Raw genomic sequence first — 44,089 nt, 5'->3', positions numbered from 1 at the left:
TTGGCGGGGTTCGAAGGGCTGTGCGGAGTTCCAGGGCTTGTTGCCTGCACTTTGTACGAAATGTCGTACAAATGCATGTGGTTAAAGTGCGATTTCCGGAGATTTGTATGAAACGTCGTACAAATGCGGGGACTGAAGGGCGATTACCCAAGATTTGTATGACAAATCGTACAAATGCAGGGGATTGAAGGGCAATTACCCGAGATTTGTATGACAAATCGTACAAATGCCGGGGTTTAAGGAGATGCCATCAGTGTTTCAGACGAAATCTCGCAGCAAGTTATGTAATTGAGGCCGATTACCCGAGATTGCTCATCATGTGGGGCGTTTTATTTTCACAGAAACCCGCATACAATAGCCGCGGGCCCGAGGCGAAAAATTCGCCCGGATATACCCTTATAAGCAGCGGCTATTGACTAACTGAAACTATTTCAGTTATAGTAATAAGTGCTTAGTATTAAGGAAAGAATAGTGTTGACACAAGAGGAAAAGATAGCGTTGATATAAGGAAAAGGGCAGCATTGACACAAGGAAAGGGATAGCCTTGACATAAGGAAGGATAGTGTCAACATTAGGATCGAATAATCATCTATCAGGATAGAGGAGTTGGCTGGTAATGGCTTATGTGATTGCTCCTGATTTGGAGCTTGGACTGGTGTCCTTGAAGGTTTCGAATCTGGACCGTTCCTTGGATTATTATAGCAATGTCATTGGCTTAAAACTGCTGACTCGTGAAGGTACTCGTGCTGAATTGACGGTAGATGGGGATTCTGCACTTGTGGAATTGGTGGAGGTAGCCGATGCAGTGATCACTCCTCCGCGAACTAGGGCAGGCCTGTATCATTTTGCGATTCTAGTACCTGACCGCGTTTCCTTAGGCTTATGTCTTAACCATCTGGTGCAGCAAGGCGAGAGAATTGGCCAGGCTGATCATCTGGTCAGCGAAGCTCTATATCTGACGGATCCGGACGGTAACGGAATTGAAATTTACCGTGATCGTCCCCGGGAAACATGGCAAACGGACGCGGATGGTCAAGTGCGCATGACGACTGATCCCATTGATTGGGAGGGACTCCTTGCGGAGGCGGGGGCCAGTGCCCAGCAGTGGTCCGGCATGCCTGCCGGCACCAAAATCGGGCATGTCCATCTCCATGTAGGGGATCTGGAGCAGGCCAGACAATTTTATTGCGAGCTGCTCGGTTTTGAGATCATGGCCAATATGTCCAGCTGGGGTGTTCTTTTTGTAGCGGCGGGAGGATACCATCACCATCTGGGTTTGAATATATGGGCGGGACGGAATATCCCCGCGCCGCCAGCCAACGGGACGGGCCTTGGATTCTTTACTGTCTGCTTGCCCAACGCTCAAGCTCTGGATGAGATCGTTCAGCGTATTGAGGCGACCGGGATTGAGATATATCGGCGGGGGATAGCCTACGAGGTGAAAGACCCCTTCGGCACGTTCATACGGCTTCAGAGCCGTTAAGCTTTCGCTGTCTGGCCGCAATAAGTTAATCCCTCCGGTTTGACAGTACGTGATTCATAAGCTATATTGAAGCTAATATGGATCTAACATGAGGATGGGAAACGAGTAGTATTAGCGAGCTGTAGCCTTTTAGAGAGGCGGCGCTTGGTGCAAGCCGTCACACCGCCAATACGAAATACGCTCCCGGAATGCCTCGTCCGAAACCGTGGTTTAATTCAGCATCACGGAAGGTCAGGCCGGCTATCGTCCGTTATCCGATTCTTAAGTGGGAAGTGCTTAGCTTAAGCATTTTCAATTAGGGTGGTACCGCGATGACTCGTCCCTGTATTTACAGTGGCGGGTCTTTTTATGCTCGCTAATTTATGTAGGCAACGGCGCCCCCGGAAATGCTGTACAAGCCCGTTATCGCTTTGAATCGAGACGATTAACTCTTGCTGAGATATGGCTTCGCACGCCGACCCGGCAACCCGGTGCGGACGGAGTATAGCTGCAAGGCAGGGAGCAGTACAGTACTGATATGTTCTGGCTTAGCATTACGCTGGGACGTTCTAGCTTGGTTAGTGCTGAATCGCAGATGGCTGCAATCTAATAAACAAGGTCCAATGAAGAGGAAGGAGAGTCACACTAATGAGTACAGAACAAAATAAAGCAGGCGGATCGGTTATATCCCGGGGTGGTTTGCTGGAGGATTTGGAATACCGCGGATTAATTTATCAAATGACAGACAAGGAAGGGCTGCAAAAGAAAATGGAAGAGGAGAGCATTCTCCTTTATTGCGGTTTCGATCCTACGGCGGACAGCCTGCATATTGGCAGCTTATTGCCGATTTTGTGCCTGCGCAGGTTTCAATTGGCGGGCCACCGTCCAATTGCCCTGGTAGGTGGAGGAACAGGAATGATTGGTGACCCCAGCGGCCGTTCAACGGAACGCTCGCTCAACACCGGGGAGACAGTGGCCAGCTGGACGGAAAGCCTCAAGCGTCAGCTATCCGCTTTTCTGGAATTTGAAGGGGATCATGCGGCACAGATGGCCAGCAACTATGACTGGCTGGCGCCGTTAGATGTCATTACCTTTCTGCGTGAAGTCGGCAAAAATTTCACGGTGAATTATATGCTGGCCAAGGATTCGGTAAACTCGCGAATGGCTGACGGTATCTCTTTTACCGAGTTTAGCTACATGATCCTGCAAGCCTATGATTTTTATAAGCTGAACAAGGAGCAGCATTGTACGCTGCAGATTGGCGGCAGTGATCAATGGGGTAACATCACCGCAGGGCTGGAGCTCATTAACAAAATGGGCGGTGGGGAAGCCTATGGCATGACCATGCCGCTGGTTACCAAATCCGATGGCAAAAAATTCGGAAAATCCGAAAGCGGTGCAATCTGGTTAGACCGCAACAAAACGTCAGCCTATCAATTTTATCAATTTTGGATTAATACGGATGATCAGGATGTAGTTAAGTTTCTCAAATACTTTACTTTTCTTACGAAGGATGAGATCGAAGCCCTGGCGGTAGAAGTTCAGGAACGGCCGGAGCAGCGAGCGGCACAGCGGGCATTGGCAAGAGAGGTTACGGCAATCGTTCACGGCTGGGATGCGGTAGAAAGTGCAGAGAAAATTTCCAAGGCCTTGTTCTCTGGGGAGGTTAACGAGTTGAGTGAAGGCGAATTGGTTGAGGCGTTGGAGGATGTTCCTTCGACCACTTTGGAAGATCATGAAGAGATATCTCTGATGGATTTGGTCATGGCGGTCCAGGCGGCTCCGTCACGCCGGCAGGCTAGACAAGATATCGAGAGCGGAGCGGTATACGTGAATGGTGAGCGGATGTCCGGACAGGATGCGATGATTACTAGAGAGCATCGTTTGCACGGTAAATATATCGTTCTTCGCCGCGGTAAGAAAAAATACTTTTTGGCACGGTTTAGTTAAGTCGAGGTGGAAGCAAGAACGGAGAGGCACAAGGAAAAAGGAACAACTGTGAAAAAGAGGATTGCAAGTAGAGCAAAAGTAAAGAAGTAGAGCAATACGAGCACCAGTAGAGCAAATAGAGCAAATAGAGCAAAAGAAAGAGAGGGACGCACTATGATCAAAGCGATCGTGTTTGATTTTGATGGAACAATCGTGGATACAGAGACCGCTTGGTACTATGCTTTTCAACAAGCTTACGAAAGCTGTGGCGCCGAGCTGACATTAGAAACCTTCGCTCAATGTATCGGAACCAGTCATGACCATTTTAACCCCTACGAGTACATCAATACGCTGCTGGAGAAGCCTGTAGATGCAGACATTTTTAGAAAGCAAGTGCATGATCGGCATTCCGTGCTTATGGAGAACGAAGCACTGCGTCCCGGGATTATTGAGATTTTACAGGCTGCCCGGGCAGCCGGCTTGAAGATTGGCTTGGCAACAAGCTCGAAGCGGGAATGGATAGACAAGTATCTTGAGCTGCACAACTTGCAGGACTACTTTGAGTGTATACACACAATGGAAAATGTGAAGAAGGTGAAGCCTGATCCAGAGCTGTATAACCAAGTCCTGGATTGCCTCGGTGTAAGGGGGGATGAGGCCATTGCTTTGGAGGATTCTCCTAATGGTGCCAAAGCTGCGGTGCAAGCCGGCATGTACTGTGTGGTCATTCCGAATTCTATTACCAAGACTCTTCCATTTGGTGAGGTCCATTTGCGGGTGGATACGCTGGAAGGAATGGATTACGAATCTTTATTCACACAGACATTCAAAAAGTAGAGCAGAAAAAGCCAGAAAAAGGGGAGGAGAAGGGCGTGTGCGAGTGAGCGTGACCATGAACATGAGCATGAGCATGCTTTCTTCTCCTTCAACGTTCGATAGAAGGTAAGCGGGGGAAGTTCATAATTAAAGCAGGGCGTACGCCGTCACGGGCTAGGCTGACATTCGCATAGCTGCGAATGCTGCAGCTTGGACCAACAAAGAATGCGCGCGAAGCCTTGTTTCCTTGTGTTCGCAGCCACCACCAGGAACAGCCAAACTCTTCGCCGTTTTGGATGATATAGTTTTTTTTGTCTGTTTTATCATAGACGTATAAACTGCATCCATCGGATTTTTTCTGCTTCGCAAAGTCTGTTCCAATGGCGCGCAGCCAATCCTTGCCAAATAAAAGAGAGAAATCCTTTATTTCGGCAACGCTAGGCAAAAAAACCTTGTCCTGCGTATCCGGACTGCCCTCCCCGTTGTCTGCGCAATGAGTCGTTTTTATAAGCTCCTTTTCTGTGGCATTGAAGGCGGTGTTATAAAATTTACCGTTCAGCCACATGCGTAAATCACAGTCACGCCATGTAATATCTACAGCATCACGCCAGGCAATATCTTGGCTAGTGCCGTGGTACCGCTTGCAGTCTAAAATATACTCGCTCAAAATAAACAAACTACTCCCCGAGTTTTGGAGAACACGCCATGTTATCGGCAGTTCTACACCGTCCTCTGACTGCGGATACCTGCCAAAAGTAATGATTTCACCAGGCTTTATGCTCGGGTTCGGTGCGAAAGCGAAATTGCCTTTTTCCAAACGTTCTCCTCCTTTCCATCATTGATCTTACGATCATTTATGCTGCACGAATTTCCAATTATATGTCCAGAATCCTTATGTGGACTGCTAGTATATCACAAATTTTGTTGCTATAGTATGAGTTTCCGCATGGGAGCTCTGCGAGTTGCCGGGCGCGATGTTCGGCTGAGTGTCCAGCGGTAAGCAGTGCCATGGTACCGAGCGCGATGTTCGGCTGGGAGTCTAGCGGCAAGCTGTGCCATGGTACCGAGCAGGTTTCCAACGCTAACGCTCATCCTCGCTCTTATTTGTGACAAAAAGCCCAGAAAACGGCGATTTGAAACAAAGCAGGGACGATGGCAAGCGTTACAATTTTTCCACCCCTGATTTTGCTCAAATAAGGACAATGGCGAGCGCTACAAATTGAGGCAGTCTGCAAACGTCCGCGTTTGCCCGCAGCAAATGGATGTAAAACAGAAATAAGCGGGCTTCTTTATTCTTTATCTGCTGCGGTGAATCATGGCTTGACAGTATGAACGGACTAGGGAACAATAGCAGTGTTGGGGAACACAGACGGTTTCATTCATATCAGCTTCACTGCTAAGATGCAATAGGAGACTACGACAGTCGGAGGAGGAGCTTTAAATGGAAGTGATATCTGGAATTCATGCTGAATTAGGTGAAGGACCGGTTTGGGATGATAGACGGCAAGTGCTGTATATGGTAGATATTTCAGGAAAAATCATATATGAGTTCAATCCGCAAAACTCCAACGTGCAAGCGTATCCTACGGAACAGATGGTTGGCGCTCTCGTTCCTCGCGAACAGGGGGGCTTGCTGCTTGCCATGCAGCAAGGATTGTATACATACGATTTGGATATGAAGCAAACGGACTGGATTGGGGATCCTGAAGCGGGCCGAGAGGATAACCGCTTTAACGATGGCAAATGCGACCCGGCAGGAAGGTTCTGGGCGGGAACCCTATCTATGGTTGGCAAGAAGGAGCAAGCAGCGTTATATCGTTTGGACACTGATGGCACTATCACCAAGATGATCGATGCGGTGTCTTGTTCTAATGGTCTAGCCTGGAGTTCCGATCATCAAACGATGTATTATATTGATACTTTGTCGGAGCGGGTCATGGCCTATGATTTCAATAAAACAACAGGAGATATAAGCAATGGACGTACAGTGATTGACTTCACTGATCAGCCCGGGCTGCCGGATGGCATGACGATCGATGCTGAGGACTGTCTTTGGATAGCTCACTGGGGCGGCTGCCAAGTTTCCAGATGGAATCCTAAGACCGGAGATAAACTGGCCAGCATAGAGCTTCCCGCACTTAACGTCACCTCTTGTACTTTTGGCGGGAAGAATTTGGACGAGCTGTACATTACGACTGCCTATGAAGGAATGTCGGAGGAAGAGCGCCGTCAATATCCCAAGTCCGGCTGCCTGTTCAAGACCACACCTGGCGTTACAGGAACTCCAGCATCCTTTTACAAGGGATAGTTTAACGGGTAATAGCTGCGCCAGAAACTTTTTACAAAGGATTTGTATGCTAGTAGCTTCGGCCAGTTTATACGGGTAGCTAGAGGAAATGTGTTAAGCTGGAGGGGAAAGGGTCGACAGTGGGAAGTGTTAAAAATCCAGCATTCTCGATTAACCGCCCTGATTTACTGTCCTCATGCGAATAAAGTAGAGATGGAGCTTGGAAATGAAAAAACTCACTTTCTTTATATCGACAGGTGTCATGGCGCTATTGTCCTGCTATGCCCTGTTTTGGATGACGCGTGGGTATATTGCTGCTATAGAGGATCGTTTTGCCAATCCGGCTAGCTTCGAGGCTATGGGGATTGTCGCTTTTGGCGCTCCCTTCTTTCTGTTTTTTGCCCAGGCGCTGCTGCTTAGTCTGATTTATGGCATGTCTGTCCACGGGAAGAGGTCGGAGGCCATGGATTGGAAGTTTATTGCAGGAAATAAAGGGCCGCGCTTTTTGAATGGATTTAAGCTTGTTTTGGCTGCTTTCCTGCTCTTTGCCTGGTGGCTGTTATTCACCTACGACGTCATTCCTTTTTGGTGCGGTCTCGTCGTAGCGATTACACTGCTATGCTATTCAGTATGGATGCTTCAGCTTATCCGCGAAAGGCTGCCGGACAAGTGAACTATACGGATAGGATAGGGCTCATCCTAAACATTATTACCAGGCACTGAATTCGGATTGAAGCCGATAAAGGAACGCAGAATTCGCTGAAGGAAGTGGAGAGTTGATGATACGATTCGGTGTGATAGGAACGAATTGGATTACAGAGGCTTTTTTGCAGGCGGCCAGCGGGGTGGAGGGCTGTCAGCTCACAGCCGTCTATTCCCGTACGGAAGAACGGGCGCGGCAGTTTGCCGAGAAGCATGGTGCGCCTTATTGGTTCACTGATTTAAAAGCGATGGCTGCAAGTGACCAATTGGATGCGGTTTATATCGCCAGCCCTAACGCTTTCCATGCTGAACAGGCGATATTGTATATGGAGCATGGCAAGCATGTTTTGTGTGAAAAACCTATGGCGTCCAACGTACTCGAAGTGCAGCAGATGGTGGCGGCGGCAGGTAGAAATAAAGTGGTGCTGATGGAAGCTCTTAAATCAACGCTTACTCCCGGATTTGCCGCTATTCAAGAGCAGCTGCCCAAGCTGGGTACGATTCGCCGATATTTTGCCAGCTATGGCCAGTATTCTTCACGCTATGACGCATACAAGCAGGGCAATGTGCTGAATGCGTTCAAGCCGGAGCTGTCTAACGGTTCGTTAATGGATTTAGGGGTATATTGCGTCTACCCGCTTGCCGTTTTGTTTGGACGGCCGGAGAAGCTGCAGGCTAACGGGCTGAAGCTAACCTCTGGTGCAGACGGTCAAGGAAGCCTGCTGCTTCATTATCCCGATATGGAAGGCGTTATTCTTCACTCGAAGATTGCACATTCGTACCTGCCTTCAGAAATTCAAGGTGAGGATGCGGCTCTCGTCATTGACCGCATCAATGATCCGCAGCATATAACGCTTCATTACCGGGATGGTTCGAAGGAAACTGTGTTTACCCATGAGGAAAATACGGACCCAGCAGTAAGCAATACGATGGTGTATGAAGTTCAGGAGTTTGTTTCGCTTATTCGCAAGGGACAGTTGCAGTCTTCCGTTAACAGCCATCTCAGCTCCTTAATCGCAGCAGAAATGATGGAGGAAGCGCGGCGTCAGTTCGGCTTGCGTTATCCGGCCGACGAATAAGCGGATTAGATAACTTAACTGGGAATCGGCTATTCAGCTATAGTAAAAGCAAGCTCCAATGCGGTTGAGCGCATGGAAGCTTGCTTTTTATTGTGACAAAGCACATTGGCCGCTTGCATCACTCAGAGTGTGCCCAGGCATAAAAGTTGCCTTGGCAGCGCTCGAGGAGGCTTGCTTTAGCCAAGGCCGCTTGCTGCACTCCAGGGTGTATGCTAAGCGTTGTTTTAGCTAATTTACTGTGCCGATTCTTTCATTTCTTGCGACGTTTTAACTCTGGCATTTCCCATAAATAAGATGATTACTGCGGCGGCAGCGATCGGGACTAGAGAGAGGGTAAACATCAGGGTAATCGATTCCGACATCGCCTCGGTGATGATCCGCAAAATTTCTTCCGGAATCTCGGCTCTAGTTTCCGGCTGAAAAATTTGCTGCGGATCCTCAAGCCGTCCCGCGAAAGCCTCTCCCCCCGGAAATCCGGCAAACTCCTCTGCCAGCCGCTTGGTGAAGGCGTTCATCTGGATCGCACCGAAGATTGTCACGCCTACCGTCATTCCAAAAGAACGCAGGAAGGAATTGGTGGAATTCGCCGACCCCCGGTGCCTGGCGCCGAGATCATTAATGGACGCCGCCGGAAGCAGGGGGAAGGAGAAGCCAACGCCAAATCCCGCCAGGCTCATATAGAAGGTCAGGCTTGCTCTTGCAGTATCTGCTGTCATATTTCCGAGCATGAACATCCCGATAAAGAAACAGATAATAGAGACGATGAGCAGATTGCGGAAGCTAACCTTGGTCTGCAGCATTCCGCCAATCATGCTCCCGAGAACGGAGCCAAGCATCATCGGAGTCAGGATGAAGCCGGCGTTGGTCGCCGTACCGCCATATACCGCCTGCACAAAAATCGGGATAAAGATAGTGAGAATGATGAAAGTGGCGCCATACAGAAAAGCGAGCAGCTGCGCTGTGGCGAACAGACGATTTTTGAACATCCAAAACGAAATGATCGGTTCCTCGGCCCGCAATTCAGCTATTACAAACCCGACGAAGAAAAGACCAAACACAGCGAATAAAGTGAGAATCGGTGCGGAATTCCACGCATAGGGCTCGCCGCCCAGCTCCAGAGCGAACATCAGGCTGACCACCGCGATAACAAGGGTAAAAGCTCCCAGCCAGTCGATCTTCTGCTTCGCCGTTTCCAAGCTTTCCTGATAGTAACGGATAATCAAATACAAGGACACAATTCCAATCGGAACATTAATGTAGAACACCCAGTGCCAACTGATGGCATCTGTAATAACGGCCCCGAGTAATGGACCCATCACACTGGATAGGCCGAACACGGCTCCGAACAAGCCGGTCATTTTGCCTCTTTTTTCGGGGGGGAAGATGTCGAAGATGATGGTAAAGGCTATCGGCATTAACGCCCCTCCGCCAATCCCCTGGATCGCGCGATAGAGAATGAGCTGCTCCATCGTCTGGGCCACTCCGCATAAAATAGAGCCGAGCAGAAACACTATGAGGCCGAACAGAAAAAAACGTTTGCGTCCGTACATATCTGACAGCTTGCCATAAATCGGCATTCCGGCCATCACTGCGACCATGTAGGAGGCGGTTACCCATACAAATCTGTCGTAGCTCCCCAGGTCCGCTACTATGGTGCCCATTGCTGTCGCCACAATGGTGTTATCCATAGCAGACATCAGAATACCGAGAAGCAGTCCGGCAACTACATAGTTAGCCGATGATTTGGATACCCCCATGCGATTTCTCTCCTTAATTGTTATAAATTGAATAGTATCATCTTTACCCCATAGAAAGAGGGAGTATTCCCCTAAAATAGCATAAATTTGCTAGATCAATCAATTTTATATTTCGGAAAGAACAGTTATAATGATTTTGTCAATTTGCATGGCTGCTGCTGCGCGTGTTACAATGCAAATAACTTAAGGAACGGAGGGTTGTCTGAACAATGGGAATATGGCATATCAGATTTCGTCATACTGCTTTGTGCGCCTAATTGCATAATGCTCAGTAAGCTCTGCCTGCGTGGAGCGAAACGGGATCGGTCTGCCCATTGGTTAGGATAACCTAATTCCATGAAGGCAAGGCTAGGCTGTCATTTTCCGGCCTGCCTCTGTTGTTGTTTTATCTTGGCTCAGTTTGCTTATGGCTGTTGTAAGGCCGCTGAGCGAACAGCGAACTCGGACAGTGATCCGCTACTTGGATAAAGCAGCCATTCGGACAATCATGATAATCAGCCGCCAAGCGGAAGAGGGACGCTCTCGTGCTTCCTGTCTTTTGCAATTGCCGGATGATCAGTACCTTCCCGCCAACCGCTGCAGGCAGCCGCCTGCAGTTTTTTTGATTTAGACTCACTTGCAGCAAGCAATTTCTGAAGATATCGAGAGCTCCCTATTATTAATGAATACATCTAATGAGCAGTTTATTTTTAGCACTATATTTCAAGGAGGGAACACAATTAATGGAAGCTATGCGAAAAGCAATCTTGGTCGGTGTACGGATAGATGATGAGGTAGAGTCGTTTGAACACTCTATGGAGGAACTGGCTAATTTGGCAGCTGCCTGTGACATCAAAGGGGTGGGACAGGTCACGCAAACTCTGGAGCGCGTCAATCCTTCCCACTATATAGGAAAGGGTAAGGCGATGGAGGTGAAGGAGCTGGCCGCAGCGGAGGAAGCGGAGATCGTCTTGTTTAATGATGAGCTGTCTCCTTCACAAATTCGCAACCTCGAAGCGGACCTGGATTGTATGGTTATAGATCGGACGATGCTGATTCTGGATATTTTTGCAGAGAGAGCGAAAACAAGAGAGGCTCAGCTTCAGGTTGAAATTGCCGAGCTGCAGTATCAGCTTCCCCGTCTCGTCGGCTTGAGAGAATCGCTCGGCCGCCAGGGGGGAGGAGCAGGTCTGAAAAACCGCGGCGCCGGGGAAACGAAGCTGGAGCTGGACCGCCGCAGAATCGAAGAAAAAATTACAGTTTTATCAAAGCAGTTAGAGGAACTCGTGGCACAACGGCAGGTTCAGCGCAAGCAGCGCCATAAGCAGGCGCTTCCATCTGCAGCCTTGGTCGGGTATACAAATGCCGGTAAATCTACATTAATGAATGCCATGATGGAAGTGTTCGAACCAGCCAAGATCAAGCAGGTATTTGAAAAAGATATGCTGTTCGCCACCTTGGAAACCTCTGTGCGCAGTATTACGCTGCCCGATAATAAAAGCTTGCTGTTAACGGATACGGTCGGGTTTGTGAGCAAGCTCCCCCATCATCTGGTCAAGGCGTTCCGCTCCACGCTGGAGGAGGTTGCCGAAGCGGACCTGCTTATTCACGTGGTGGATTGCTCCAATCCCCACTATAAGGAAATGATGGAGATTACCGAGCGAACGCTTGCGGAGATTGGTGTGAAGGATATCCCTATTCTGTATGCCTACAACAAGGCCGACCGCCTGGAGATGAGCATCCCTAAAGTCGTGGAAGAGGGCGTCTATCTTTCCGCTAGACAGCGTATAGGGATAAAGGAGCTGACAGCATCTATCCGGGAGCGGCTGTACCGGGATTATGTCTCTTGCGAGCTGATAATTCCTTATCAACATGGGGAGATTGTCTCTTACTTTAATGAACGGGCCAATGTATTGGAGACCGTTTATGAAGAGGAAGGGACCCGGCTTGTTCTCGAATGCCGGGCCAGTGACCGGGACAAGTATAAGGAATACCTGGTGAATTAAGCACTAGCAATGGACATAATGCCAAAACTAAAAAAAGCCTCTCATCCTCAGTATCCTAAATACCGATGATGAGGGGCTTTGTCTTTACTCGATGACTTGCATCATGAGTGACGTGCGGTAATCTGTATAATGAGTATATTCGCCCTTCATCCAAAAGAGCATAGCAGGGCTTCCCTTTGGTCCCCGGCTGATAAAAGGGCGCACGTTCAACTCGCTTGAGGAAGAAGTAACAGCCTCCGAATGCCAGCTAATGCCGTTATCCTCAGTGGACCAGCGTTCAATTTCAAACGCTCCGTCCTGCAAACGCGACAGATAAACCATACCAGGATCACGCGGATCAAGGATGAGGCCGCCCGAATAATAGGGCTCCCGTTCAACGGCTCCGTCCGGAGTTTGCGGGAACCAGTGACCCGCCGCTGCAATCTCGTTCGTTATCCACTGCCCGTCATCCCAGCGGCTGTAGTAATAACGATGATCCGATTTGGAGGCGAAGACAGCATACACCAGGACGGGATTGCCCTCCTGATCGGCGGCGACATCCCAGATCCAGCAGTGCTTGCCGCTTTCGGGATCAACGACCGTATCCATCTCCGCAATAGCAAGGGGCAGCTCAGCGGCTGTTTTAATGATAGAGCCGTCCGCACGATAATAGGCGTTGTTGCGATAGCAGGCGTAGTGGATGCCATTGCTAGCTTCTTCGTTGGGATGACCGTCTGTACAAGCGAAATGAATGACGGATTCATTATCGGAAGCGAATTTAATATAAGGGCGATTTCCGCGATCCTCGATAAGGGGCCGCACCTCTGACCACTTCCCGGAGCCGCAATCATCGGTGATACTGAAAACCGGCTTGAAATTGCCGCCCCTCCAGAACAGGAACAGACGCTCCTCTGCCTGCAAATAAACCGGATTAGGGTAGGTATATCCTTTGTTCCCCTCGCTGTTGGCCGGCAGGCGCCGTTCCTCTCCGAATTCATCTATCGATTCGGGGGAGAGCGCGGTGCGATAATACATCGCTTTGCCGTTATGAGCTGAGTAGAAAACAGTTAGATATCCCTCGCTATCCATCCAGAGGGAGGGGCTAGCGTGGTCATCCTTTTGCAGGGCCGGCTTAAGCAGGGATGACTCACTTATCCATCCGCGGTCATGATCATAGCAGCCGACTCGGACATCGCCTTCCGAGGTCAGCCAGCCGACATAGGTTCGGCGGTGCTTTCCCGCAAAATAAACAGCCCGCGGATCGGCAAAGAAGCACCAGGCGCCGTCTTTAGTCATGGTCTTCGTTTCCACAGCAGAGTTAGGCCTCCTTGAAAGCTTGACTAATGTTTCGTCATTTTGGCATCAGCAGCGGGGCAAACACCGGGGCTGCCCATCATTATTGGACAGCCCTTGAAGGTGTGTTATTGCAATCTATTGTAGGCTTCCTTAACAAATTCCATCAGCTGATCCAGGCCCAGATTTTTTGCTTCAGCTACGTAGTCATCCCACTGATCCAGAGGGCGCTCTCCCAGAATAAAGCGGGTGATTTGCTCCTGCATATGCTTTTCAATATTCGATTGAAGCAGGGTCACTTCGTTTAATTCACTCTCGTTGAACTGAGGGTTAACAATATACTGGCTGTCATGCTGTCTTGCCAGATCGTAGGCAGCTCTTTGTTCCTCCGAAGCAGGCACAAGATGGGCGTCATAATCAAACCAGGTATAGGTACCGTTGGTAGCAAGCCCGGTTTTCTTACGAACATCGGTGACATCGGCGTATTCCGAACGCAGCTTGCGCTCCCCGTTCTCCGTCACGTATACGACATCGTCTTTGCCCCAGCTTAAAATCTCTTTTCCTTCTTCAGAGTAATACCAATCCAGTGCCCGGAAGGCTTCCTCGATTTTGTCGGATTTGGAGGAAACGGTGAAGCCTGCCTGCAGAATGTGAGTATGCGGATTTACAGCAAAGCCAGGCCGTCCTTCAGGCGGAGTCATGAACGCCAGATTAAAGTCGGGGTTCTGCTCCTTAAGCGGCAGATTGAACAGATCCAAGCGGCCAATATAATCGAGAAGGATAAAGGTCTTATCGTTGGACACCATATCCTGCCACTGCTGCACGTTAACTGTCAGCCAATCAGGAGGAATAAGGCCTTCCTCGTACAGGGTGTTAAAGGCGGCGACCAGTTCCTTAAACGCGTCCTCAGTCGGTCCGTAGCGGACTTCGCCTGTTTCTCCGTCGAGGAAGAAGTCGTTATGCGTTCCAAATTGCGGGGAAGTGAAGCGCAAAATTTCCAGCGCGTTTCCACTGCGGAAGGCAAATGGATAGCTGTCCGGATAAAGCTGCTTCAGCTCACGAGCCACCTCAATCAGATCATCGTATGTCTTAGGTGTTTCGATACCATGCTCTTCAAAAACATCCTCGCGATACATCCAAATAATGCGGTTCGTTTCTCCGAATCCTTCATTTGGCAGCATATACATTCCGCCATCAGCGGCCAAAGTCGCCATTGTAATTTCCGGGTATTGATCCATCCACGCTTTCAGGTTAGGCATGACATCAATATAGTCCAGTACGTTCGCCAGGACGCCCTGCTGGCCGAATTTGTTCGCTTCCTGCCGGTTGGAGAAGAAAGTGATGTCAGGCATGCTGCCGGAGGCGACGTTCAAGTTAATCGTATCCTGAAGCTCGCCTGATGGAAGCTGAACGTTAAAGGTAGCCCCGGTATGCTCCTCGATCCAGTCCCAAACGACCCAATCTTTGTTGTAGGGCCAGTTGGGATGATCGACCATCAGCATGGAAAAGTTGACTTTTTCGGCTGCTTCGCTGCCAGGGGATTCCCCGGGCGCTTGGCTGGCGCCAGGCGTGCTGGACGGAGTTCCCCCTGTACCTGAACCCGAGCCGCCGCTGCTGCAAGCAACAGCCAGCGAGCTCAGCACAATGACACTGGTTATTGAAGTAAGCTTCTTCTTCATGAATAACCTCTCCCTTTTTAAATGTTTTAGAGTTTATGAAAGAAACAATATTACCCCTTGACCGCTCCGATCATAACCCCTTTGACGAAGTACTTTTGCAGGAACGGATAGATCAAGAGAATGGGTACTGTGGAAACCATAATCGTTGCGAACTTCAGCGATTCCTCAACGATTACGCTGTCGGAGCCAACGGCGGCCGTATCAGCCTGGTTGGTCTGACCGGCTAAAACAATATTTCGCAGAATGACCTGCAGCGGGAACAAATCGGGATCACGCAAATATAAGAGAGGGAACATAAAGTTGTTCCATATGCCTACCGCGTAGAACAAGCCTATGGTGGCAAAGACTGCCTGGGACAGCGGCACGACAATGCGGAAGAAGATGCCGATGTCGGTAAGGCCATCCATCTTGCCTGATTCCTCCAGCTCCACAGGGAAATTGGAGAAGAAGGTTCTCATAATTAGCAGATTCCAAGTGCTGACGGCCCCGGGTAAAACCATGGCCCATATAGTATCCATAACTCCAAGCTCTTTAACAACGAGGAATGTAGGGATCATCCCGCCGGTAAAAAACATGGTGAAGATAATAATCAAGGTGAAGCCCCGGTTGAACAGCATCGCTTTTTTGGCCAAAGCATAAGCTCCAAGAGAAGTCACAACGAGAGAGATAGCGGTTCCCAGGGTGACGTAGATAAAGGTGTTCCAGTAGGCTTTGGCAATACGCGGATCACTGAGCACTACCTTATACATGTCCAGGTTGAAGCCTTTAGGAAACCAGGTGACCTCTCCTCTCAGCACATAAATATTACGGCTTAAGGAAACAGCGGCCATGTGCACAAAAGGATAGAGCGTAACCAGAACGACTCCAAGCAAAAGAATGACGTTTAATACTGTAAACCATGTAATTTTTCGCCGCATAAGTTAGCCCTCCTTTACCATAAGCTCGTTTCCGAAATTCGCCGGCTGATCGTATTGGCCGTATAAATAAAGATCAAGCAGATAACACCAGTAAACAAATCAATTGCTGCCGCATAGCTGAAGTTTCCATTGATCAATCCTGTTCGATACACATAGGTGCTTAATATGTCCGCAGTAGCGTAGGTGGCCGGCGTGTACAGCAGGAATACCTTCTCGAAGCCGATTTCCAGCACGCGGCCGATGTTCAGGATCAGCAGAATAACAATCGCAGGAGCTATGCCCGGCAGCGTTACGTTAACCAGCTTGTTCCAGCGGTTAGCCCCGTCAATTTCAGCAGCCTCATAAAGAGAAGGATCGATTGCGGTGAGAGCTGCCAAATAAATGATTGCCTCCCACCCGATGCTTTGCCAAATTTCCGATGCTACATAGATCGTACGGAACCACTCAGGACGAACCATAAAGTTAATGGCCTCAAAGCCCAAAGACTCAATCATTTTGTTAATAATTCCGCTTGATGGCGACAAGAACATTACAATCATACCAGCAACAACGACATTTGAAATGAAGTGGGGCAGATAACTGACGGTCTGCACAAAACGTTTGAACAGCACATTTTTCACTTCATTTAGTAATAAGGCCAACAAGATTGGCGCCGGAAATCCGAAGACCAGCTTATAAAAGCCCAGCAGAAAAGTATTGCGCAGCAGAATCCAGAAATCAGGGCTGTTAAAAAACATTTCATAATACTTAAAGCCCACCCAGGGACTATCCCAAATCCCCCGGTAAAGGTTGTAATCTTTAAAGGAGATTACGATGCCACCCATAGGCAAGTACTTAAAGATCAAGTAGTACAGAAAACAGGGAACGAACATTAGCAGCAAATATTTGCTGTCGTTCAGCTTCCGCAACCACCTGCTAGTTTTTCGGCTGCTATCCGGAATGAGCTCCGGGCCGGGGACATTCCGGCTTAATTGGTTGTCATGCATCCTGCACTCCCCTCCCAGTCATTTACTTCAGCATTTTGCACAAATTCTCATAAGAGCCTTTAGTCAGACAAAAAAGAGGTCAAAACTTTTTTGTTCCGTTCGTCTCCATCCTGCTGCTGCGGCTTGTGGTTTGCAGTGAGAGCGAATTATGCAAAATGCAATCGAATGTAAACGCTTACGATATGTTATGATGTTTATCGTACACGGATTTGCCTTTCTTGGGAATCGTCTGTATTGGCGCTTTTTAACGGTTTTGCGAAATCCATAAAAGTGACTAGTATTCGTAAATCTGTGAATAACCGGTAAACTAGCGGTTTTGCAGGTTTTGCAGATCTTTTCCTTGAAGTGTTTATTTTTGGCTTCTCGGATTCGGCTCTTTCATGTAATATAGAAGAAAAAGTTTGAAGTGCTGGGGGGGATATCGAGTATGAGAAGATTTTTTCCCGTAAAGTTGAAAACGTTTTCCCTGCTGATAAGATTGCTTCTCGGGTTTCTTACTGTCATTCTCCTACTGGTTTCCTTTAACTTCTTGTCCTTTACTTTTTTTCAAAACAATATCCGCGGGGAAATCATCCGAAATAATGAGCAAAATACCGAGTTTACAACTAAAAAATACGAGGAACAGTTTACACTCATACAAAAGCAAATTTATTCGCTTTACTTTAACGAGCATGTTACCCGCATGCGCAACAGCCCGGGCAACGCCAAATTCGAAGCGCTTGACATGATCCGGTCGGAAATCGCCAGAATTATAGACAATCCGCTGTTATATGTGGACAACATTTTTCTCGTATTCAAGGACAATGGTTTGACCTTAAGCAAAACGGGCACTACAGAAAAGAGCAATCTATTTGAAAAGTTTTATGCCAGTCCCGACTATCCGGACGAATTCTGGAGCGAGCAGTTCCAAGGAAGCTATAGCTCGGCCTTATTTGCCGCTTCTGTCTTCTATGAGCACCCGTTTTACGATCACGGTGAGCCCACGGCGAAAGGCTTGTTTATGCCTTATATTGTTAAGCACTACCAGCAAAATGATTTCTACATTGTAGCTATGCTGGATGCGAACAAGATGTTTAACGCCTTCAACAGCTCAGCGAATTCGAGCTTCTACATTATAGATGATAAGGGAACGCCGATTTATCCTGCTGAGGCATCGGGGATAGAGCTTGCCGAGCTTGCGCTGCCCGCTGATCAGACACACATTCATCAGGATAATACTTATTATTTTTACCGAAGCGGCGGGGACAGCAAGCTAACTTATTTAAGTATAGTTCCCGGCAAGCATATCTCTTCCCAGGTCTCCCAGCTGAATATGACCTTGCTAGTCCTGCTGGCGCTGGCTCTTATTATCAGCTTGTTCGTCTCGATAATCTTCAGTATCCGCTTCAATAACCCTATTCAGCAAATTGTCGGGGCTATCCAGCAATGGAACGGGAGAAATGTGACGGTCCGCACCGGTATCCGGGAATTCGAGCTGATTGGCAGCAAATTGAATGACATGCTGCGGACGAACAGCCGGATTGAGAGGGATTTGGCACAAAAAAATGAGCTGCTTGCGCCCTACAGCTATTTGAACCGGTTGAAAAAAATTTATATGGGCCCGCATACGGCAGCGGAAAGTTTGCCAAAAAACCGGCCCTATCAATTTATGATTTTTGAAATTACGTACAAGGCATTATATTGGGAGGAAGTCAGGGAGGACGCTGATCGTTCTACTTATTTTATTCGCGAAACGATCGATCGCAGCGTCTCGACTATGTACCCGCACTCACTGACGTTTCAGGTTGAGAACCGGCAGATCGTCTCGGTTGTTTACGAGCCGGATCCGGCCGCCCAGCAGGAGTGGCTGGATATGCTGCTCTCGATTTTAGGCAAGGATTCATCTTACTATTTCTTTACCATTTGCCTTTCTCCCATGTATCCCGCGGGTGCCGATTTTACGACCGCTTACGAGGAAACTGTAAAATTATTGCAGGAGCGGCAGCTGAATGAGGAGACACAGGTGCTAAGACTGGCAGATAGAAGCAGAAAATCCGCTCATCTGTTTACCCCGGATCAGGACCGCCAGTTCGATGCTCATCTGGAGGCGGGAAATTCGCAGCGGTTGTTGGAGCAAGTGGACCGCCATCTGCTTTCCATGGAGCGCAAACAGGCTACGGTTAAGCAGTTTAAAGAATTTGCCGTCGATATTGTACAAAAGGTGCGCAAGCTGTTTCATGCCAGGAGACTGGATGAACAGATGATTGAAGCGGCAATCAGCCACTTGCATGCGGTAGACAGTTTCTACTCGGTAAAGCAGTACCGGATGTTTTTTAGCCAGCTGTTGATCACGGCCTGCGAAACAATAGGGATGAGCAAGGAATCCGAGGATAAAATTACCGATTTTGTACTGCAGTATGTGGAGAAGCATTATGCTGAGGATATCACCTTGGACATTGTTGCCAGCCAGTTGGCGATTACTGGAGGGTACTTATCCACTTACTTCAAAGAGAAAACCGGGAAGAACTTTGTTGATTACGTCAACGAGGTCAGAATTCGTGAAGCACAGCGTCTGCTGTTGAACACCAACAATAAGATTCAGGAGGTAGCGCTTAATTCCGGTTATCAGAATTTGAATTCCTTTAATCGGATGTTCAAAAAGCTAAATGGGGTAACCCCTCGGGAATTCCGCAAGATGCATTTGCAGACGGCAGGCGAGGAGTAGCAGAAGCTGAACCGGCTATGAACGGATGGAAATAGCGGCGGGCTATTCAACTGCTTCGCAATCCCTGCGGAGAGGGAGTAAGCCACGGGTAAAAAGGAGGAGCAACTGCCCTCCTTTTTCTATGTGGCGTGTGAAAGGGACGAGCCCCTCATCCCCCTTTTTTATCCGGTATTGATCAAATTCCTAACTATATAGTCAGAAAAAACGAACCATTTTCGGTTTGCGTACGTATATCGTATATCAGTATTTTGCATTCAAACGAAAATAGCGTGAAGCAATTTCATAATGCCGCCCGAGCTTTATGAAACCTGCCTCACTGAAGTAAACGGATTCAAAGAACAGTCCTTCAGACATAATTGAACTGAAACAGGTAGAGAAACGGAGGAAAACCATGCAGCAAACCCGTCAGGTAAAAATACTGGGTACAGGCAAATACATGCCAAAAGCAGTGGTTACCGCGGCTGAAATGGATAAAAAGTTGGGCCAGCCGCCGGGCTGGTCGGAAAAAATATCGGATGTCCGCCTCCGCCATTTTGTTGACGGAGAGACAGCATCCTACATGGGAGCCCAGGCAGCGAAAGCAGCGCTTCTTCAAGCTGGGCTTGAGTGGAAGGATATCGACTGCATAGTTTGCGCAAGCGGGACAATGGAGCAGCCGATACCATGCAATGCCGCATTAATGCAGCGGGAGCTGGGAACTGCGGCCGCTGGGATTCCGGCTTTTGACATAAATACAACATGTCTCAGCTTTTTAACTGGACTTGACGTCCTTTCCTATATGATTGCGGCCGGGCGTTATCGGCATGTGATGCTTGTGTCCAGCGAGATTGCTTCGCTAGGTTTGAATTGGTCGAACAAGGAAAGCGCAGTCTTGTTCGGGGATGGCGCAGCTGCAGCCGTAATCGCTCCGAGCGAAGAAGGGGAGGGCTCCCGCATTCTCTGCTCGCGGATGGAAACCTATGCCGAGGGCGCGGCATGGTCGGAAATTCGCGGAGGGGGCACGAAGCTTCCGGCAACCCGGTATAACTTAAGCAATGAAGCCGACTATTTGTTTCACATGGATGGCAGAGCCATCTTTAAGCTGGCTTCACGGCTTCTGCCCGATTTTGTGCAAGCTTTGCTGCAGCCTAGCGGCTTCAGGCTCGCCGACATCCGATTGGTGATTCCCCATCAGGGAAGCGCGGCGGCGATGCGGCTCATTCTCCGCAAGCTAAGAATAGCCGAGGAGCAGCTTATGTATATCACCCCGAATCATGGGAACACGATAGCCGCTTCCATTCCTATGGGGCTGCATGAGGCGATCAGCACCCGGCGCATCGAGAGGGGCGACCTGGTGCTTTTGCTCGGCACCTCGGCTGGTCTATCGCTTGGGGGCCTGCTTCTTGAATATTAGCAAGCGCAATGCCGGGAATTCCCGGATTACGGTGCTCGTGACTGGCGCCCGTTCGCCGGCCGCCTTGGAGTGGGCTCGTCTGTTCAACGCCGCAGGCTTTAAAGTGCTTGCGGCGGATAGTGTGCCCACGTCATTATGTGCTGCTTCCAACTCTGTAGAGGCGTATTACCGGCTTCCGCAGCCTAATGCCTGCCGAAATTCTTACTTGCAGGCGCTGGAAGAACTCATTGTGGCAGAATCGGTCGATTGGGTATGGCCTACCTGTGAAGAGATTTTTCATATTGCTGCCGGGCTGCAGAGGCTGTCCGCTTTAGCGATGATATTTACCGAGCCGCTGGAGAAGCTCCATGAACTGCATAACAAGTGGCGCTTTATTCAGAAGCTCGAGCAATGGGGCTGGACAGCTCCAGAAACATGGCTTTTTGATGATCCCGTATCTTTGCAAACATTTTGTTCATCGTTTTCAAGCGGCGAATTGGTGATTAAGCCGGTCTATTCACGCTTTGCTTCCCGCGTCCAATTTTACGATGGCAGCCCTCCGGCTTTTCTGCCGGGAGAAGTCTCATCACATACGCCTTGGCTTGTACAGCGTGCCATCCGGGGAAAGGCATACTGCACCTATAGTATTGCTGTACAAGGGAGGCTGCTCGCTCATTGCGCGTACACGGCTGAGTTTACGGCCGGCCAAGGAGCTTCTATAGCTTTCACAGCGGTTGACATGCCTGAACTCGAACAATGGGCAGCGGATTTCGCCGCCAGGGAGCGCTTTACCGGCCAGCTTGCCTTCGACTTTATACTGACCGCAGACGGAGTGTTGTTTCCGCTAGAATGCAATCCGCGCGCAACAAGCGGCATTCATTTATTTCAGCCGGACGATTCCCTCCCGGAGCTTTTGCGCAAAAGTCTGCCCCCGTACCAGCGGGAGGATCCTGAACCAGTCAAGACCCGAGAAAAGACAGCAGCTTGCCCGGCTCCGGGGCGCTTAGTGGCCATTCGCCCGGCTATGCTGCTGTACGGGTGCGCCCAGATCCGCTCCTTTAACAGTCTTTCCCGCTGGCTTGCTTATATGTTCAGGGGCAGGGACGCGATTTTTCGCTGGCAGGATATACGCCCCGCTTGGAGGCAGCCGGGCATGATGCGGATGTTTTGGCAGATAGCGCGTAACCGCCGTGTTTCCATACTGGAGGCGACTACAATGGATATTGAATGGAATGGTGAACCATGAACGTGCTCGTGACCGGAGGAACCGGATTTTTAGGCCGCCGTTTAGCTTTGCGTTTGCAGAACAGCGGGCTAGATGTGACAGCTGCAGGCCGTAACATGCACATTGGCAGACGGCTCCAAGAGGAAGGCATTCGCTTTGCTGCTGCCGATTTGCGGCTGCGGGAGGAAGCGGAGCCGCTTATTAAAGGGCAGGACGTAGTTTTCCATTGCGCTGCCCTCTCTTCACCGTGGGGAAGATATGAGGACTTTTACGAGAGCAATGTCCTGGCAACTAAGTGGTTGACCCGGGCATGTCTAAGCGGCGGGGTGTCCCGTTTAGTGTATGTGTCCACGCCAAGCGTATATTTCAACTACAAGAATCGGCTGGATATAAAAGAGGACACCCCCTTTCCGCCAAAGCCCGCCAATCTGTATGCCAAAACTAAAATAATGGCGGAGCAGATCGTTGACCGGGCCTCAGCCGAAGGGCTGCCGGTGATTACAATTCGCCCGCGGGCTTTATTCGGACCGGGGGATACTACAATTTTACCGCGGCTGATTGAGGCCAATGCCAGGGGCAGGCTGCCCCTTATCGATGGCGGCAGGGCACTGATTGATGCCACCTATGTAGATAATGTAGTAGATGCTCTTGTGCTTGCTATGAAAGCGCCGGCAGAGCTGAACGGCCGTAAATACAATATTACGAATGGAGAACCGCTTCCTTTCAAGCAGCTGCTGGACAACCTGTTCACCAAGCTCGATCAGCCCATGCGCCCGATCCATCTTTCTTACCGCAAAGCGATGATAGCCGCAGCGTTTATGGAAGGGTCCGCCCGGTTGTTTCGAAAGAATCGGGAGCCGCAGCTTACCCGCTATACGGTTGGTGTCATTGCACGGAGTCAGACGCTGGATATCCAGGCTGCTATTCAGGAGTTGGGCTATCGCCCTTCAATAACGATAGACGAAGGACTCGACCGTTTCGTACAATGGTGGAAGGAGCGGCGTGTGGAGGGAGCATTATGATAAGGAGCGGGCTCATACTGCTTTATTATTACATAAGGACTTTGGCGATATCACGCTGGACCGATCGCAAAAAGCTGGAGCGGTGGCAGGAAAAAAAGATCATGCGTTTATTGAACTATGTCTCCAGAAAATCCCCATATTACAAAAAATTAATCGATAGAATATGTCCCGGACAATGGCGGGAGCTTCCAGTTATAGATAAGAGGGTAATGATGGAGCATTTCTCCGAGCTGAACACGGCAGGCATTGACCGCCAAGAAGCTTTCGAGGTGGCCATGGAGGCGGAGAGAAGCCGGGATTTTTCTCCAACCCTTAAAGGAATAACAGTAGGCTTGTCCTCCGGAACAAGCGGCCATCGCGGGCTGTTTCTCGTCAGCCGGAAGGAGCAGGCGGCATGGGCGGGGACCGTACTGGCCAAAGTGTTGCCTGAACCGCTTTGGCGGCCGCAGCGGGTTGCCTTTTTCCTGCGCTCTAATAGCAATTTGTACAGCAGCGTGCGGCACGGTCGAATGAAATTCCGTTTTTTTGATTTGCTTGAACCGGTGGCTTCCCATATTCAGGAATTGAATCACTACTCGCCAACGCTGCTAGTAGGGCCGCCTTCTTTATTAAGAATGCTGGCGGAAGCGGCTATGCGGGGGAGCTTAACGATCAGGCCGAAGAAAATTGTTTCGGTCGCGGAAGTATTGGATCCGCTCGATGAAAAGATAATTTCACAAGGCTTCGCCAAGCCTGTTCATCAAGTGTATCAATGTACAGAAGGTTTTCTCGCTGCAACCTGTGAACACGGCACCCTGCATTTAAACGAGGATATTGTCTATTTTGAGAAGGAATATTTAGACAGGGAAAAGGGCAAGTTCGTTCCGATCCTGACAGACTTTTCCCGCTTCTCGCAGCCCTTGATCCGATATCGGCTTAACGACATACTGACCGAAAAGAAAGAGCCATGTCCATGCGGCTCCGTCTTTACAGCCTTGGAACAAATTGAAGGCCGCTGCGATGATTTGTTCTATTTAAGAGCGGAGAGCCCTGCGGAATCGGATGGCCTGATTGTCGTATTTCCTGACTATATCCGCCGGGTGGTGCTGGCTTGTCCAGGTATCGAGCATTATGCCGTCATTCAGCATCAGGTGGAGCTATGGGAGATACAGCTGGCGCTGGAAAACACCGGTGATTCTGCTGAAGAGGATCGTTCGGATAGTCCCCCAAGGTCAGCGGTAGAATCACAGATCCGCGCGGAGATTGCCCAGCTGTGCCAGCAGCTCGGAGGCCTTATGCCGACTCTACAGTTCACGGAATGGTCCCTGGAGAATGAGCAGGCGACATTGTCTGCACCTCCTGTGAAACGCAAACGGGTGGAAAGGAGATTTCCTTTATGACGACAAAATCATCTCCGTCCTCTGCGGCAGACTCTTCTGTACACCTGTACGGGCCAGAAAACATCCATCAATTGGACTGGCCCGCGCACGAGGATGGCCAATACGCCCGCCTGCTGCTGCTTCCGTGGATGAAAAACGGAGCTGCTCATTATATTGATAATGTTGAGACTCTCCTATATGTAATACAATCCGGACACACTCTGCTGCCTGTAACCGTTAATGAGCAGCAGTACACCAACAGTTATGTATGCTCTCCGTACACTCATTATATAGCTTATGCAGCCGAGGAATTGAGAGAGCTGAAAAGCCCGCTGCTGGAAGCGATGCTCCGTCCTTTTCTAAAATTGATGGGTGCGGCCGCTGTTCGCTCACAGATTAACCGTGCGGTCTGCATCAATAACTGGCTGCTCTCAACCAATCTGTATCCCCGGCTTGAGCCGTCACAAATCAGCAGCATGACCGCGGAAATGCTTAAGCGGTTTCCCGATCATGCTATTCTATTTCGCTCGATTAACCCACGCTGCTATCCTGACATTTATAAGGCGCTTCTCGATAATGGCTATCGCATGATAGGGAGCCGTCAAGTATACTTGTTCCAAGGGAACGGCTCCAATGAATTGTCATCCAAAGCAAGGTGGCTCATTAAACGCGACGAGAAGCTTGTGGAGAAACAGGGGTACGAAGTGATTCGCCGGGATCGTCTGGGCCCGCAGGATGCAGCTCGAATCTGCGAGCTGTACCGCATGCTTTATTTGGAGAAGTATTCGCTCCATAATCCGGTTTTCAACGAGCGGTTTTTCGAGCTTATGCTGGAAACGGGGGGCTTGGAATTGATTGCTCTCAGGAAAGCGGGCAGAATTGATGCCGTGCTTGGTTACTACGTACGCAACGGCATCATGACAACTCCGGTGTTCGGGTATGACACGAAGCTTCCGCAGGAAGCGGGGTTATACCGGATGCTTTCCGCTATACTCATTCGTGAGGCCGAGACCCGGAAGCTGTGGTTAAATCAAAGCTCAGGAGCGGCGGAGTTTAAGCGCAACCGCGGAGCAGTAGGGGAAATCGAATATACAGCTGTTTATGACCGGCATCTTCCCGTGTCTAGAAGAAGCGTATGGGCTATGCTTGAAGCGATTATTAATCGGGCCGGAGTCCCGCTCATGCAAAAGCGCAAGCTGTAAAGAGCGGTAACCGCCTGCTTACGAATAGGAACAACAGTAAGGAGGGCAACCATGATGCATAAGCGGGATGAGCCGCGAAAGGGAGTCGCGCTGGTTACCGGAAGCTCCAGCGGCTTCGGGCTGCAAACGGTAATCGCTCTGGCAAGCAAAGGCTATGAAGTAGCTGCGACGATGCGCAATCTGGGTGCGAAGGCTGAATTGCTGCAAGAAGCTCAGTCCAGGGGGCTGGCTGAGCGTGTACACTGTTACCAGCTGGATGTAACCGACACAGCCGCGATGAAGCCGGTAGTCGAACAGGTAGAGCGGCAGCTGGGCCCCCTCGATGTACTGGTCAATAATGCCGGATACGCTGCAGGAGGAAGCGTTGAGGATGTCCCGATGAGCGAGTGGCGGGCACAATTTGAAACGAATGTGTTTGGCGTGATGGAGCTGACCAAGCTTGTCGTTCCCTCCATGCGGGAAAGAGGGCGGGGCATGATTATTAACGTAAGCAGCGTTAGTGGAAGAATTGGTTTTCCCGGTTACGGTCCATATGCAGCCTCCAAATTCGCGCTGGAAGGCTTTAGCGAAGCTCTCCGCTTGGAACTGCTCCCTTTCGGCGTTTACGTTGTGCTCCTGGAGCCTGGAGCTTATCGAACAGCTATCTGGCAAAAGGGGTTCGACCGGATTTTTACCCGGGAGGGGTCCCCGTATCAAGCTATGATGAATTCCATACTGCAATATTCCCGCAGTATGGCGGAACAAGCCCCGCATCCTTCCGAAGTAGCGGAGAAAATCGCCGAATTGGCGGAAGCTTCCTACCCCCGCCTGCGCTACCCTATGGGGAAGGGCTCGCGGATGCTGTTATTTCTAAGACAAATTGTACCTTGGAAATGGTATGAAAACACACTTCACAGGCTGATCAAAAAGTGAAGTTGGTTCGAGAGTAGGACTTCTTGTCTTTGATAGCGAATAGACTTAACAATACAGGCAGCTGTAAGGCTTGTGTAATCATTAATAATACAGCCTTGCAAATAAAATTTTCAAACGAGAGGATGATGGAAGCACAATGGTTACATGTTCCAATTGTCAGCAATTAAATGAGGATCACAACACGGTTTGTATACATTGCGGTCATGCATTAAAGGATGAGGCAGCGGCAACGGTGGAAACGGTTAGTCCACAGGAATCTAAACTTAATCCTGAACAGGGCGGGCCAACTCCCGGAGCCGGAGCGGCGGGGTTCTCCAAGGAGAAATGGGATCCTTATTTGCAAAAAGGAAAGGTGGTCGCAAACGACTATTGGAGTTATTTCATAAACAAATGGAAGTCCCCCGTTATGAATGGGCTTGTGATGAAGCCGGAGCAATGGATTAACGGGCTGATCACATTAATCGGATTCATTTTATTTTTCAGCTTATACACCGTTGTTGTCATGCGTGGAATCCGCATAGGTATGTTTGGCGGAAGCTCGGGCTTCAGCGTTTTCTTCTCGACGCTATTACATACAACGCTGCTTGTCAGCGTAACACTTGCGATGCTGTGGGTTGCGGTCAAATTTTTTATACGCAAGGAAGTCAGCTTTAAGGAAGTGTTGGTCCGCTACAGTTCATTAACCGTAATTCCGGCAAGTCTGACGGCAGCTGCATTCCTGCTGGCGTTGCTTACTCTAATACAGCTGTCATCCCTGGTGCTCTTATTCGTCTTGATTGGTTGGCTGACTGCAGTCACTCTAACTGTCTATTCCTATTACAAAGAAACAGCCAAGCCAGGTATGGACCCGATGTACAGCTTGTTCATCGTATTTGGCGCGATCGGATTATATGTTTATCTGTTTGGCGACTCCATGGTCGGATCACTACTTGGATTTCTATAAACGAAATGAATAGCAAGCTCCTGAGCCCCCTCCTTGACCGTAATTGGAGGCACTGTTCTCTGTCAAGTAAAAAGAGCGTCAAGTAGCCCCAACAAGTAAAGAGAGCGTGTCCAGCAAGTAAAAAGAGCGTCAAGTAGCCCCAGCGAGTAAAGAGACCGTGTCCACCAAGTAAGAGACCGTGTCCACCAAGTAAGAGACCGTGTCCAACGAGTAAAAAGAGCGTCAAGTAGCCCCAACAAGTAAAGAGAGCGTGCCCTGCCAGGTAAAGAGAGCGTGCCCTGCCAGGTAAAGGTGTCACAATAAAACACCCAAGAATGTTGATTTGACAGCATTCTTGGGTGTTGACTTTTTAAGCTGTCGTACTAAAAAGCTGCATTTCGGACAGGCTCCTGTTTTAGTATGCAATCATTCGCATACATTCGTCTTCACCGGCAACCACAAGGGAAATGTATGCGGAAAACCGTATATATTTCGTCTTAGCGATCCCTCCTGGCGGCAATATATACGAAAATGTAGGCAAACCGTCATGCCGTTGAATTCCCAGGCGCAACTCCAGCATGAAAAATAGCCAGGATTGGCGGGGTTCGCGGGCTGCGCGGGCTTGTTGGCTGCGTTTTGTACGAAATGTCGTACAAATGTATGGGGTTGAAGTGCGATTTCCGGAGATTTGTATGAAACGTCGTACAAATGTAGGGGGTTAAGGGCCTGCAGCCATCTTTTTATATGACAAATCGTACAAATACAAGGGATTGAAGGGGGATTACCCAATATTTGTATGACAAATCGTACAAATACCGGGGTATAAGAGTTGAGTCCGTACATTTGCCGGGTTTAAAGGAGCTGCAGCCATTGTTTCATACGAAATTTCGTAAAAGTTATAACAAGGTTATGAATTGAGGTACGATTACCCGAGACTGCTCATCATGCGGGGCGTTTTATTTTCACAGAAAAATCGCATAGAATGAGCCGGAACTGGGGAACCCTCGAAATGATGCGGAAAACCGTATACATTTCGCCTTAGCCTACCCCCGGCGGCAATGTATACGGAAAATCGATGGAATGAGCTGAAACCCGGGCCGAAATCCAGACCGAAACCTGAGCCGAAATCCGGACCGAAACCTGAGCCGAAACCCGGGGGCCAGCTGCGATTTTTTGAGGATCGGGTAATTATAGACTAAAAGATTGCTTTACGGTACCTTTGCCATCTCCTACTGCAATCTCAGCATATGCCCCGTTTATAAAAGTGATTTGTGGTGGAACATGACCACAATCAATATCGTAGATTATTGGAACCTGCAATTCCTCAAATAGCTCTTTGTAAATATCCTCTACTGTATAATTGTCAACAGGTTGATTTGCACCGCTTCTTCCGAACAGAATACCTGAACAATTATCAAACCAACCCGCTAACTTCATCTGAACCAACGATCTGCGTAAATCAGTTGTCGATAATTCGCAATTCTCTAAATACCATAATATGGGGTCGTTATTTACAAGATTCTTTTGAAAATAGGGTACATCGCCAAACGGTGTGCCAATTAAATGTCTTATCACGTCGATACATCCGCCGAGTAAGCGACCGTGTATTTTAACATCAGTATCTTGAATAGCCTTCCAATATGTTTGTTCTGTTAAATGAAAGACACATGGCGTAGGATCAGAGTGTTTCCATTCCTTTTGATATTTCTCCGATGAATATTGGAGGATTGATTCGCCAGTTTTAGTTGATAAGACAGATTGCCACATTGCAGTTGTGTTGTCTGAAAAATCTCCGCGTAAATCAATAAGATTTGGACCATGTGCAGTTGCAATTCCTGTTTTTAATGTTACTGCTAGCAATAAAACACTTGTATCCGAATAACCTAATATCCACTTACTCTTAAAATTATCAAAATGAAGGTATTCAAGGATTTCGATTAAAAGTTCGCCACCCCAAGGCGGGATGATTAAACCAATCTGGTCATCACACATCATTTTATTCAATTCAATAGCACGTATTTGGGCTGGAGAAGATTTTGCTTTGTTTTGAGTCCAAATTGTTTCTCCATCCATAACGTGGAATCCTTCCGTCTCCATACGTTTGAAGGAAAGCTTGAGCATATCGTGTAATTCGGCCTTCACCCCTGAAGAGGGTGCGGTTACACCAATTGTTGTTCCTTTTTTCAAAAACGGATATCGGATCATCTGAATCAGCCTTTCCTAATTTGAGCTATTATATTGTAAAAATTTGTGTGATGCAATATCTTTCTGCGTATCGTCAATTCAAATGCTTTTCACCTCAAAGGGTACATGAATGATACATGAAGGGTACATGGAGGGAGAATTTCGAAGGTTGTCGATAATTGGTACATGGAGGGGGAGATTACGAGACAGAAAGATTTTTCTGAAAATTAAAATAAATAATTGACCTGAATCGTTTGGACATGTTAAGATATTCCCCTACCTCTTGCGTGTATGGGAAGGGTCTTGAAGGTGAGCACGAAGCAAACAGGCGCTTTATGACTTGATAACAAGCGCAAGCGCTTATGACTTGACAACAATTGGATAAACTAGATCCAGAGATAAACTAGATCCAGAACCGCATTTAGCTCATATACTGATGGATATCGTTCATTGGCCTGAAGGACAAAGCTATACAATTCAATCTTAGGGAAGGGCGAGTGTACACGTACAGGTGATAACATGACAATTAATCCACGATTTCCCTCACGTGAGGAAATGAGGTTTCAGAATGTGTCGGAGAGCGGGTTTTCCTTGGAGCAGGTTTTCAGGCGTATTCTCCGCTTCATTTCCCAGCATCCTCAATATGCTTACCATTTTGTGATAGGTACCGATAGCCAGGTCCATAAGGGCTGCACGATGTTTGTCACGGGTATTGTAATCCACCGGCTTGGCAAAGGAGCATGGGCGTGTTACCGCGAGGTGGTCATTCCCCGGGAGCTGACATCGATTAAAGAGAAGCTGTCCATGGAGACGACGTTATCCCAAGAAGTAGCCAGTTATTTTACGGAAGAAGAGTTTTATAAAATGGAAGAGCCGCTGCTGCCGTATGTGTATAAAGGCGCGTCACTGGAAACCTTCATCGATATTGATGCAGGGACAATACCCGTCATTAACAAAACGGCGCAGTATGTACAAGAGATGGTTGAGCGGGTCAATGCGATGGGAACTTACGAAGCCAGAGTCAAGCCTGATGCTTATGCCGCCTCGTCTTATGCCAATCGGTACACCAAGAAGGGGATTCGAGAGGTGCATCCTTAATATCCAGTCAGATTGTGAAAGCTGCGTTTCCAAGCCTGTCCTTCGTGCAGACTCTGTACACTTGGAGGACAGGGCTTTTTTGTGTTTCCCAACCGGTCGTATTCGCTGAAAAACTATAAATTTTGACAAAAAATAAGGAAATTCAGCAACCAAATGAATATTTGTTTCGTTTTATACTAATAAAAGGAAGTAAGAGCTGGATTGCGTGTCAAGCTTGTCTAATAAGGAGAATTCAAAAGTGAAGCTGATTATAACAAACAAATCATTGTTAACGTTTCTGGCCGCTTTTGTTGTTCTGTTTGGGGCTACTTTGCCGGTTCACGCTGAAGTCCCGGAGATTAACACGGCGTTTGTCAAACAGGTGGAGCAGGTCTATGACCAGTTAGAGAAGCAGTATAAAAACTTGTACGAGAACGATCTTCGGCAAGCGGTCGATGATTTTGACCGATTTATGGCTATCTCGGCATCTGAGCGCTCATACTTCGAGAATGTGCTAAAAGAGGACAAACAATATTTGGTCAATCTGTTGCAGGAGGATTACCGTTCTCTGAATGATATCTGGAGCAGCCAGCCTCTGTACAAGCCCAGGCTGACGGAATATTCGAAGCATGTGATGACGAATTCAGCTAACGGGACGTTAAAAGCTTATTTGAATCAAATAGATAAAACCTACACGACCGGTTTGTATTGGAAATACCATAATGAAATCGATCCGGCCTATTCGACGAGTCTCATGTGGAAGTATAAAAATCAAGTCAACCCGAATTACGCTACAGGGGCGATGAACCGGTATGCCAGCATGCTGGACACCAAGGATCGTCAAAGCGTATTGGGTAAACTGCGTTACGAGATCGACATAGAAGCCGAGCAGAGCACGATGTGGAAATACAGCCAGGGACAGCTTAGCGTGATTGAGGCGAAATCCCGCATGGACAACTTGTTCGTTAATGGAACGAAGCAGCTGCAGACGACACGTGATATCGCCATATCCTTACTGAAGAATGTCCGCCAGGACACTGTCGAGGGAATTACGAAGCTGCGGGATGATACCGCCCGTGACCTGATCCGCTTGCGCCAGGACACATTGGAAAAAATATTGCGGGAGAGAGAAATACAATTTGGAAGCCGGATCGAGGCTGCGTCTCTCAGCATTTCTTTCGATCCGATTCATGTGCTTGTTAACAATAAGCTCCTTCAGCTTGAACCTTCACCGATGCTGGTGGAGGGGAATACTCTCGTTCCTTTGCGAGCAATTGCCGAGAGGCTTGGTGCCAAAGTAACCTGGAATCAGGAAGAGCAGTCCGTTACATTAAGCGGCAAAAACACGGACATTTACCTGCAGATTGGCAGCCGCCAAGCTTGGGTTAATGGTGCGGCGGTTGAACTGGAAGCTGCCCCGCAATTAATCGACTGGGTAACAATGGTTCCGGTACGTTTTGTCAGCGAGTCGTTTGATGCGGATGTTAAGTGGGACTCCCTGATGCGGACTGTAATCATAACCCGGTAAATAGCGGGCGCCCTACAGCTTTTGCGGCTGAAGGCGCCTTTTTTAACATAATAGGAATCTATAAGTTTTTCGAGGCCTCCCGCAAAGCACCTGATTAAGCTTCGAAGCCAAGGCCCACTTTGCGGGGTTATTTTGCCTAGCAGAGCCGACAAGCGGATAACTGCTCCGCTCTGGCGGCTCTCTTATCTGTCAACGGACTAATTCAGCAAAGTAATTGTTAATAAATTGAACAAGACGAGCGGAAGTACGGTTTGATTAAAGAACGGGTTATACGCCCCAGGGAAAAAAGCGCGGCTTTGCTCCTGGTCCAGACGTAAATAAACGTAATGGTCATCTACATGAACAATATGTCCTTCGTAGGTTTCGCCAAGCCGGGTTTCAACACGCACCTTCCGGTTCATGCAAGTTTTGCAAACCGCTTGCCAGTAGTTCGGGGTCATTCTTGGTTCCTCCTCATTAATCAGCCTAGAATAGCGTATGTGCGAATGCCCGTTATAGCCTGGGTGAATAACTAGTTGGAAGCGTGTGAGAGCGCCCAATTTTGTGCTACACTGTATAGTAGACAAGGGAGGACGGGAATTAAATGAAATCCGCGAGCCATCTGACTGAACGAAGAAAAGCTGAACATATTGATATTTGCCTCCATCGCGATGTAGCCTCCCAAGGAGTGACGACTGGGATGGAGAATTACCGCTTCAGGCACTCTGCATTGCCGGAGCTGGATTTTTCAGAGATCCGTCTGGATACGGAATTTTTAAGCAAGCCGCTGCGCGCCCCGCTGATGGTGAGCTCCATGACCGGAGGCACCCAGGGGGCCGCCAGCATTAACCGGACTATTGCGCAGGCCGCCGAACGGAGGGGATGGGCGATGGGTATTGGTTCGGTTCGTGCAGCTATAGAGGCAGAAGAACTGACGGGTACCTTTCGGGTACGGGATCTTGCCCCGACAATTCCCGTGATCTCGAATCTCGGGGCTGTGCAATTGAACTATGGCTATGGTGTTGATCACTGCCGCCGTGCGGTAGAGCTAGCGGAAGCGGACGGTCTTGTGCTTCATCTGAACAGCCTGCAGGAAGTATTTCAACCGGAGGGGAATACCAACTTCAAAGATCTGCTCAAACGAATTGAAGAGGTATGCCGCGCTCTAACCGTTCCTGTCGGAATTAAGGAAGTAGGCTGGGGCATTAGCGGTGAAGTCGCCGCACAATTGTTTGAAGCTGGGGCTGCCTTTGTAGACGTAGCCGGAGCAGGGGGCACCTCCTGGAGCCAGGTGGAGATGCACCGCGCCCGCGATCAAGTCAAAGCAGCAGCGGCCCATGCTTTCGCAGGCTGGGGGCTGCCTACGGCGGATTGTATTGTGGAAGTAAGAGCCCGGCACCCCAGGCAGACGATTATCGCCAGCGGGGGCCTGCATAATGGTGTGGATGCCGCTAAATCTCTTGCTCTCGGCGCCGATCTGGCAGCGTTCGGGCGCTCAGTGCTGGCTTCTGCTGTCGCAGCCGAGGAGAGCCTAAATCAGCTAATGGAGCAGTTAGAACTGGAGCTGCGTATTGCGATGTTTGGGGTTGGCGCCGCGAACCTGAAGCAATTGCAGAAGGGCGGCTATTTACAAAGAATCTGAGGGGGAAGGTCATGGAGTGGCTCGTCTTAGCTTATCTGGGAGTAATGAATTTGGCTGCGCTGTGGATGATGGGGGCAGATAAATCGAGAGCAAGACAGAAGCGGCGCAGAATTTCGGAGAAAAGGCTGCTGTGGACAGGGGCTCTTGGCGGTTCGCTAGGTCTTGGACTCGGCATGCGCATTTTCCATCATAAGACGAGACATGCCGCATTCCAATGGGGAGTCCCCTTCCTGATCGTCCTGCACTTTGTCCTGATCTATTATTTGTTTGTAGGCATCTGGGATTATGGCCGCTAGGTTGCGATTTCGGCAGATCTCGATTGATTGCTTATCCTCGAAGCACAGAAAGGATTAACCGTTTTGAATACAACGCATACCCCTACTGGACGTTCACTGCAGTTTCTCAAATGGTATCAATTCTTCCAGTTTGGCGCATTATCCATTGTATTTGTCTACTTTCCGCTTTACTTTTCCGAAATGGGGTTAAACAAGCTGGAGGTCGGAATGATTATGGCTGGCGGCCCTCTTGTTTCGATTATAGCCAACCCGGTCTGGGGATTCTTCAGCGATCGCAGTCAAAATATTAGGAGAACAATTGTGATTCTTCTGCTGGGCAATTTTATAATTGCCCAGCTTATCTTTAATCTGAATACGTTCACCTTGCTGTTTACGTGCATGCTTTTCTTCTTCTTTTTCTTTAGCCCGCTGACCGCACAGAGCAACAGTTTAATTCTCAATTCGATTGAGGGCACCCGACACAAATTCGGGGCATTCCGCTTGTGGGGGTCGTTGGGCTATGCGCTTATCGCTCTCACAGCCGGCGCATGGATTCATCTGACAGGGACAGGCCGGCTCTGGCTGATTTATTCCTTGCTGCTGCTATTCTCGCTGTTGTTTACAATCGGGATTCCCCGCGGCAGACTGACCAATTTAGCGACAGGATCACCGGCTGCTGGCGGTAAATATGGCAGCTTATATAAAGACAAAGTATTTATGCTTTTTATAGGCCTTGGCATCCTTATCTCTGTCCCTAATTCTATGAACAACACATTTGTGTCCATCTATATTCAGGAGCTGGGCGGAACGGGAATGTCCGTGGGCTTGTCTGCCTTTTTATCGTCATTTTTTGAAATTCCGGTATTTTTGCTGATGGATCGGATTATCCGCCCCAATACGCGGTTTATGCTGATCGGGCTTGCTTTTGTAAGCTTGCTGTTTTCCGTCAGGTGGCTGTTGATGGCAGGGGCAGCGGAGCCTGTTCATATCTTGCTCATTCAAATCATGCACTGTATTACCTTCGGTGCTTACTACTACTTGGGCACTACGCTGACAGCACGTATGGTAGACAGCCGCTATCGCGCGTCCGGACAGGCTTTGTTCGCCCTGACCTGGGCAGGAGTATCGGGAGTTGCGGCTGGCTTCGCCGGAGGATGGATTTATGAAACGCTAGGCGCTGCCACTATGTATATGATCAGCGCATCGGTGGCGCTGTGCGGAGCATTGGGCTTCGTTATCCTTGTAGGGATAAACAAAACGAGACAGGAGCAAAGGACAGAGGAAGCTTAAGCGGAATAATGAAAAGAGCTCATGCCGGACTTGATCCGGGCATGAGCAGAAAATTATAGTTTTGCTTGTTCCTCTACTAACGCAATAATATGATCCACGCTGCTGCGCACATTGCTCTTTTTCATCGCAGAGACATAGCGGTCTCTGTCGCGGTAAACCTCCAGAACGGTGCTGGTCAGCCGTTCCGGAGTCAGCTGCTCTTCCTCCAGTACACGACTGTATCCTTTGGCAGCAAACGACTCGGCATTCAGAATCTGGTCTCCCCGGCTGGCTTGCCGCGATAAGGGAATGAGCAGCATCGGTTTATGCAGAGCCAGCAATTCAAAGATCGAATTGGAGCCAGCCCGGCAAACGACCACATCAGCGAGGGCCAGAACATCACGCATTTCCTCTTGAATGTATTCAAACTGCCGATACCCCTGCCGCCCATCCCAAGCGGGGTCGAGATTGCCTTTGCCGCACAAATGGACAATTTGGAAATGGGGGAGCAGCTGCTCCAAAGCATCCCGTACGTTCTGGTTAATCTTGACCGAGCCGAGGCTGCCCCCCATCACAAGCATAACAGGCTTGCTCGATACAAAATCGCATAGCTGCAGAGCTTTTTTGGCATTGCCTTGAAACAGCTCTTCCCTAATTGGCGGGCCGGTATGAACTGCTTTGTCGCCGGATACATGCTGCAAGCTTTCTTCAAACGTTACACACACCTTAGTTGCAAAAGGGATGGACAGCTTGTTTGCGAGCCCGGGAGTCATATCGGATTCATGAATGATGACAGGAACCCGGTTCATCCAGCCGCCAAGCACAACCGGCACAGAGACGAAGCCGCCCTTGGAGAAAATAAGATTAGGCTTTTGCTTGCGGATTAAGGTATAAGCTTTGAGCACTCCGTGGACCACTTTGAAAGGATCCTTAAAATTTTTCAAGTCAAAATACCGTCTTAACTTCCCCGAAGGAATGGGATGATACGGTGTCGTCCCCAAGCCTTCTATAATTTGCTTCTCGATGCCTGTCTCGGAGCCGACATACTCAATGGCCCAGCCTTTGCTGCGCAATTTATCCATAAGGGCAAGATTCGGCGTCACATGACCTGCCGAGCCGCCGCCCGTAAACATGATTTTTTTCAGCTTGATCCCCTCCGCGTGTCTTTCTGCTTAGTTAAACCTTATTGGGATGGCCGCGGTTTCATGAGTCCATCTGTGAAATAGGTTTCGTTACTGGCGGGCCAATGCCTGCCGCGTTCCCAAGCGAGCACAAAGCCTTCTTTTTGCAGTGCAGGATGGGCGCTGTCTGGTGATTCGAGATCGCCAAACACCCTGCTGACCGACCCGATCTGGGTTTCATGAGCCTTGAGCGCCTCAGCTTTACGCTTCCAATCTTCGGCGCTAGGTTCGAATATAACGGAAGGCAGCCTGCCCTGCTTAAGCAGTTCTTCGCTTGCCGTATAATACAGCTTCTGCACGCTGGGGCAAAGTCCGGACAATACTGCCTCGGTGGCTGCACGGTAAATGGCAACATGATCGGGATGTCCGTAAATGCCATCCTCAGGGAAGGTGAGAACAACGGCTGCTTGATGATCATTGATGAACTGCGCCACTTCCCGGGTCAACTGCCCGAGCGGAACAGCGAAGAGCTTGCCGTCATTATAGTTAAGATGGCGAATGTCGCTGAAGCCCAATAGTCTCCCAGCCCGTTCGAGCTCCTGCTTTCTTCTTTGCCCAAGCTCCTCGGGAGTTAACGGCGCGTATGGCCCGGCTTTGCCGGCATCGCCCGGCGTTGCCGTCAGCAGCACAAACTTGTCGCCTCTTCTTCCCATCTCCAGAATGGCAAGGGAGGCGCCAAAGGTTTCGTCATCCGGGTGGGCGTAGATGCCTGCTATGGTCGTCACAATCGCTATAGCTCCTTTACATCAATCTCGTTCTATTATAACCTCATTTAAGAGCATAACAAAACGGCATTTCCGTTGGAATGGAATTGCCGCTTTAACTTGAAGTTATATAAATGTTCGAGCAGTGGAAGCTGTTAAACATAATAATAAATGGAGATAAAATGAGCTACACTGCCTGCAAGGACAAAGACATGCCATATGGCATGAGAATAGGGGAGCTTTTTGGCTACATAGAAAAGGGAACCGAGCGTGTACAAGAGTCCCCCGATAATCAGCCAAAGCAGTCCATTTAAAGCGAGGTTCTGCGATAGGGGGACAATAACGATAATGACAGCCCAGCCCATTAGCAAGTAGAATAGGGTAGACAGCCGGGCAAACCATTTCAGGCAGAAAATTTTCATCACAATTCCGAAGACAGCAAGCAGCCAGACAAAGCCTAGAACCGTCCAGCCCAGCCAGCCGTTAAGCGTAACGAGCATGTAAGGAGTATAGGTTCCGGCTATCAGCAAATAAATGGCCGAGTGATCAAGTGTACGCAATACCTTCTTCCAGTTAACCCGGGAAATGGCGTGCAGCAAGGTCGAAGCCAAATACAAGAGAACCAGTGTAACTCCGTAAATGGTAAAGCTGATCATTCTTGGCCATTCTCCGGAATGAGACGGATGAATAATGAGAAGCACTAGAGCCGCAATGCTGCACAGCACTCCGATACCATGGGTTATCGTATTCGCGGCCTCTTCCTTCCAGGTGTTCATCATAGAGAACAAGCCTCCCTTCTTACTATCTAATATACACCAGTGTATGGGCGAATGACACGGTTGGTCACTGCAGCAAGTCTGTCCGGCACGAGCGGACGAGTTTAATTTTTCCGGAGCCGGCAGCCTGTCCAAGCTTTCGCTTATTAAAGGAGAACTGAACGAATCATGAGTGTGCCAAAGAATATGCCCAAAACAAGATTACAGGAATTAGAGCTTGTCCGAGCGATTGCCATTCTCGGTGTTCTAATTATCCACATCACGGCCCAAGGCACGGTGGAAATTCCGCTTGGCAGCCGCTCTCAAATCATCTATCTGGTCATTAACAAGCTTAGCAATTTCGCCGTACCAGTTTTTGTGATGATTAGCGCGATGGTGCTGTTTTACCGTTATGCCGGTCAATGGAGCGGCAAAGCGGCAGCTGGTTTTTACGCCAAACGGATCAAATTTATTGTTATTCCCTATCTGCTATGGGCGTTCTTCTACTATATTTTTTACCAATGGCTGCCTGCCCAAACATGGTCTGGGGTGAATATCGACTGGCTCCGGTTTGGGGAAGCTTTGCGCTGGGGGCAAACGGCTTATCATCTTTACTTTATTATTTTAATTTTACAATTTTATTTGCTCTTCCCGCTATGGATGACTGCTGTGGAAAAATGGCCCTGGTTTCGCCGTCACTTTGTAAAGCTCGCCATCGGATTTCAAATAGCGTTCTATGTTTATCAATTATGGGCGGGACCATTCGAACGGCCTGCCACCTTATTTGGCACTTATACCGGCCTGTTTGCCATTGGTGCCGCCATCGGCTTAAATTATGAGTCGTTCCGGCGTTCCATTCATCATATTTGGTGGGTACTAGTGATTGCGGGTCTCAGCGGCTACTCTTATGCGCTCGTGTTCGTAGCCCGCCAGTTTTCCGTAGATTTTGGCCCGATTGCGTTGGAAGTGCTGCTCAATGTGTACTCCTGTACTATCTTTATGGCTTTGCTGTGGATCGCATATCGGCTATTGCAGGATGCTCCGCGGTTCTCTGTATGGTTATCCTCGCTTGGTACGGCAGCATTCGGAATCTATTTTATGCACCCGGCGGTTTTGTCCTTTAGCCGCACAATGTGGTCTTATCCCGGAGGCTCGGCGGCTTACCACGGGTTTACCTTGGCGAGCGGCGCTGCGGCTATTTTGATTCCTTGGCTGCTTACGGTTTTATTGAAAAAATGGCGGGGCTCCTGGCTGATCATAGGCAAATAATTTACCGTCTTTCATTTTATGATCAGCAGGGTAAAGATAAGGGGAAAAGGCTGCCCGAAGAAAACAGAAAGGCGGGGGAATATGGCAGGTTCATTTATACGTAAAACGATAGGCGGAGAAAAGCTGAACCGGTTTTTCGAAGACATTAAAGATTCGGGGAGAGATGTGCGGCAGATTCTGTTTCTCTGCATTGGCACAGACCGTTCGGCAGGGGACAGCTTTGGCCCGATTGTCGGTACCCTGCTGGAGCAGGAAGGCTATCCTTATGTGCAGGGGACATTGCAGAGGCCGTGTGATGCCAATACGCTGCTGCATCATCTGCGTCATGTCCCGGAAGGCAAGACCGTTATTGCGATAGATGCCTGTTTGGGCCGCGATGCAGCCTCCGTCGGCAAGTTTCAGGTAAGCCATGGTCCTATTGAACCGGGTCAATCGATGGGAAGCCGGCTGCCCGGGGTAGGTGATTTCAGCATTGGCGGAATTGTCAACATCTACGAAGGCCAGCCTTACCGCATTCTGCAATCCACATCATTGTACCGGGTTTTAACGATGGCTAATCAATTGGTGAAGGCGGTTAAGCAGGCTTTTCCTTTATGCCCGGGCGAAGCTGCGGACGAACTGGAACGATCGGCAGAGCAAACTCTCGCAAGATTAGCATCTGCTTCTCTGGCTGCCATTGGAAGAGAGCCGCTGCCAGAGGAAGCAGCCCGTCATGCGGAAAATTCGGAGCTCATTCCAAAACCGCCGATTTCTCCTGCAGACTCCCTGCCGGATGCTCTAAATCTTAAACCTGGTGGACTTTAGAAAGCAACTATCCGCTCCTGTACTGTGTCGAAATTTTTATTAGATACCATTTACAAATTTCGCGAACATTTTTAACCAAGGCCGATTAAACTTGAAGTATCGGGGTTAAGTTTACACTACAGCAAGAAAAGGAGTGGATAGAAGTATGCAAAAAATCAATCATATTAACTACAGCACCGATCAACAAGAGGTTTACTGCTGCTTGCGCAACCGCGTAGTGCAGCTTAATGATGAGCATAAGCAGAATTACTGCGGAGGCTGTAAAATGTTTAACGGCTTTGCCGGCGGAGAAGGTGTTGAATGCCTCTGGGAAGATATTCGCAATGTTTCCAATCCGCACATCGTTATCGATCCGTATAAAGAATGGGCAAGCAATCAAAGCCGCAAGGTGGGCACACCGCCATCGTGGAACCACGGCGTTTTTATGGAGGCGACGTTACCTTGATACTCAGGTATACGCAAAAAACGATAATACCCCGTGTAGGGTGAACGAAAAACTGATTCCAGCTAATGGTATCAGTTTTTTTCATGGCATGCGCGCTATGCATTATGTTGACAGTAAAATTGAGAGTGTGGTATATAAAAGAAAGAATTAGCACTCGAGTCATATGAGTGCTAAACTTATGTAGAGCAGAATCGGCAAGCCCCGATTCTTAAAGATCAGGGATGAGAAAGGAGAACGGTTATGGCCAAGAAGCAGTTTAAGGCAGAATCTAAGCGATTGCTCGAGATGATGATTAACTCTATTTATACGCAAAAAGAAATTTTTCTGAGAGAGTTGATTTCCAACGCAAGCGATGCAATCGACAAAATTTATTACAAGGCATTATCCGATGAGCAAATGGTGTTTAACAAAGAGGACTACTATATTCAAATTTCGGTGGATGAAGCAAGCCGCACGTTAACTATTAGCGACACCGGAATCGGGATGACCGACAAGGAGCTGGAAACCAACCTCGGGGTTATTGCCAAGAGCGGCTCCCTTGCCTTCAAACAGGAAAATGAAGCGCAGGAAGACCATCATATTATTGGTCAGTTCGGGGTAGGCTTTTACTCCGCTTTCATGGTGGCAGACGAGGTTACCGTTACGAGCAGAGCGCTTGGAAGCGAAGAGGCCTATCAATGGTTTTCCAAAGGGGCGGACGGCTACACGATCAAGCCCGCGGAAAAAGCCGAAGTTGGTACGGACATCGTGCTCAAAATTAAAGAAAATACAGAAGATGAACAGTACGATGAATTTTTGCAGGAATACCGCTTAAAAGCCATCATCAAAAAGTATTCCGACTTCATCCGCTATCCGATCAAAATGGAAGTCAGTGTGCAAAAACCGAAAGAAGGCAGTGAGAACGAATTTGAAACGGTTCGTGAAGAGCAGACCATTAACAGCATGGTGCCGATTTGGCGCAGAAACAAAAACGAGCTGACCAAGGAAGATTACACCAATTTTTATAATGAAAAGCGCTACGGCTTCGACCAGCCATTGAAATATACCCATGTCCGTGCCGAAGGGGCTGTCGTCTATAATGCGATATTGTTCATTCCGGAGAGCACGCCTTTCGATTATTATACGAAGGAATACGAGAAGGGCCTGGAGCTGTATTCGAACGGCGTACTGATCATGGAAAAATGCGCGGACCTGCTCCCCGATTACTTCAGCTTTGTCAAGGGGATGGTGGATTCCGAGGACCTGTCCCTGAACATCTCCAGAGAGATGCTTCAGCATGACCGCCAGTTGAAACTGATTGCCAAGAACATTAAAAGCAAAATTAAAAGCATGCTGCAGGGTATGCTGAACAACGAGCGCGAAGATTATGAGAAGTTCTACAAAGCGTTTGGCCGCCAGCTTAAATACGGCGTGTACAGCGAATACGGCATGCACAAGGATGACCTGCAGGATCTGCTGCTGTTCTACTCATCCAAGGAGAAGAAGCTGGTCAGCTTGAGCGAATATGTCTCCCGGATGCCGGAAGAGCAGAAGTATATTTACTATGCCGCCGGTGAATCTATCGAGCGTATCGACAAGCTTCCGCAAACGGAAAGAGTAGCGGACAAAGGCTTTGAAATTCTATATTTCACCGAAGATATCGATGAATTCGCGATCAAGATGCTTCAGCAATATAAAGAAAAAGAATTCCGCTCCGTTTCCAGCGGGGACCTGGGCATTGAAGATGAAGCCGAGAACAAGGCATCCGAGGCTGAGGGCGACAACAAAGAGCTGCTGGAAAAAATGCAGACTCTGCTTGAGGGCAAGGTAAAGAGCGTGAAAGTATCCAAGCGCTTGAAAAGCCATCCGGTCTGTCTGTCGGCAGAAGGCGAGCTGTCCATCGAAATGGAGAAGGTGTTAAAAGCGATGCCCGACGGCGGCAACGTTCAGGCGGACAAAGTGCTGGAGATCAACGTGGAGCATGAGGTATTCCAATCGTTAAAAGCGGCTTACGCTTCAGACGAAGAAAAGTTCAAGCTTTACACGCATCTGCTCTACAATCAGGCGCTCTTGATCGAAGGTCTGCCTATTCAAGATCCGGTAGAGTTTACGAACGATATTTGTAAAGTCATGGTATAGTACTGAGATAAGGTTAAAAAAGAAGGGGCTGTTCTATAAGCCCTCTCCTTACAAGTAAAGGTTCATCGTCAAGCCGACCGATGCCGGGCCAAAATGAAACACCCAAGAATGTGATTTTACAGCATTCTTGGGTGTTGACTTTTAATGGTGGTACACTGAAATAGGTGCTGCCTAAAAAGCTGCTTTTCGGACAGGCCATTCCTCTTTACAGGGCTATCAGGGACAAATCTGTTCATCAATCCTTGTGTAATATCCTGCTACTGTCCCGTATCCCGTAACTAACCATCCAGCTTTAACGTTCCTGCCTCAACAACTTTGTTCTCTCGCTTTGCCTCAACAACCATTCCGTCTCATCAGGTCTTCTCCGCTCTTACAGGTGCGCGATTAAGTCGCTCGGCAGCACCGATGCCGCCGTCGCCCTCGCCGCCACTGCGCGGTCGCCTGCCGCTCCGTGCAGCCAGACGCCGAGCGCTGCGGCCTTGCCCGCGGGCAGCCCCTGCGCGAGCAGGCTGGCGATGACGCCTGCGAGCACATCGCCGGAGCCGCCTTTGGCCATCCCCGCATTGCCTGTCGTGTTAATATACACGACCCCGTCGGGATCGGCCACAACGGTGGCGGCGCCCTTGAGCACGAGCGTCACGCCGTGCTCCTGCGCGTAGCTGCGCGCCAGGCCGATGCGATCGCGCTGCACCTCGGCGATGCTGAGGCCGGCCAGCCGCGCCATCTCGCCGGGATGCGGCGTCAGCACCGCAGCGGCTTCGCGGCGCGGCCATTCGGCGAAGTCGCCGGCATCGGCCAGCATGTTGAGCGCATCGGCATCGAGCAGCAGCGGGCAGGGCGTGCCTTCCCAAATGGCACGCAGCCACTGCACGTCATCGCCGTAGCGGCCCATGCCGGGGCCTATTACCAGCGCATCGCGGCTTTGCGCCAGCGCGAGCACCTGCTCCGCAGACACCTCGGCCCAGTCGCCGTGGCCGGCATCCGGCAGGCCGGCGAGCATCGCTTCCGGCAGACGGCCGAGCAGGTGGCGTGCGAGGCTTGCCGGCACGGCCCACGTGACCAGCCCGCAGCCGGCGCGGAGAGCGGCGCTGGTGCACAGCAGGCCGGCGCCGCTCATCCGCTGGTTGCCAGCGGCGACCAATACGTGGCCGTAAGTGCCCTTGTGCGAGTCGCTGGGCCTCGCGCGCTGCGAATCGACGCCGAGCGCATCGGCGATCGAACGCTCCGTGAGCAGGAGAGTATTCACCTCCTGATCAGCGGCGAGCCGCTCG

The 44,089-nt window shown here is 49.3% G+C and carries 36 protein-coding genes and 1 other annotated feature; of the genes, 24 read left to right on the top strand and 12 right to left on the bottom strand.

What is annotated here, in order from left to right; translation table 11 throughout:
- Positions 1–616: 616 nt before the first annotated feature.
- The 3 genes from PSHG_RS21395 to PSHG_RS21385 all read left to right on the top strand — a co-directional run bounded on the left by PSHG_RS21395 (position 617) and on the right by PSHG_RS21385 (position 4,228).
- Positions 617–1,483 (top strand): VOC family protein, encoded by an 867-nt coding sequence (locus tag PSHG_RS21395; RefSeq protein WP_010277488.1) that lies wholly within the window; start codon positions 617–619, stop codon positions 1,481–1,483.
- 82 nt (positions 1,484–1,565) lie between these two features.
- Positions 1,566–1,810: a binding site (T-box leader), on the top strand.
- Between the two features lie 300 nt (positions 1,811–2,110).
- On the top strand, positions 2,111–3,412 hold the full coding sequence (gene tyrS / locus PSHG_RS21390) for a tyrosine--tRNA ligase (protein ID WP_010277485.1): 1,302 nt from the start codon (positions 2,111–2,113) through the stop codon (positions 3,410–3,412).
- 153 nt (positions 3,413–3,565) lie between these two features.
- Positions 3,566–4,228 carry an HAD family hydrolase gene (locus tag PSHG_RS21385; protein WP_010277483.1) on the top strand — a complete coding sequence of 221 codons (663 nt, stop codon included), beginning with the start codon at positions 3,566–3,568 and terminating at the stop codon, positions 4,226–4,228.
- An 88-nt stretch (positions 4,229–4,316) separates the two neighbouring features.
- On the opposite strand, the gene PSHG_RS21380 is transcribed toward PSHG_RS21385, so the two are convergent.
- Positions 4,317–5,024, bottom strand: coding sequence for a DUF6273 domain-containing protein (locus tag PSHG_RS21380; protein ID WP_010277481.1), 708 nt, complete (start codon positions 5,022–5,024; stop codon positions 4,317–4,319).
- A gap of 624 nt (positions 5,025–5,648) precedes the next feature.
- Between PSHG_RS21380 and PSHG_RS21375 the strand changes: the two genes are divergently transcribed.
- The 3 genes from PSHG_RS21375 (at position 5,649) to PSHG_RS21365 (ending at position 8,275) form a co-directional block, all read left to right on the top strand.
- On the top strand, positions 5,649–6,515 hold the full coding sequence (locus PSHG_RS21375; RefSeq protein ID WP_010277479.1) for an SMP-30/gluconolactonase/LRE family protein: 867 nt from the start codon (positions 5,649–5,651) through the stop codon (positions 6,513–6,515).
- 205 nt (positions 6,516–6,720) lie between these two features.
- Positions 6,721–7,167 carry a hypothetical protein gene (locus PSHG_RS21370; protein WP_010277476.1) on the top strand — a complete coding sequence of 149 codons (447 nt, stop codon included), beginning with the start codon at positions 6,721–6,723 and terminating at the stop codon, positions 7,165–7,167.
- A 106-nt stretch (positions 7,168–7,273) separates the two neighbouring features.
- Complete coding sequence (locus tag PSHG_RS21365) at positions 7,274–8,275, top strand: Gfo/Idh/MocA family protein (protein ID WP_010277473.1); 1,002 nt, start codon at positions 7,274–7,276, stop codon at positions 8,273–8,275.
- A 233-nt stretch (positions 8,276–8,508) separates the two neighbouring features.
- Here PSHG_RS21365 and PSHG_RS21360 read toward each other — a convergent pair whose 3' ends face one another.
- A complete protein-coding gene (locus PSHG_RS21360) occupies positions 8,509–10,032 on the bottom strand; it encodes an MDR family MFS transporter (RefSeq protein ID WP_010277468.1) in 1,524 nt (507 codons plus the stop codon).
- Positions 10,033–10,754: 722 nt separating this feature from the next.
- Between PSHG_RS21360 and hflX the strand changes: the two genes are divergently transcribed.
- A complete protein-coding gene (hflX, locus tag PSHG_RS21350; protein ID WP_010277463.1) occupies positions 10,755–12,017 on the top strand; it encodes a GTPase HflX in 1,263 nt (420 codons plus the stop codon).
- Between the two features lie 84 nt (positions 12,018–12,101).
- Here the strand turns inward: hflX and PSHG_RS21345 are convergent, their stop codons facing one another.
- The 4 genes from PSHG_RS21345 to PSHG_RS21330 all read right to left on the bottom strand — a co-directional run bounded on the left by PSHG_RS21345 (position 12,102) and on the right by PSHG_RS21330 (position 16,871).
- Entirely contained in the window at positions 12,102–13,307 is a 1,206-nt protein-coding gene (locus PSHG_RS21345) for a BNR-4 repeat-containing protein (protein WP_010277461.1), read from the bottom strand.
- A gap of 110 nt (positions 13,308–13,417) precedes the next feature.
- Positions 13,418–14,968 (bottom strand): extracellular solute-binding protein, encoded by a 1,551-nt coding sequence (locus PSHG_RS21340; protein ID WP_010277460.1) that lies wholly within the window; start codon positions 14,966–14,968, stop codon positions 13,418–13,420.
- Positions 14,969–15,018: 50 nt separating this feature from the next.
- Positions 15,019–15,885 carry a carbohydrate ABC transporter permease gene (locus PSHG_RS21335; protein WP_010277458.1) on the bottom strand — a complete coding sequence of 289 codons (867 nt, stop codon included), beginning with the start codon at positions 15,883–15,885 and terminating at the stop codon, positions 15,019–15,021.
- 14 nt (positions 15,886–15,899) lie between these two features.
- Positions 15,900–16,871, bottom strand: a complete 972-nt coding sequence (locus tag PSHG_RS21330) for an ABC transporter permease (RefSeq protein WP_010277457.1) — start codon at positions 16,869–16,871, stop codon at positions 15,900–15,902.
- A gap of 427 nt (positions 16,872–17,298) precedes the next feature.
- Here PSHG_RS21330 and PSHG_RS21325 point away from each other — a divergent pair, with 427 nt between their 5' ends.
- The 8 genes from PSHG_RS21325 to PSHG_RS21290 all read left to right on the top strand — a co-directional run bounded on the left by PSHG_RS21325 (position 17,299) and on the right by PSHG_RS21290 (position 27,609).
- Positions 17,299–19,575 carry a helix-turn-helix domain-containing protein gene (locus tag PSHG_RS21325; protein WP_010277456.1) on the top strand — a complete coding sequence of 759 codons (2,277 nt, stop codon included), beginning with the start codon at positions 17,299–17,301 and terminating at the stop codon, positions 19,573–19,575.
- A 391-nt stretch (positions 19,576–19,966) separates the two neighbouring features.
- Positions 19,967–20,968, top strand: a complete 1,002-nt coding sequence (locus PSHG_RS21320) for a beta-ketoacyl-ACP synthase III (RefSeq protein ID WP_010277454.1) — start codon at positions 19,967–19,969, stop codon at positions 20,966–20,968.
- A complete protein-coding gene (locus PSHG_RS28585; protein ID WP_010277452.1) occupies positions 20,958–22,193 on the top strand; it encodes an ATP-grasp domain-containing protein in 1,236 nt (411 codons plus the stop codon). The genes PSHG_RS21320 and PSHG_RS28585 overlap by 11 nt, the downstream gene beginning before the upstream one ends.
- The gene (locus tag PSHG_RS21310; RefSeq protein WP_010277450.1) at positions 22,190–23,194 is read left to right on the top strand and encodes an NAD-dependent epimerase/dehydratase family protein; all 1,005 of its coding nucleotides are present in this window, start codon (positions 22,190–22,192) and stop codon (positions 23,192–23,194) included. The genes PSHG_RS28585 and PSHG_RS21310 overlap by 4 nt, the downstream gene beginning before the upstream one ends.
- Positions 23,191–24,573 carry a F390 synthetase-related protein gene (locus PSHG_RS21305; protein ID WP_010277449.1) on the top strand — a complete coding sequence of 461 codons (1,383 nt, stop codon included), beginning with the start codon at positions 23,191–23,193 and terminating at the stop codon, positions 24,571–24,573. Before PSHG_RS21310 ends, PSHG_RS21305 begins: the two co-directional genes overlap by 4 nt.
- Entirely contained in the window at positions 24,570–25,754 is a 1,185-nt protein-coding gene (locus tag PSHG_RS21300; RefSeq protein ID WP_010277447.1) for a GNAT family N-acetyltransferase, read from the top strand. The genes PSHG_RS21305 and PSHG_RS21300 overlap by 4 nt, the downstream gene beginning before the upstream one ends.
- A gap of 54 nt (positions 25,755–25,808) precedes the next feature.
- Complete coding sequence (locus PSHG_RS21295) at positions 25,809–26,666, top strand: SDR family oxidoreductase (RefSeq protein WP_010277446.1); 858 nt, start codon at positions 25,809–25,811, stop codon at positions 26,664–26,666.
- A 136-nt stretch (positions 26,667–26,802) separates the two neighbouring features.
- Entirely contained in the window at positions 26,803–27,609 is an 807-nt protein-coding gene (locus tag PSHG_RS21290; protein WP_010277444.1) for a zinc ribbon domain-containing protein, read from the top strand.
- A gap of 1,167 nt (positions 27,610–28,776) precedes the next feature.
- Here the strand turns inward: PSHG_RS21290 and PSHG_RS21280 are convergent.
- Positions 28,777–29,793, bottom strand: coding sequence for a S66 family peptidase (locus tag PSHG_RS21280; protein WP_010277442.1), 1,017 nt, complete (start codon positions 29,791–29,793; stop codon positions 28,777–28,779).
- A gap of 498 nt (positions 29,794–30,291) precedes the next feature.
- On the opposite strand from PSHG_RS21280, the gene PSHG_RS21275 reads away from it, so the two are divergent.
- Entirely contained in the window at positions 30,292–30,870 is a 579-nt protein-coding gene (locus tag PSHG_RS21275) for a ribonuclease H-like YkuK family protein (RefSeq protein ID WP_042122575.1), read from the top strand.
- Between the two features lie 238 nt (positions 30,871–31,108).
- Entirely contained in the window at positions 31,109–32,377 is a 1,269-nt protein-coding gene (locus tag PSHG_RS29605; RefSeq protein WP_010277440.1) for a copper amine oxidase N-terminal domain-containing protein, read from the top strand.
- A 197-nt stretch (positions 32,378–32,574) separates the two neighbouring features.
- Here the strand turns inward: PSHG_RS29605 and PSHG_RS21265 are convergent, their stop codons facing one another.
- The gene (locus PSHG_RS21265) at positions 32,575–32,817 is read right to left on the bottom strand and encodes an LSm family protein (RefSeq protein ID WP_010277439.1); all 243 of its coding nucleotides are present in this window, start codon (positions 32,815–32,817) and stop codon (positions 32,575–32,577) included.
- 143 nt (positions 32,818–32,960) lie between these two features.
- Here PSHG_RS21265 and fni point away from each other — a divergent pair, with 143 nt between their 5' ends.
- The 3 genes from fni to PSHG_RS21250 all read left to right on the top strand — a co-directional run bounded on the left by fni (position 32,961) and on the right by PSHG_RS21250 (position 35,563).
- On the top strand, positions 32,961–33,998 hold the full coding sequence (gene fni / locus PSHG_RS21260) for a type 2 isopentenyl-diphosphate Delta-isomerase (RefSeq protein WP_010277438.1): 1,038 nt from the start codon (positions 32,961–32,963) through the stop codon (positions 33,996–33,998).
- 11 nt (positions 33,999–34,009) lie between these two features.
- Positions 34,010–34,294: a DUF1294 domain-containing protein gene (locus PSHG_RS21255; protein ID WP_010277436.1), complete on the top strand. Its 285-nt coding sequence runs from the start codon at positions 34,010–34,012 to the stop codon at positions 34,292–34,294.
- Positions 34,295–34,357: 63 nt separating this feature from the next.
- Positions 34,358–35,563, top strand: a complete 1,206-nt coding sequence (locus tag PSHG_RS21250; RefSeq protein WP_187373806.1) for an MFS transporter — start codon at positions 34,358–34,360, stop codon at positions 35,561–35,563.
- 53 nt (positions 35,564–35,616) lie between these two features.
- On the opposite strand, the gene PSHG_RS21245 is transcribed toward PSHG_RS21250, so the two are convergent.
- From PSHG_RS21245 to trhA, 3 genes are all read right to left on the bottom strand, one after another.
- Positions 35,617–36,687 carry an undecaprenyldiphospho-muramoylpentapeptide beta-N-acetylglucosaminyltransferase gene (locus tag PSHG_RS21245; RefSeq protein WP_026021526.1) on the bottom strand — a complete coding sequence of 357 codons (1,071 nt, stop codon included), beginning with the start codon at positions 36,685–36,687 and terminating at the stop codon, positions 35,617–35,619.
- 38 nt (positions 36,688–36,725) lie between these two features.
- Positions 36,726–37,448: a PIG-L deacetylase family protein gene (locus tag PSHG_RS21240; protein ID WP_010277431.1), complete on the bottom strand. Its 723-nt coding sequence runs from the start codon at positions 37,446–37,448 to the stop codon at positions 36,726–36,728.
- Positions 37,449–37,582: 134 nt separating this feature from the next.
- Positions 37,583–38,206, bottom strand: a complete 624-nt coding sequence (trhA, locus tag PSHG_RS21235; RefSeq protein WP_010277429.1) for a PAQR family membrane homeostasis protein TrhA — start codon at positions 38,204–38,206, stop codon at positions 37,583–37,585.
- Between the two features lie 165 nt (positions 38,207–38,371).
- On the opposite strand from trhA, the gene PSHG_RS28575 reads away from it, so the two are divergent.
- From PSHG_RS28575 to htpG, 4 genes are all read left to right on the top strand, one after another.
- The gene (locus tag PSHG_RS28575; RefSeq protein WP_010277427.1) at positions 38,372–39,451 is read left to right on the top strand and encodes an acyltransferase; all 1,080 of its coding nucleotides are present in this window, start codon (positions 38,372–38,374) and stop codon (positions 39,449–39,451) included.
- An 81-nt stretch (positions 39,452–39,532) separates the two neighbouring features.
- Positions 39,533–40,255, top strand: coding sequence for a spore protease YyaC (gene yyaC, locus PSHG_RS28570; protein WP_010277425.1), 723 nt, complete (start codon positions 39,533–39,535; stop codon positions 40,253–40,255).
- 145 nt (positions 40,256–40,400) lie between these two features.
- A complete protein-coding gene (locus PSHG_RS21220) occupies positions 40,401–40,700 on the top strand; it encodes a hypothetical protein (RefSeq protein WP_010277423.1) in 300 nt (99 codons plus the stop codon).
- A gap of 240 nt (positions 40,701–40,940) precedes the next feature.
- Entirely contained in the window at positions 40,941–42,818 is a 1,878-nt protein-coding gene (htpG, locus tag PSHG_RS21215) for a molecular chaperone HtpG (protein ID WP_010277420.1), read from the top strand.
- Positions 42,819–43,188: 370 nt separating this feature from the next.
- Here the strand turns inward: htpG and PSHG_RS28565 are convergent.
- Positions 43,189–44,089, bottom strand: a 901-nt coding sequence (locus tag PSHG_RS28565; RefSeq protein WP_010277419.1) for an NAD(P)H-hydrate dehydratase, incomplete at its 5' end; no start/stop codon positions are given.

Source organism: Paenibacillus senegalensis JC66, from assembly GCF_000285515.1.
GTDB lineage: Bacteria > Bacillota > Bacilli > Paenibacillales > NBRC-103111 > Paenibacillus_L > Paenibacillus_L senegalensis.
The sequence above is the reverse complement of the archived record's forward strand: the minus strand, read 5'-3'. Positions and strand labels throughout refer to the sequence as shown.

Coding starts and splice junctions, on each gene's coding strand:
- PSHG_RS21395 (WP_010277488.1), top strand. CDS start 617: ATGGCTTATGTGATTGCTCCTGATTTGGAGCTTGGACTGGTGTCCTTG.
- tyrS (WP_010277485.1), top strand. CDS start 2,111: ATGAGTACAGAACAAAATAAAGCAGGCGGATCGGTTATATCCCGGGGT.
- PSHG_RS21385 (WP_010277483.1), top strand. CDS start 3,566: ATGATCAAAGCGATCGTGTTTGATTTTGATGGAACAATCGTGGATACA.
- PSHG_RS21375 (WP_010277479.1), top strand. CDS start 5,649: ATGGAAGTGATATCTGGAATTCATGCTGAATTAGGTGAAGGACCGGTT.
- PSHG_RS21370 (WP_010277476.1), top strand. CDS start 6,721: ATGAAAAAACTCACTTTCTTTATATCGACAGGTGTCATGGCGCTATTG.
- PSHG_RS21365 (WP_010277473.1), top strand. CDS start 7,274: ATGATACGATTCGGTGTGATAGGAACGAATTGGATTACAGAGGCTTTT.
- PSHG_RS21360 (WP_010277468.1), bottom strand. CDS start 10,032: ATGGGGGTATCCAAATCATCGGCTAACTATGTAGTTGCCGGACTGCTT.
- hflX (WP_010277463.1), top strand. CDS start 10,755: ATGGAAGCTATGCGAAAAGCAATCTTGGTCGGTGTACGGATAGATGAT.
- PSHG_RS21340 (WP_010277460.1), bottom strand. CDS start 14,968: ATGAAGAAGAAGCTTACTTCAATAACCAGTGTCATTGTGCTGAGCTCG.
- PSHG_RS21335 (WP_010277458.1), bottom strand. CDS start 15,885: ATGCGGCGAAAAATTACATGGTTTACAGTATTAAACGTCATTCTTTTG.
- PSHG_RS21330 (WP_010277457.1), bottom strand. CDS start 16,871: ATGCATGACAACCAATTAAGCCGGAATGTCCCCGGCCCGGAGCTCATT.
- PSHG_RS21325 (WP_010277456.1), top strand. CDS start 17,299: ATGAGAAGATTTTTTCCCGTAAAGTTGAAAACGTTTTCCCTGCTGATA.
- PSHG_RS21320 (WP_010277454.1), top strand. CDS start 19,967: ATGCAGCAAACCCGTCAGGTAAAAATACTGGGTACAGGCAAATACATG.
- PSHG_RS21310 (WP_010277450.1), top strand. CDS start 22,190: ATGAACGTGCTCGTGACCGGAGGAACCGGATTTTTAGGCCGCCGTTTA.
- PSHG_RS21305 (WP_010277449.1), top strand. CDS start 23,191: ATGATAAGGAGCGGGCTCATACTGCTTTATTATTACATAAGGACTTTG.
- PSHG_RS21300 (WP_010277447.1), top strand. CDS start 24,570: ATGACGACAAAATCATCTCCGTCCTCTGCGGCAGACTCTTCTGTACAC.
- PSHG_RS21295 (WP_010277446.1), top strand. CDS start 25,809: ATGCATAAGCGGGATGAGCCGCGAAAGGGAGTCGCGCTGGTTACCGGA.
- PSHG_RS21290 (WP_010277444.1), top strand. CDS start 26,803: ATGGTTACATGTTCCAATTGTCAGCAATTAAATGAGGATCACAACACG.
- PSHG_RS21280 (WP_010277442.1), bottom strand. CDS start 29,793: ATGATCCGATATCCGTTTTTGAAAAAAGGAACAACAATTGGTGTAACC.
- PSHG_RS21275 (WP_042122575.1), top strand. CDS start 30,292: ATGACAATTAATCCACGATTTCCCTCACGTGAGGAAATGAGGTTTCAG.
- PSHG_RS21265 (WP_010277439.1), bottom strand. CDS start 32,817: ATGACCCCGAACTACTGGCAAGCGGTTTGCAAAACTTGCATGAACCGG.
- fni (WP_010277438.1), top strand. CDS start 32,961: ATGAAATCCGCGAGCCATCTGACTGAACGAAGAAAAGCTGAACATATT.
- PSHG_RS21255 (WP_010277436.1), top strand. CDS start 34,010: ATGGAGTGGCTCGTCTTAGCTTATCTGGGAGTAATGAATTTGGCTGCG.
- trhA (WP_010277429.1), bottom strand. CDS start 38,206: ATGATGAACACCTGGAAGGAAGAGGCCGCGAATACGATAACCCATGGT.
- PSHG_RS28575 (WP_010277427.1), top strand. CDS start 38,372: ATGAGTGTGCCAAAGAATATGCCCAAAACAAGATTACAGGAATTAGAG.
- yyaC (WP_010277425.1), top strand. CDS start 39,533: ATGGCAGGTTCATTTATACGTAAAACGATAGGCGGAGAAAAGCTGAAC.
- PSHG_RS21220 (WP_010277423.1), top strand. CDS start 40,401: ATGCAAAAAATCAATCATATTAACTACAGCACCGATCAACAAGAGGTT.
- htpG (WP_010277420.1), top strand. CDS start 40,941: ATGGCCAAGAAGCAGTTTAAGGCAGAATCTAAGCGATTGCTCGAGATG.